General features: G+C 71.4%; 61 protein-coding genes and 1 pseudogene (2 of these 62 only partly in view). 36 read left to right on the forward strand and 26 right to left on the reverse strand.

Features of this window, described 5'->3' with window-relative positions:
• The 4 genes in view from arsB to ACIA5G_RS34940 are tightly spaced (at most 20 nt apart) and all read left to right on the forward strand, a layout consistent with a single transcriptional unit that may run on beyond the window.
• Positions 1 to 523 carry the end of an ACR3 family arsenite efflux transporter gene (gene arsB / locus ACIA5G_RS34925; RefSeq protein ID WP_395931067.1) on the forward strand. It extends 524 nt beyond the left edge of the window, so only the last 523 of its 1,047 coding nucleotides appear in the window; its start codon lies off the left edge, out of view; its stop codon occupies positions 521 to 523.
• Positions 520 to 927 carry an arsenate reductase ArsC gene (locus ACIA5G_RS34930; RefSeq protein ID WP_395931069.1) on the forward strand — a complete coding sequence of 136 codons (408 nt, stop codon included), beginning with the start codon at positions 520 to 522 and terminating at the stop codon, positions 925 to 927. Before arsB ends, ACIA5G_RS34930 begins: the two co-directional genes overlap by 4 nt.
• Positions 928 to 947: 20 nt before the next feature.
• Positions 948 to 1,313, forward strand: a complete 366-nt coding sequence (locus ACIA5G_RS34935) for an ArsR/SmtB family transcription factor (RefSeq protein WP_395931071.1) — start codon at positions 948 to 950, stop codon at positions 1,311 to 1,313.
• Positions 1,297 to 2,502: a GNAT family N-acetyltransferase gene (locus ACIA5G_RS34940; RefSeq protein ID WP_395931073.1), complete on the forward strand. Its 1,206-nt coding sequence runs from the start codon at positions 1,297 to 1,299 to the stop codon at positions 2,500 to 2,502. Before ACIA5G_RS34935 ends, ACIA5G_RS34940 begins: the two co-directional genes overlap by 17 nt.
• Before the next feature lie 198 nt (positions 2,503 to 2,700).
• On the opposite strand, the pseudogene ACIA5G_RS34945 reads toward ACIA5G_RS34940, so the two are convergent.
• Positions 2,701 to 3,932: pseudogene (locus ACIA5G_RS34945) on the reverse strand (transposase); the annotation flags it as partial.
• Between the two features lie 158 nt (positions 3,933 to 4,090).
• Between ACIA5G_RS34945 and ACIA5G_RS34950 the strand changes: the two are divergent.
• Both ACIA5G_RS34950 and ACIA5G_RS34955 read left to right on the forward strand, forming a co-directional pair.
• Entirely contained in the window at positions 4,091 to 4,447 is a 357-nt protein-coding gene (locus ACIA5G_RS34950; RefSeq protein WP_395931075.1) for a VOC family protein, read from the forward strand.
• 176 nt (positions 4,448 to 4,623) lie between these two features.
• Positions 4,624 to 4,833, forward strand: a complete 210-nt coding sequence (locus ACIA5G_RS34955) for a tyrosine-type recombinase/integrase (protein ID WP_395931352.1) — start codon at positions 4,624 to 4,626, stop codon at positions 4,831 to 4,833.
• Positions 4,834 to 4,871: 38 nt separating this feature from the next.
• Here ACIA5G_RS34955 and ACIA5G_RS34960 read toward each other — a convergent pair whose 3' ends face one another.
• A complete protein-coding gene (locus ACIA5G_RS34960; RefSeq protein ID WP_395931077.1) occupies positions 4,872 to 6,233 on the reverse strand; it encodes an NAD-dependent succinate-semialdehyde dehydrogenase in 1,362 nt (453 codons plus the stop codon).
• A 111-nt stretch (positions 6,234 to 6,344) separates the two neighbouring features.
• On the opposite strand from ACIA5G_RS34960, the gene ACIA5G_RS34965 reads away from it, so the two are divergent.
• Entirely contained in the window at positions 6,345 to 6,785 is a 441-nt protein-coding gene (locus tag ACIA5G_RS34965) for a hypothetical protein (RefSeq protein ID WP_395931079.1), read from the forward strand.
• Positions 6,786 to 6,801: 16 nt separating this feature from the next.
• Entirely contained in the window at positions 6,802 to 7,251 is a 450-nt protein-coding gene (locus ACIA5G_RS34970) for a hypothetical protein (protein WP_395931081.1), read from the forward strand.
• Here the strand turns inward: ACIA5G_RS34970 and ACIA5G_RS34975 are convergent.
• Together ACIA5G_RS34975 and ACIA5G_RS34980 are read right to left on the reverse strand one after the other, a co-directional pair.
• Positions 7,206 to 7,643, reverse strand: a complete 438-nt coding sequence (locus ACIA5G_RS34975; protein WP_395931083.1) for a L,D-transpeptidase — start codon at positions 7,641 to 7,643, stop codon at positions 7,206 to 7,208. The two genes, ACIA5G_RS34970 and ACIA5G_RS34975, sit on opposite strands and share 46 nt — an antisense overlap.
• Before the next feature lie 70 nt (positions 7,644 to 7,713).
• Entirely contained in the window at positions 7,714 to 8,637 is a 924-nt protein-coding gene (locus ACIA5G_RS34980) for a hypothetical protein (protein ID WP_395931085.1), read from the reverse strand.
• 148 nt (positions 8,638 to 8,785) lie between these two features.
• Here ACIA5G_RS34980 and ACIA5G_RS34985 point away from each other — a divergent pair, with 148 nt between their 5' ends.
• Together ACIA5G_RS34985 and ACIA5G_RS34990 are read left to right on the forward strand one after the other, a co-directional pair.
• Positions 8,786 to 9,022 carry a three-helix bundle dimerization domain-containing protein gene (locus tag ACIA5G_RS34985; protein WP_395931087.1) on the forward strand — a complete coding sequence of 79 codons (237 nt, stop codon included), beginning with the start codon at positions 8,786 to 8,788 and terminating at the stop codon, positions 9,020 to 9,022.
• A gap of 35 nt (positions 9,023 to 9,057) precedes the next feature.
• Entirely contained in the window at positions 9,058 to 9,363 is a 306-nt protein-coding gene (locus ACIA5G_RS34990; protein ID WP_395931089.1) for a hypothetical protein, read from the forward strand.
• A 7-nt stretch (positions 9,364 to 9,370) separates the two neighbouring features.
• Here ACIA5G_RS34990 and ACIA5G_RS34995 read toward each other — a convergent pair whose 3' ends face one another.
• Positions 9,371 to 9,793, reverse strand: a complete 423-nt coding sequence (locus tag ACIA5G_RS34995; protein ID WP_395931091.1) for a hypothetical protein — start codon at positions 9,791 to 9,793, stop codon at positions 9,371 to 9,373.
• A gap of 274 nt (positions 9,794 to 10,067) precedes the next feature.
• On the opposite strand from ACIA5G_RS34995, the gene ACIA5G_RS35000 reads away from it, so the two are divergent.
• Together ACIA5G_RS35000 and ACIA5G_RS35005 are read left to right on the forward strand one after the other, a co-directional pair.
• Entirely contained in the window at positions 10,068 to 10,943 is an 876-nt protein-coding gene (locus ACIA5G_RS35000) for a helix-turn-helix domain-containing protein (protein WP_395931093.1), read from the forward strand.
• Positions 10,944 to 10,990: 47 nt separating this feature from the next.
• A complete protein-coding gene (locus tag ACIA5G_RS35005) occupies positions 10,991 to 11,701 on the forward strand; it encodes a 2OG-Fe dioxygenase family protein (RefSeq protein WP_395931096.1) in 711 nt (236 codons plus the stop codon).
• Here the strand turns inward: ACIA5G_RS35005 and ACIA5G_RS35010 are convergent.
• Positions 11,694 to 12,146 (reverse strand): nuclear transport factor 2 family protein, encoded by a 453-nt coding sequence (locus ACIA5G_RS35010; protein WP_395931098.1) that lies wholly within the window; start codon positions 12,144 to 12,146, stop codon positions 11,694 to 11,696. The two genes, ACIA5G_RS35005 and ACIA5G_RS35010, sit on opposite strands and share 8 nt — an antisense overlap.
• Positions 12,147 to 12,233: 87 nt before the next feature.
• Here ACIA5G_RS35010 and ACIA5G_RS35015 point away from each other — a divergent pair, with 87 nt between their 5' ends.
• Positions 12,234 to 13,100, forward strand: coding sequence for a LysR family transcriptional regulator (locus ACIA5G_RS35015; protein ID WP_395931100.1), 867 nt, complete (start codon positions 12,234 to 12,236; stop codon positions 13,098 to 13,100).
• Between the two features lie 6 nt (positions 13,101 to 13,106).
• Here ACIA5G_RS35015 and ACIA5G_RS35020 read toward each other — a convergent pair whose 3' ends face one another.
• Together ACIA5G_RS35020 and ACIA5G_RS35025 are read right to left on the reverse strand one after the other, a co-directional pair.
• Positions 13,107 to 13,490: an STAS domain-containing protein gene (locus ACIA5G_RS35020; RefSeq protein ID WP_395931102.1), complete on the reverse strand. Its 384-nt coding sequence runs from the start codon at positions 13,488 to 13,490 to the stop codon at positions 13,107 to 13,109.
• 111 nt (positions 13,491 to 13,601) lie between these two features.
• Positions 13,602 to 14,288 (reverse strand): TetR/AcrR family transcriptional regulator, encoded by a 687-nt coding sequence (locus ACIA5G_RS35025; protein WP_395931104.1) that lies wholly within the window; start codon positions 14,286 to 14,288, stop codon positions 13,602 to 13,604.
• A 117-nt stretch (positions 14,289 to 14,405) separates the two neighbouring features.
• Here ACIA5G_RS35025 and ACIA5G_RS35030 point away from each other — a divergent pair, with 117 nt between their 5' ends.
• The 6 genes from ACIA5G_RS35030 to ACIA5G_RS35055 all read left to right on the forward strand — a co-directional run bounded on the left by ACIA5G_RS35030 (position 14,406) and on the right by ACIA5G_RS35055 (position 20,256).
• Positions 14,406 to 14,612: a 4-oxalocrotonate tautomerase family protein gene (locus tag ACIA5G_RS35030; RefSeq protein ID WP_395931106.1), complete on the forward strand. Its 207-nt coding sequence runs from the start codon at positions 14,406 to 14,408 to the stop codon at positions 14,610 to 14,612.
• 91 nt (positions 14,613 to 14,703) lie between these two features.
• Positions 14,704 to 15,219, forward strand: coding sequence for a peptide-methionine (S)-S-oxide reductase MsrA (msrA, locus tag ACIA5G_RS35035; RefSeq protein ID WP_395931108.1), 516 nt, complete (start codon positions 14,704 to 14,706; stop codon positions 15,217 to 15,219).
• 319 nt (positions 15,220 to 15,538) lie between these two features.
• The gene (locus tag ACIA5G_RS35040) at positions 15,539 to 17,812 is read left to right on the forward strand and encodes a M4 family metallopeptidase (RefSeq protein WP_395931110.1); all 2,274 of its coding nucleotides are present in this window, start codon (positions 15,539 to 15,541) and stop codon (positions 17,810 to 17,812) included.
• 93 nt (positions 17,813 to 17,905) lie between these two features.
• Positions 17,906 to 18,415: an OsmC family protein gene (locus tag ACIA5G_RS35045; protein ID WP_395931112.1), complete on the forward strand. Its 510-nt coding sequence runs from the start codon at positions 17,906 to 17,908 to the stop codon at positions 18,413 to 18,415.
• Positions 18,416 to 18,493: 78 nt separating this feature from the next.
• Positions 18,494 to 19,456: an ATP-binding cassette domain-containing protein gene (locus ACIA5G_RS35050; RefSeq protein WP_395931114.1), complete on the forward strand. Its 963-nt coding sequence runs from the start codon at positions 18,494 to 18,496 to the stop codon at positions 19,454 to 19,456.
• Positions 19,453 to 20,256, forward strand: a complete 804-nt coding sequence (locus ACIA5G_RS35055) for an ABC transporter permease (RefSeq protein ID WP_395931116.1) — start codon at positions 19,453 to 19,455, stop codon at positions 20,254 to 20,256. Before ACIA5G_RS35050 ends, ACIA5G_RS35055 begins: the two co-directional genes overlap by 4 nt.
• Before the next feature lie 36 nt (positions 20,257 to 20,292).
• Here ACIA5G_RS35055 and ACIA5G_RS35060 read toward each other — a convergent pair whose 3' ends face one another.
• From ACIA5G_RS35060 to ACIA5G_RS35070, 3 genes are all read right to left on the reverse strand, one after another.
• Positions 20,293 to 21,702 (reverse strand): hypothetical protein, encoded by a 1,410-nt coding sequence (locus ACIA5G_RS35060; RefSeq protein ID WP_395931118.1) that lies wholly within the window; start codon positions 21,700 to 21,702, stop codon positions 20,293 to 20,295.
• Between the two features lie 67 nt (positions 21,703 to 21,769).
• Positions 21,770 to 22,186 (reverse strand): nitroreductase/quinone reductase family protein, encoded by a 417-nt coding sequence (locus ACIA5G_RS35065; RefSeq protein WP_395931120.1) that lies wholly within the window; start codon positions 22,184 to 22,186, stop codon positions 21,770 to 21,772.
• Positions 22,187 to 22,188: 2 nt separating this feature from the next.
• Complete coding sequence (locus ACIA5G_RS35070) at positions 22,189 to 22,737, reverse strand: DUF6069 family protein (protein WP_395931122.1); 549 nt, start codon at positions 22,735 to 22,737, stop codon at positions 22,189 to 22,191.
• Between the two features lie 107 nt (positions 22,738 to 22,844).
• Between ACIA5G_RS35070 and ACIA5G_RS35075 the strand changes: the two genes are divergently transcribed.
• The 6 genes from ACIA5G_RS35075 (at position 22,845) to ACIA5G_RS35100 (ending at position 29,123) form a co-directional block, all read left to right on the forward strand.
• Positions 22,845 to 23,804 carry an SDR family NAD(P)-dependent oxidoreductase gene (locus ACIA5G_RS35075; RefSeq protein ID WP_395931124.1) on the forward strand — a complete coding sequence of 320 codons (960 nt, stop codon included), beginning with the start codon at positions 22,845 to 22,847 and terminating at the stop codon, positions 23,802 to 23,804.
• Between the two features lie 36 nt (positions 23,805 to 23,840).
• A complete protein-coding gene (locus ACIA5G_RS35080) occupies positions 23,841 to 25,340 on the forward strand; it encodes a serine/threonine-protein kinase (RefSeq protein ID WP_395931126.1) in 1,500 nt (499 codons plus the stop codon).
• 238 nt (positions 25,341 to 25,578) lie between these two features.
• Complete coding sequence (locus ACIA5G_RS35085) at positions 25,579 to 25,881, forward strand: hypothetical protein (RefSeq protein ID WP_395931128.1); 303 nt, start codon at positions 25,579 to 25,581, stop codon at positions 25,879 to 25,881.
• A gap of 51 nt (positions 25,882 to 25,932) precedes the next feature.
• Positions 25,933 to 27,411, forward strand: a complete 1,479-nt coding sequence (locus tag ACIA5G_RS35090) for an aldehyde dehydrogenase (RefSeq protein WP_395931130.1) — start codon at positions 25,933 to 25,935, stop codon at positions 27,409 to 27,411.
• Between the two features lie 145 nt (positions 27,412 to 27,556).
• The gene (locus ACIA5G_RS35095; protein ID WP_395931132.1) at positions 27,557 to 28,765 is read left to right on the forward strand and encodes a glycosyltransferase; all 1,209 of its coding nucleotides are present in this window, start codon (positions 27,557 to 27,559) and stop codon (positions 28,763 to 28,765) included.
• A gap of 64 nt (positions 28,766 to 28,829) precedes the next feature.
• On the forward strand, positions 28,830 to 29,123 hold the full coding sequence (locus ACIA5G_RS35100) for a putative quinol monooxygenase (RefSeq protein ID WP_395931134.1): 294 nt from the start codon (positions 28,830 to 28,832) through the stop codon (positions 29,121 to 29,123).
• Between the two features lie 2 nt (positions 29,124 to 29,125).
• On the opposite strand, the gene ACIA5G_RS35105 is transcribed toward ACIA5G_RS35100, so the two are convergent.
• The gene (locus ACIA5G_RS35105) at positions 29,126 to 29,452 is read right to left on the reverse strand and encodes a hypothetical protein (protein ID WP_395931136.1); all 327 of its coding nucleotides are present in this window, start codon (positions 29,450 to 29,452) and stop codon (positions 29,126 to 29,128) included.
• A gap of 73 nt (positions 29,453 to 29,525) precedes the next feature.
• Here ACIA5G_RS35105 and ACIA5G_RS35110 point away from each other — a divergent pair, with 73 nt between their 5' ends.
• Together ACIA5G_RS35110 and ACIA5G_RS35115 are read left to right on the forward strand one after the other, a co-directional pair.
• Positions 29,526 to 29,906 carry a MerR family transcriptional regulator gene (locus ACIA5G_RS35110; protein WP_395931138.1) on the forward strand — a complete coding sequence of 127 codons (381 nt, stop codon included), beginning with the start codon at positions 29,526 to 29,528 and terminating at the stop codon, positions 29,904 to 29,906.
• A 1-nt stretch (position 29,907) separates the two neighbouring features.
• Complete coding sequence (locus ACIA5G_RS35115) at positions 29,908 to 30,435, forward strand: YciI family protein (RefSeq protein WP_395931140.1); 528 nt, start codon at positions 29,908 to 29,910, stop codon at positions 30,433 to 30,435.
• On the opposite strand, the gene ACIA5G_RS35120 is transcribed toward ACIA5G_RS35115, so the two are convergent.
• Both ACIA5G_RS35120 and ACIA5G_RS35125 read right to left on the reverse strand, forming a co-directional pair.
• Positions 30,432 to 30,917 carry a GNAT family N-acetyltransferase gene (locus ACIA5G_RS35120; protein ID WP_395931142.1) on the reverse strand — a complete coding sequence of 162 codons (486 nt, stop codon included), beginning with the start codon at positions 30,915 to 30,917 and terminating at the stop codon, positions 30,432 to 30,434. The two genes, ACIA5G_RS35115 and ACIA5G_RS35120, sit on opposite strands and share 4 nt — an antisense overlap.
• Positions 30,914 to 31,663, reverse strand: coding sequence for an SIR2 family NAD-dependent protein deacylase (locus ACIA5G_RS35125; RefSeq protein ID WP_395931144.1), 750 nt, complete (start codon positions 31,661 to 31,663; stop codon positions 30,914 to 30,916). The genes ACIA5G_RS35120 and ACIA5G_RS35125 overlap by 4 nt, the downstream gene beginning before the upstream one ends.
• A 113-nt stretch (positions 31,664 to 31,776) precedes the next feature.
• Between ACIA5G_RS35125 and ACIA5G_RS35130 the strand changes: the two genes are divergently transcribed.
• Positions 31,777 to 32,649: a hypothetical protein gene (locus ACIA5G_RS35130; protein ID WP_395931146.1), complete on the forward strand. Its 873-nt coding sequence runs from the start codon at positions 31,777 to 31,779 to the stop codon at positions 32,647 to 32,649.
• A gap of 17 nt (positions 32,650 to 32,666) precedes the next feature.
• On the opposite strand, the gene ACIA5G_RS35135 is transcribed toward ACIA5G_RS35130, so the two are convergent.
• The 5 genes from ACIA5G_RS35135 to ACIA5G_RS35155 are packed head-to-tail and all read right to left on the reverse strand — an operon-like array spanning position 32,667 to position 35,863.
• Positions 32,667 to 32,861: a ferredoxin gene (locus ACIA5G_RS35135; RefSeq protein ID WP_395931148.1), complete on the reverse strand. Its 195-nt coding sequence runs from the start codon at positions 32,859 to 32,861 to the stop codon at positions 32,667 to 32,669.
• Positions 32,858 to 33,988, reverse strand: coding sequence for an NADH-ubiquinone oxidoreductase-F iron-sulfur binding region domain-containing protein (locus ACIA5G_RS35140; RefSeq protein WP_395931150.1), 1,131 nt, complete (start codon positions 33,986 to 33,988; stop codon positions 32,858 to 32,860). Before ACIA5G_RS35140 ends, ACIA5G_RS35135 begins: the two co-directional genes overlap by 4 nt.
• The gene (locus ACIA5G_RS35145) at positions 33,985 to 34,554 is read right to left on the reverse strand and encodes a ferric reductase-like transmembrane domain-containing protein (protein WP_395931152.1); all 570 of its coding nucleotides are present in this window, start codon (positions 34,552 to 34,554) and stop codon (positions 33,985 to 33,987) included. The genes ACIA5G_RS35140 and ACIA5G_RS35145 overlap by 4 nt, the downstream gene beginning before the upstream one ends.
• A complete protein-coding gene (locus ACIA5G_RS35150) occupies positions 34,551 to 35,606 on the reverse strand; it encodes an FAD:protein FMN transferase (RefSeq protein WP_395931154.1) in 1,056 nt (351 codons plus the stop codon). The genes ACIA5G_RS35145 and ACIA5G_RS35150 overlap by 4 nt, the downstream gene beginning before the upstream one ends.
• Positions 35,603 to 35,863, reverse strand: a complete 261-nt coding sequence (locus tag ACIA5G_RS35155; protein WP_395931156.1) for a hypothetical protein — start codon at positions 35,861 to 35,863, stop codon at positions 35,603 to 35,605. Before ACIA5G_RS35155 ends, ACIA5G_RS35150 begins: the two co-directional genes overlap by 4 nt.
• 234 nt (positions 35,864 to 36,097) lie before the next feature.
• Here ACIA5G_RS35155 and ACIA5G_RS35160 point away from each other — a divergent pair, with 234 nt between their 5' ends.
• The 5 genes from ACIA5G_RS35160 (at position 36,098) to ACIA5G_RS35180 (ending at position 40,978) form a co-directional block, all read left to right on the forward strand.
• Positions 36,098 to 36,967, forward strand: a complete 870-nt coding sequence (locus ACIA5G_RS35160; protein WP_395931158.1) for an alkaline phosphatase family protein — start codon at positions 36,098 to 36,100, stop codon at positions 36,965 to 36,967.
• A gap of 5 nt (positions 36,968 to 36,972) precedes the next feature.
• Complete coding sequence (locus ACIA5G_RS35165) at positions 36,973 to 38,217, forward strand: MFS transporter (protein WP_395931160.1); 1,245 nt, start codon at positions 36,973 to 36,975, stop codon at positions 38,215 to 38,217.
• Positions 38,214 to 39,194 carry a hypothetical protein gene (locus tag ACIA5G_RS35170; RefSeq protein ID WP_395931162.1) on the forward strand — a complete coding sequence of 327 codons (981 nt, stop codon included), beginning with the start codon at positions 38,214 to 38,216 and terminating at the stop codon, positions 39,192 to 39,194. Before ACIA5G_RS35165 ends, ACIA5G_RS35170 begins: the two co-directional genes overlap by 4 nt.
• Positions 39,195 to 39,359: 165 nt before the next feature.
• Positions 39,360 to 39,668 (forward strand): hypothetical protein, encoded by a 309-nt coding sequence (locus ACIA5G_RS35175; RefSeq protein ID WP_395931164.1) that lies wholly within the window; start codon positions 39,360 to 39,362, stop codon positions 39,666 to 39,668.
• Positions 39,665 to 40,978 (forward strand): DUF4474 domain-containing protein, encoded by a 1,314-nt coding sequence (locus ACIA5G_RS35180; protein ID WP_395931166.1) that lies wholly within the window; start codon positions 39,665 to 39,667, stop codon positions 40,976 to 40,978. The genes ACIA5G_RS35175 and ACIA5G_RS35180 overlap by 4 nt, the downstream gene beginning before the upstream one ends.
• A 3-nt stretch (positions 40,979 to 40,981) precedes the next feature.
• Here ACIA5G_RS35180 and ACIA5G_RS35185 read toward each other — a convergent pair whose 3' ends face one another.
• Both ACIA5G_RS35185 and ACIA5G_RS35190 read right to left on the reverse strand, forming a co-directional pair.
• Positions 40,982 to 41,254 (reverse strand): hypothetical protein, encoded by a 273-nt coding sequence (locus ACIA5G_RS35185; RefSeq protein ID WP_395931168.1) that lies wholly within the window; start codon positions 41,252 to 41,254, stop codon positions 40,982 to 40,984.
• 30 nt (positions 41,255 to 41,284) lie between these two features.
• The gene (locus ACIA5G_RS35190) at positions 41,285 to 41,755 is read right to left on the reverse strand and encodes a hypothetical protein (protein ID WP_395931170.1); all 471 of its coding nucleotides are present in this window, start codon (positions 41,753 to 41,755) and stop codon (positions 41,285 to 41,287) included.
• A 244-nt stretch (positions 41,756 to 41,999) separates the two neighbouring features.
• On the opposite strand from ACIA5G_RS35190, the gene ACIA5G_RS35195 reads away from it, so the two are divergent.
• The gene (locus ACIA5G_RS35195; protein ID WP_395931172.1) at positions 42,000 to 42,956 is read left to right on the forward strand and encodes a glycoside hydrolase family 6 protein; all 957 of its coding nucleotides are present in this window, start codon (positions 42,000 to 42,002) and stop codon (positions 42,954 to 42,956) included.
• Positions 42,957 to 42,967: 11 nt separating this feature from the next.
• Here the strand turns inward: ACIA5G_RS35195 and ACIA5G_RS35200 are convergent, their stop codons facing one another.
• Positions 42,968 to 44,296 carry a 3-hydroxybutyrate oligomer hydrolase family protein gene (locus ACIA5G_RS35200; RefSeq protein WP_395931354.1) on the reverse strand — a complete coding sequence of 443 codons (1,329 nt, stop codon included), beginning with the start codon at positions 44,294 to 44,296 and terminating at the stop codon, positions 42,968 to 42,970.
• Between the two features lie 187 nt (positions 44,297 to 44,483).
• Between ACIA5G_RS35200 and ACIA5G_RS35205 the strand changes: the two genes are divergently transcribed.
• Positions 44,484 to 45,695 (forward strand): alpha/beta hydrolase family esterase, encoded by a 1,212-nt coding sequence (locus ACIA5G_RS35205; protein ID WP_395931174.1) that lies wholly within the window; start codon positions 44,484 to 44,486, stop codon positions 45,693 to 45,695.
• Between the two features lies 1 nt (position 45,696).
• Here ACIA5G_RS35205 and ACIA5G_RS35210 read toward each other — a convergent pair whose 3' ends face one another.
• The 3 genes from ACIA5G_RS35210 to ACIA5G_RS35220 all read right to left on the reverse strand — a co-directional run bounded on the left by ACIA5G_RS35210 (position 45,697) and on the right by ACIA5G_RS35220 (position 49,304).
• Positions 45,697 to 47,913 (reverse strand): TOMM precursor leader peptide-binding protein, encoded by a 2,217-nt coding sequence (locus tag ACIA5G_RS35210; RefSeq protein ID WP_395931176.1) that lies wholly within the window; start codon positions 47,911 to 47,913, stop codon positions 45,697 to 45,699.
• Complete coding sequence (locus ACIA5G_RS35215) at positions 47,910 to 48,170, reverse strand: hypothetical protein (RefSeq protein WP_395931178.1); 261 nt, start codon at positions 48,168 to 48,170, stop codon at positions 47,910 to 47,912. The genes ACIA5G_RS35210 and ACIA5G_RS35215 overlap by 4 nt, the downstream gene beginning before the upstream one ends.
• Positions 48,171 to 48,242: 72 nt before the next feature.
• The gene (locus tag ACIA5G_RS35220; protein ID WP_395931180.1) at positions 48,243 to 49,304 is read right to left on the reverse strand and encodes a LacI family DNA-binding transcriptional regulator; all 1,062 of its coding nucleotides are present in this window, start codon (positions 49,302 to 49,304) and stop codon (positions 48,243 to 48,245) included.
• Positions 49,305 to 49,334: 30 nt separating this feature from the next.
• Between ACIA5G_RS35220 and ACIA5G_RS35225 the strand changes: the two genes are divergently transcribed.
• Complete coding sequence (locus ACIA5G_RS35225; protein ID WP_395931182.1) at positions 49,335 to 50,498, forward strand: MFS transporter; 1,164 nt, start codon at positions 49,335 to 49,337, stop codon at positions 50,496 to 50,498.
• A 143-nt stretch (positions 50,499 to 50,641) separates the two neighbouring features.
• On the opposite strand, the gene ACIA5G_RS35230 is transcribed toward ACIA5G_RS35225, so the two are convergent.
• On the reverse strand, positions 50,642 to 52,366 hold the 3' portion of the coding sequence (locus ACIA5G_RS35230; RefSeq protein ID WP_395931184.1) for a helix-turn-helix domain-containing protein. Its footprint extends 147 nt past the window's final position; 1,725 of the gene's 1,872 nt are visible here — the last part of the coding sequence; its start codon lies off the right edge, out of view; it ends in the stop codon at positions 50,642 to 50,644.

Genomic DNA, 52,366 nt, shown 5'->3' on the forward strand with positions numbered 1-52,366 from the left:
CGATCTCGCCGTGTCCGGGTGGCAGATCGCCAAGAGCGTGCTGATCTTCCTCGGCATCCCCCTGGTCGCCGGTTACCTGACACGCCGGCTCGGCGAACGCGCCAAGGGCCGCGCCTGGTACGAGTCCGTGTTCCTGCCGAAGATCGGCCCAGCCGCGCTGTACGGGCTGCTCTTCACCATCGTGGTCCTGTTCGCGCTGCAGGGTGACCGGATCACCGCCCGGCCGCTGGACGTCGTCCGCATCGCGGTGCCGCTGCTGGCCTACTTCGGCCTGATGTGGGCCGGGGCCTACACGTTCGGCAAGGCCGTGGGCTTGTCCTACGAGCGGACGACCACCCTCGCGTTCACCGCCGCGGGCAACAACTTCGAGCTCGCCATCGCCGTCGCCATCGCGACGTTCGGGGCCGCGAGCGGGCAGGCGCTGGCCGGGGTCGTCGGACCGTTGATCGAAGTCCCCGTGCTCGTCGCACTCGTCTACGTGGCGCTCTCCCTGCGCCGCCGCCTGGTGGAGGTCACGCCGTGAGCACCCCGGAAGTCCTGTTCGTCTGCGTCCACAACGCCGGCCGCTCCCAGATGGCCGCCGCACTGCTGCACCACCACGCCGCCGGCCGGGTCACCGTCCGGTCGGCGGGCTCCGCGCCCGCGGACGAGGTCAACCCCGCGGTGGTCGCGGTCATGGCCGAACTCGGCATCAACGTCGCCCACGAGTTCCCGAAGCGCCTGACCACCGACGCGGTCGAAGCCGCCGACGTCGTGATCACCATGGGGTGCGGCGACGCGTGCCCGATCTTCCCCGGCAAGCGCTACCTCGACTGGCAGCTCGACGACCCCGCCGGCCTCCCGCTCGAGGCGGTCCGCCCGATCCGCGACGAGATCGACCGCCGCGTCCGCGCCCTGCTCGCCGAACTGGCGCCCCTTTTCTCCTGACCTTTCATCGTCTATCGTCGATGGACGATGAAAGGGGCGTGATGCTGGACCGCGACACCGCCGAGACCTACGCCGGGTGGTTCCGGGCCCTCGCGGACCCGACCCGGGTCCAGATCCTCAACCTGATCGCGTCCGCCGGCGGCCCGATGACGGTCGGCGAGGTCGTCGAGCGGGTGAACGTGGGCCAGTCCACCGTCTCCGCGCACCTGAAGGTCCTCACCGAAGCCCGCTTCGTGCTCGTCGAACCCCGGGGCACCGCCCGGCTCTACCGGGTCAACCAGCGTTGTGTGTCCTGTTTCCCCAGCGCGGCCGACGTTGTCATGGGCCGCGCCGCCACCCCCTTCGCCGACATCTCCTGCGAGGCCACCGGTGAATCCCGATCGTGACGCCGTCCGCGACCGCTACGCCGCCGCGGCCCGCCGAGCCCTGGCCGGCGACAGCCCCGGCCCGCTCTCCGACGGACTGGGTGCCGTCCACTACGCCGGCGAGACGGTATCCGCGGAGCTGACCGCGACGAGCATCGGCTGCGGCAACCCGCTTGCCGTCGCGGACCTGCGTCCCGGCGAAACCGTGCTCGACCTCGGCTCCGGCGGCGGCCTCGACGTCCTGCTGTCCGCGCGGCGCGTCGGCCCGGCCGGGCGGGCCATCGGCCTCGACATGACCGACGAGATGCTCACCCTCGCTCGGGGGCACGCCGAGCGGGAAGGCGTCACCAACGCGGAGTTCGTCAAGGGCACGATCGAGCGGATCCCGCTCCCGGACGCGTCGGTGGACGTCGTCATCTCGAACTGCGTCATCGCGCTCTCCCCGGACAAGCCGGCGGTGTTCGCCGAGATCGCCCGCGTCCTGCGTCCCGGCGGCCGCCTCGGCGTCACGGACATCCTCGCCGACAACACGCTCACCGACGCCGAGCGCGCCTCCCGCACCGGCGCCGTCGAATGTGTCGGCGGCGCCCTCACCGCCGGCCGGTACCGCGCACTGCTGCGCGCCGCCGGCCTCGTCGCCATCGAAGTCCGGCCGACGCACGAAGTCGGCGAGAAACTGCACTCGGCGATCATCCGCGCCGCCGCGCCCACCCCGGTGACCATCGTCCCGATGACCCCGGAGCACGCGGACGCGGTGCTGGCGATCTACCAGGCCGGCCTCGACACCGGCCACGCGAGCTTCGAGACCACCGCACCCGCCTGGGCCGGCTGGGACGCCGCCCACCTCCCGGCGCACCGCCTGGTCGCCGTCACCCCGGCGGGCCGGGTGGTGGGCTGGACAGCGGTCAGCGCGGTGTCCTCACGCTGCGCGTACGCCGGCTGCGTCGAGCACAGCGTCTACGTCCACCCCGACACCCGCGGCAGCGGCATCGGCCCGGCCCTCCTGCGCGCGTTGATCACTTCCACCGAGCGGGCCGGGATCTGGACCATCCAAAGTGGAATCTTCCCGGAGAACACAGCCAGCAGGCGCGTGCACGGAGAGGCGGGGTTCCGGGAGGTCGGCACCCGGCACCGGGTAGGCCGACACCATGGGCGCTGGCGCGACGTGGTCCTGATCGAGCGGCGCAGCCCGGTCGTGGGCGTCGACTGAGCACGACCGTTCAGAGGCGGATCGGTTTCTTGTTCATGAACTATCCAGGCGGTCAGCGGGCCTGGGGACGTTCCTGGGTACACCGCCTCTGACCTGCTCTTTTGTGTCTGTTGGATCCGGTCGCGTCCGGGCCTGTCTGGACGTCTGACGGCCTGTAGACGGCCTGGCTTTCTGCCGCCGCTGTGTCTGTCTGGCCTGGTGGCAGCCCTCCCCCGTCTTCCTCGTCCCCGCATCGCGGAGGTCGTCGGGTAGCGGGTCGACGGCGGTGAGGGTGTGCTCGCCGGCCTGGATGTTGATGGTGCGGTAGCGGCGGGTGGTGCGCACGAACTTCTTGATCGACCAGCCGGTGGTCTGCTCGATCCACCTGCTGACGGCCAGGGCGGCGAACACGACCCGTCAGGTGCGCGTCGATCGACTCGCGCTTGTGGTGGTAGATCGGCCGCGCACGTAGGTCGTGTTAGACATTCGGAACGACTTCTCGATGTGGAACAGTCGGTGGTAGGCGTCGATCACGAACTCGGCGGTGACGTCCGGGAGGTTGGTGACGTAGCCTTTGAGGCCGGCAAGGGCGCGTGCCTTGGCTTCCAGGGTCCGGTGGACACTCTTGGTGGCGCCGGTGAGCTGGATGAACCGGTTGCGTTTGACCGCGGTCTTGCCGGCGACGGCCTGCTCGGCCTTGGCGACCTGTTCGTCGATGCCGTGCAGGGTGCGCCGAGCCCGGTCCGCCCGGTACTGGTAGTAGATGATCTGGTCGCGGCGCTGGTCCTTGGGGCCGGCAGGCCAGGGCACGTCGGGTATCCGCGCGCCGAGGATGAACGACAACCCCGCGGCCTCGATGGCCTGCTGGTCGGCCGCAGAGATCATGCCAGCGTCGGCCACGACCGTGACATCAGCCGGCTGGTGGGCATCCATGAACGCACGGATGGTCGGCAGCATCGTAGTGGTCTCGCCCCGGCTGCCCCCGAACGCGTTGACCATCAACGGAAACCCGCTTGCGTCGGTGAGCAGCCCGATCGTGATCTGCGGCTCCAGGCGGCGTTCTTCGGAGAACCCGGGCTCACGGAGCCCGTCCCCGGCATCGGTCTCGAAGTACAAGGTGGACACACATCGTAGAGAACCAGTGACGCCGGCGGGTCGAAACCTGCCTCCTCGACCACCCGCAGACTCTCCAGCTTGCTGGTCGGCTCGACGATCCGTGCCAGCACCAGTAATCGGAACACCTCGTCACCACCAGCGGCCTCCTCGAACCCCAACAGCTGGTAGGCGTGGCCGAGCGCGTCCCACAGGTACCCCATCCGCGACGACGTGATCGCAAGCGGCCCACCACCAGCACCACTGCCGGCCTGCAACGCCGCGAAGTCCGGGCCAAAGTCGAGCTCGGGCTGCCCCACAGCCAGACGCTGCCTCGCCACCGCCTTGAGCGCCTCCAACGCCGTCTTCACCGTGCGCACATACGCCACGAGAGACAGCCTAGAACCGGCCGCTTAGTGCGCAGATTTTCGCCGTTCACACGACGAAACCGCAGCTCAACAGCCAGCACCCTACCCAAGATCAGCGATCTTGAGCCAAAGTCAGGTACGGTGACGGAATGGTCATGCGGGTGGCGATTCCCGTGCTGCCGTGCCGAGATGTGCAGGCAGCGCGGTCGTACTTCACGGACGTGCTCGGATTCGACACCATATTCACCTGGGAGACCCCACCTAGCTACGCGGCCGTGATCCGCGACACCGCCGAGTTCCACCTGTACGCCGAAAGCAGCGTCGGCCCAGCCAGGGTGACGGTTGTCGTCGACGACGTCGATTCCTGCCACGACGAGCTGCGCGCCCGCGGCGCCGACATCGTCGAGCCACTGGCTGACCGGCCCTACGGGATGCGCGACTTCAACGTACGGACACCCGATGGGCACTTGTTGATCTTTAGCCAGCCGCTCACCGAGTACGGGTGACCATCAGCGGACCCAGCCGGAAGAATGACCGGACCTCGTCGACGAACAACGCCGGCTGCTCGAACGCCGCGAAGTGGCCGCCCTTGCCGGGCTCGTTCCAGTACCGGATGTTCGGGAACCGGCGCTCCGCGCGTGCGGGGCTCGACTACGTCGAACGCCGGGACGGGATGCACGCCATGCGGCACTTCTTCGCCTCGACCATGCTCGCCAACGGCGTGTCGATCAAGGAAGTCGCGGAGTACCTCGGCCACCAGGACCCCGGCTACACGCTCCGCATCTACACCCACCTCGTCCCGTCGAGCCACAAGCGGGCTCGCGCGGCGACCAATCGAGTGTTCAAGCCCCGCCGCCCGCCGCAGACGGCCCAGGACTCCGAGACGGCCTGACGACGGCCCGGCGGGGCCAAAAGCAACAAAACAGCAGGTCAGAGGCGGATCGGCTTCTTGTTCATGAATTCCTCGATCCCCAACGCCCCCAGCTCCCGCCCGATCCCCGACCGCTTGATCCCCCCGAACGGAAGATCCGCCTCCGAGCCACCCGACTTGTTGAGGTAAACCATCCCCGCCTCGATCCGGCGGGCCACCGAAACCGCCCGGGCGCGGTCCGTGCCGAACACACTTGCGCCCAGCCCGAACGGAGTGTCGTTCGCCAAGGCGATCGCCTCCTCCTCGGTCTCCGCGCGGAACACCAGGACCACCGGGCCGAAGATCTCCTCGTGGTACGCCGCCATCGCCGGAGTCACGTCGGTGAGCACCGTCGCCTCCAGGAATGCTCCCGGGCCGGGGACACGATGGCCACCCGCGCGCAGGGTTGCCCCCTCGCTGATCGCCTTCTCCACCTGGGCCGCGACTTCGTCCGCCGCGGCGATCGAGGCCAGGGGTGGCAACGTCGTCGCCGGGTCGGCCGGGTTGCCCGGGACGTAGTACTCCGTGACGCGCTTGGCCAGGCGGTCGACGAACTCGTCGTAGAGCTCGGCCAGCACGATCATGCGCTTGGGCGCGTTGCACGACTGGCCGCAGTTGCGCATCCGGGCGGTCGTGGTGACCTTGACCGTTTCGTCGAGGTCGTCGGTGTCCAGCACGATCAGCGGGTCGGACCCGCCGAGCTCCAGGACGCACTTCTTGAGGTTCCGCCCGGCTTCGGCGGCGACCGAGATCCCGGCCTGCTCACTGCCGGTGAGCGAGACGCCGACAAGACGCGGGTCGGCGAGCATCCACGGGACCTGGCGGCTCGACGCGAACACGTTCACGTACGCGTCCTCCGGCACGCCGGCGTCGCGCAGCACCTGCTCGATCGCCTCGGCCGAACGCGGGCAGATCGACGCGTGCTTGAGCAGGATCGTGTTGCCCAGCACCAGGTTCGGCGCGACGAACCGGGCGACCTGGTACGCCGGGAAGTTCCACGGCATGACGCCGAGCAGTGCCCCGATCGGCTCCTTGGTCAGCACGGCCTCGCCGCCCCGGAGCGAGAGCGGCTCGTCGGCCAGCAGGTCCGGTCCGCGCTCGCCGTAGTACCGGAAGATGTCGACGACCACGCCGACCTCGCCGCGGCCTTCGTTGATCCGCTTCCCCATCTCCAGGGTCATGATCCGGGCGAGCTCGTCGGCGCGTTCGGCGAACAGCTCGGCGGCGCGCACCACGATCGCGGCGCGCTCGGCGACCGGCCGCGCGCGCCAGGCCCCGAAACCGCGGTGCACCCGCTCGATCGCCGCGCGGACCTCCTCGTCGGTGGCGTTCGGGATCTCCTCCACGAGTTCACCGGTGGCGGGGTTGGTGACTGAGTACATGACGGCCTCCTCTGCCCACGGTAGCCTACTGCATACTGTATACACCATGGGATCAGTGATCGACACCCGCGCGGCGGTACCCCTCGGCGGGTGATCGACTATCGTTCCCCCATGACGCTGGAAATCGCCGGCGGATCCTCTTTCTCCGCCCTGACAAGGGAACCCGGTCGCTGGACCCGCCGTTGCACAGGTGGCGAGGTCACCTTCGGCTGCCCGTTGCGCACGTCCGAGCGCACGCCCCGGGTCTGGAGCGGCCGCGGTCTCGGCCTGCCGGAAGACGAGCTGACGGCGTTCGCCGGACAGCTCAAACGCGTCATGAAACACGAGGCCTACTGGCTTGCGCGGGCCGAATGCGCGGACCGCCGAGCGGGCGACGCCGCACGGTGGTCACCCGGCCGGTACGACGACGAAGACGACTTCGTCTACTTCGCCGGGCCGTGCACCCACGGCGATCCGTGGCCGGGCTACCGGCCGGCGCGGCGGTTCACCATCGGGCTGCCCCAGATCCGCGGACTGCGGATCCGCGTCGCCGCGTACCTGGTCACCCTGTGACGCCATGAGGCGCTGCGTGAAAGCCGGCGCTGTGAAAGCCGGCGCCATCGCCGCCGTGGTGAGCGGCGTTCCCTCCACCGCGCACGCCCTGTTCACCGGCGGAGACGTCCTCGCCGCGACCCGCGCGGCGGGCACCCTGCTCCCCGGCCGGCGCGACCGGCCCGGCATCACTGCCGGGCTGGTCGCACACGTCCTCGTCTCCGCGGCGTGGACCGTCGTCCTCGCCACGGCCGACCGTCGGTACCGCCTCGGTGTTACCCGAGGCGCGGCGGCCGGACTCGCGATCGCGGCACTCGACCTCGGGATCGTGGCACGCTCCTACCCCGCCGTGCGGGCCTTGCCGCGCGTGCCGCAGATCCTCGACCACCTGGTCTTCGGCGCCGTCACCGGCGCGCTCCTGCACCGTCCACAACGGACGGATCAGGGCACGACCTGGACGACGTCACCCGGGTGCAGCGAGTTGTAGAACGTCACCGCGGCCGCGTGCGAAAGGTGCACGCACCCGTGGGACTTCACCTTCAGGCTGCCCTGGTGGAACGCGACCCCGGTGGTGGTGAAGAACACCGAGTAGGGCATCGGCCCGTTGTACTGCTTGCTGTAGTGGTCGATGTCCTTGTACTGCACGTGGAACGTGCCCAGCGGGGTCGGGTACTTCGGCAGCCCGACCGTGATCGGGACCCCGCCGTAGGTGACGTTGCCGGCGCCGTCCGTCAGCCACGCCGTATTCGAACTGCGCTGGACGCAGGCCTTCGCTTCGGCACTGCACGGCGTAGATGCCGCTTCGGCCGTTCCAGCGAACGCCACGGTCCCCGCCATCGCGGCGACCCCGCCCAGTAGCGCGATCATCCTCCGGTTCATCGTGCGCCTCCCGTTGTCGTTCGGCTACACGGTGTAGGGTGCCCAGTTTTCCGATCTTCGAACCAGGAGATCAGTTCTGCGGCTGCGACAGCCGGAGGAACTCGTTCTGCTCACGGTCGTAGCGCTGGGTCAGCCCGTTGCCGTAGCGATCCCACCAGTTCTGCGTGTGCCCGCCCTGGCGCGTGGTCGTGTCGCCGTAGACCTGGCGGTCGTACTCGATGCGGGCGTCGCGGAACTCCTGCTGGAACTGCTGCGGGGTCAGGCCCTGCGCGTGCTGGACCGCCGCGTCGTTGATGGTGCGCGAGCTCTGGACGATGTCGTCGCCCGCCATGTGGTTGAGGATCGCGCGGACCCCGCCGGCGCCGCGCATGTGGGCGCCGGACATGATCGCGGCCTGGGTGCCGGGGTCGGTGAAGTTGAGCGCGCCGGCCGTCCGGGCGTTCGCGGTCATCAGGTCGGAGACGACCGCGCGCTCCTCCGCGCTGCCGATGCCGTACTGCTGCCGCGCGGCCATGATCCGGTCGTAGCCGTTGTGCATGTTCTGGCGGAAGCCGTAGGCCTCGGGCACCCCGCCCTGCTCCCCGGTCGCGCCCTCGGAGTTCATGATCGAGTCGACGACGCGGGGGTCGAGCTGCTGCGGCGCCGCCGCGGCCGCCGCTCCCCCGCCGCCGCCCTGAGCGGCGGCGTTCTGGCCGCCGCCGTAGGCCTGCGCGACGTCGGTGTCGGCGGCGTTGTACCCGTTCGCGGCCGTCTGGACGTTCTGGTTGACGTTCGTGATCAGGCTGAGGAACTTCTGGAGGGCGCTGCCCAGCGAGGAGTGCAGCGCCGAGTTCGCGGCGGCGACCCCGCTGCCGATGCCGGCGAACGACAACGCGTCCAGCACCAGGCCTTCCAGGTCGCGGGTCGTCGACAGGAAGGACGACCCGACGTCTTCGACCGCCTTGACGACCGTCCCCATCTCCGTCGTCTCGGCGTGGTAGGCCCCGGCACCCATGTCTGCTCCCTCCGGACTCCGCTTGGCGGATTCGAGAATTCCCCACCGTGCCGCGCCGCCCCACGGCCGAATTACCCACTGGCACTTCATCACCTGTAGTTCATTTCACGTTCACCTGAAGGACGCCTGGCGCGGTATTAGACCAAGCATGACTACCCAGACGCTCGACACGATCGCGTCCGCCCAGCTCGAGCTCCAGCTGCACGTGGTCGAGGACCGCCTGAGCCAGGACTACACGAGCCTCGACCGGCCTTCGGTCCACGCGCTCGTCGAACGGGAACGGACCCGGTTCGCCACCGCGCGGATCCACGCGTTCGTCCCGATCCTCGTCGAACGGGCCGTCCGCGACGCCCTGGCCGAGCCGGCGGGCCGCCACCGGCGCTAAGGTCGGGAGAGCGGCCCGGCGGCGAGGAGACGACGATGACCAAACCCGAAGACGACCCGAACGTCGTGGACGGCGAGGTCGTCGACGAGACCCCGACCGCCGCACTGGCGATCCCGTCGCCGCCGCTGCCCGACCCGGACTACAACGAGGGCGGCGTGCCCAGCTTCGACTTCGTCCGCGACAAGATCGAGAACCGCTACACGACCTCGGTCGGCTCGACCGAGGTGGCGGGGCTCGGCACGGACAACACCGTCGACGCCCTCGACAAGCAGATCGCCGACCGCGACCAGGCGGCCAAGGACCGGCTGGCCGAGATCCGCCGGTCGATGCGCGGCGAGTGACCTCGGCTCAGGTCTGCCGCGCCGGGTCCGCGCCGCACTCCGGCGCGCCGTTGCCGCGGAGGAAGTGCGCGGCCGCGTAACCGGTCCGCCCGTTCGCGGTGCCGTGCAGCCACCGGTCGTCCCCGGAGGCGGGCGCGCCGCGGGTCCAGCACTCCGCCAGGAAGGTGCCGCCCTCCCCGACCCAGCCGGTCCGGCGGCACGTCGCGGCCGCGCAGGACCGGACGTTCAGGCCGCGCTCGCTCGTCCCGGTGACGATGTACGGCGTGGGCGGTGCGACCGAGGTGCGGTCGGCGGCAGGCGGGGTTTCGGCGGGCGGCCCGGCCGGGCCCGGGACGAGCCCGTTGCCGAGCACCAGGGCGAGCACGCCGGCCGTGACTGCGGTGGTGGCCACCACCCGGGCGAGCGCTCCTGGTCTCAGTACGACAAGCATGGTGGTTCCCTTCCGCTCGGTGCCGTCCGCGGCCGGGCCCATCCCTGTCTTCGTACCTGGTGCGTTGTCCTTCCGTCGGGCTCCGGCCTTATCCTTGCAAGTGTTGCGCTGACACGCCCGTCTTGCAATTCCCACAGAGAGATCCCACCAAGGGATACCCGATCAGCCTAGCCGCGGGGTGTGCTCCCCACGCCGCGTCCCGGATGGAGTATCGTCGCCGCCGCGATGGGAAACCCACGCAGCGGGTCCCATCAGAACGACAGAACGAGGTCCCATGGCCCCCACGCAAGGCCCGATCGTGCCGCGCCGACGGATCGCGGACACGCTCAAGAGCCTGCGTGACGAGTCCGGCCGCACCCTCGAGGAGGTGGCCGAGACGCTGCTCATCTCGACCTCGAAGCTCTCCCGGCTGGAGAACGCCCAGGGCAGCCCGCAGGCCAGGGACGTCCGCGACCTGATCCGCTTCTACGGGATCGAGGACACCCAGCTGGCCGACCGGCTGATGCGGTGGGTGAAGGCGTCCGGGCGGAAGGCCTGGTGGACCGACTACTCGCAGGCCACCGCGACCCCCGGGCTCGACGCCCACCTCGCGTACGAGTCCGAAGCGACGGTGGCCCGCCTCTACACGATCCCGCTGCTGCCGGTCCTCCTGCAGACCCCGGACTACGCCCGTGCCCAGTACTCGACACACGAGCCGTGGTGGTCCGCCGAAGAGGTCGACCGGCTCGTCGAGCTCCGGGAGCGCCGCAAGCACGTGCTCGCCGAACGCGACGGCATGGCGCCGCTCAAGCTGGTGGCGGTGACCCACGAGTCCGCGGTCCGGCAGTTCGTCGGGTCCCGCGAGATCATGCGCGCCCAGCTGGACCACCTCGTCGAACGGTCGACGGCGCCGAACATCGAGCTACGGGTGTTCCCGCTCGCCCATCCCCCGCTGTTCTCGATGAGCTGCATGTACGCCTACTTCGAATTCGAAGACGAACTCGACCGCGACATCGTCAACATCGAAACCCACGCGGGGTTCCGGCACATCGAAACCGCCGAGACGGTCGGGTACTACCGCGGTTACCACGACAAACTGGTGGCCGCCTCCCCCGAACCCGGCGAAAGCCGCGCGCTCATCCGGAAGATCCAGGCCGAACTGTTCGGCTGAACCACCCGCCGCAGTCCCCTTTTCCCCTTTCACGTTGGGATGAACGCATGGCTCTCGACTTTTCCGCTTCCGCGGGTGAGGACTTCGAGCTGGCCCGGAAGCGGCTCGGCAACGACGGCTACCTGGTGGTCTCGGACGACGAGCTCGGCCTGCCCGGCACGCGGCTCCGCGACCACCTGCTGCGGACGTACTTCACCCCGGACGTGCTCCGCTGCTACCCCGGCGACGTCCCCGCCGACCGCGAGCGCGCCCGCGACGTCGTCGAATACGCCTGGCACGACGGGGTTCCCGTGCTCGCCGAGCACCCGGAGATCGCCATCGAAGGCCGCGGCGGCCGGCCCGAGCGCCGCGAGTACGCGCGGACGCCGGTGGTGCACGACCCGCTGTTCGCGTCGTGGATCCGCGCCGCGCTGGGCCTGATCCCGGTCCACCGCCGGCGGCCGCGGGGCACCTTCGGGGTCAACATCTTCCGCACGTTCACCAACGTCGTGACCCAGCCGCACGCCGACGGTGAGGAGTTCGTCTTCGTCTACGTCGTGGATCGGCAGGGCAGCGGCGCGGAGACGACGTTGTTCCGGCCCGAAGCCCCCGGCACCCCGCTGCATTCCCAGCGGCTCGAGCCCGGGCAGCTCATCGTGTTCGAGGACGCCCGGTTCCTGCACACCGCGAGCCCGCTGGCCGACCCACCCGGCGGCCGCGCCCGCCGCGACGCGCTGGTGTGCACTGTGGACTATCGCGAGACCTACGGCGTCAGCTGAAGATGGCCCCGGGATCGCCGGTGTACCAAGCGTTCTTGATGACGACCCGGCGCATCACCCAGCGGTCGCCGTCGCGGACCAGGTCGACGCCGTAGCGGTTCTTCAGCAGCGCGTGCGTGGTGTGGTCCGCGCTCAGCAGGTGCTGGGCTTCGACCAGCGCGGTGAGGTGGGCGGTGTCGCCGTCGACGGTGACCCGCTCGTTCGTCACCTGGTGGGTGGTGTCGACGCGGCCGGCGAACAGCGCCAGGATCGTGTCGACGATCGAGTCCCGGCCGGTCATCAGCGGCGGCTCGGCGCCCCAGCGCGCGGCCGCCGGCCGGAAGTCCAGTTCGGCGTCGGCGGCGAAGGACGACGCGAACAGCTCGCGGTCCTTGAGGTCCTGGCCGAGGCCGAAGCGGTACAGGGCGTCGACGATCTCGACGCGGTCGTGCAGGTCGGTGGTCATGTCTCCCAGCGTCGCCAGGCCTGGAAGGTCGATCAACGCGCTTCTGTGCCACGATCGTGAAGCAGGGATTGACGATGGAGGGGCGGCATGCCGGAGTCGCGGGAGCTGGAGTCGTTCCTGGTGCTGGCCGAGGAGCTGCACTTCGGCCGCACGGCGGAGCGCCTGCACGTCTCGACCGCGCAGGTCAGCCAGACGATCCGCAAGCTGGAACGGCGGATCGGCGTGCCGCTGTTCACCCGGACCAGCCGCCGCGTCGAGCTGACCCCGGTGGGGCGGCAGCTGCTCGCCGACCTCGGGCCGGCCTGGTCGGCGGTCGAGGCGGCGCTGGCCAAGGCGGTCGAAACCGGCCGCGGGGTGACGGGCACGCTGCGGGTCGCGTTCGGCGACGCGGCGGGCGGCCAGCTGCTCGCCGGTGTGGCGGAGCTGTTCCGGCGGCGGGAACCCGGCTGCCGCGTCGAGTTCCGCGAAGTGCGGCCGGCGGAGGTCCTGCCGTGGCTGCGCGAAGGCGAGGTGGACGTGGTGCTGGCCGGCCTCCCGCTCGACGGGCCGGATCTCGTCAACGGCCCGGTGCTGGTGCGGGAGCTGCGTTTTCTGGCGGTCGCGGCCGGGCACCCCTTCGCACGCCGGGAGTCCGTGCCGGTCGCCGATCTGGCGCGGGTGACGGTGCTGCGGTGCGCGCTGCCGGACCCGTGGCTCGACGAGCACGCCCCCGGCGCGGAAGTGCGGCCGCCGGCCGGGCTTCAGGAGCTGCTCACGCTGGCCGGCGCGGGTGAGGGTGTGCTGCCGGTCGGCGCGCACATCCGGCGGTACTACCCGCGGCCGGACGTCGCGTACGTCCCGCTCGAAGACGCGCCCCGGCTCGAGTGGGGGCTGGTCTGGCGGGCCGGGGCCGCCACGGCCCGGGTGCGGGCCTTCACCGAAGCCGCGGCCGAGCTCGTGCGCGAGCCGGCCTGACCGCCGTCACGCCGGCAGCCACCGCACCTCTTCCGGCTGGCACGCGGCGATCGCCTCCAGGCGGTTCGGGAAGATCGGCACCAGGCCGGCGAGCCCGGCCAGCCGGACCACCCGGTCGACCACACTCCCGGGCGTGGCGATCAGGCATCCGGCGATCCCCCGTTCCGGGCACCGTTCGACCGCACGGAGCAGCCCGTGGGCGCCGCTCGCCGACAGGAACTCCAGCATCGCGAGATCGAGCACCAGCAGGTGCGGCGCGGTCAGTTCGCAGATGGCCGCTTCGAGCACCGCCGTCCACCGCAGCACGGTGGTGATGTCCAGCTCACCGCGGACTTCGACGACCAGCACACCACCCGCCCGTTCCGCTCGGATTCCGTCCTGGTCGCGCATCGCGCGCCTCCTCGGGGCCGGGTCGGGGCCACCACCGACCATCGTCCCATTGCCGGGGACCGAGAAGAAACCTCCGTCACGCAGTGGGACCAGCCGGTGCGGCCGTCCGGCTCAGCGTCCACTGTGGACGCTCAGGCGCGCCAGCCACTCCTGCAGCAGGGTCGCTTCGGCCGCCGTCAGGTCCGCCGGCGGCGTCTCGCGCAGCCGGGCGGCGAGCGTCGTCGCGGTGGCCGCCACGTCGTCCGCCGGCCGCGAAGGCTCCTCGGCGAGGACGCCGGCCAGCACGCTTTCCCGGACGCGGGCCGAGAACCCGGGATCCGGGTAGAGCTCCGGCCGGGTGATCAGCGACAGCGCGACCCCGGCGTTGGCCGCCATGACCATCTGCGCGGCGAGCGACGGCGGCAGCTTCAGCAGCCCGGCCGCGGCGCAGCGCTCCAGGACGGCGAGCAGCAGGCTGTGCGCCTCGGCCGCCGCACCGGGCGGCGTCGAGAGGCCCGAGTACATCAGGCGGTAGTAGTTGGGGTTGTCGACCGCGAACGCGACGTGGTTGTCCCAGCCGTCACGCAGGTCGCGCACCGGGTCGGCGGAGGGCTTCGCGGCCCGCTTGCCGGCGAGGTACTTCTCGAACCCGCGGTCGACGACGGCGGCGAGCAGCCCCCCCTTGTCGCCGAACTGCCGGTAGAGCGCCGGCGCCCCGACCCCGGCGGCCTCGCAGACGGCCCGCGTCGAGAAGTCGGCCTCGGCCGAGCGGGACAGCAGGTCGGCCGCGGCTTCCAGGATCCGCGTTCTCAAGTCCACGTTAACGACGCTACCAGGCGTTATCGTCGATATCAAGAAAAAGGTAGCGCCGATCCGCACCCTCTGTTAGCGTCGATTACGTCAGAGTGAAACCAGTGATACCGAAGGATGCCCACCATGCCGTTCGCCAACTTCAAGGTCCCCGCCGGCACCCTCACCCCGGAGCAGAAGGCCCAGCTCGTCACCCGCACCACCGACCTCTACGCCGAGATCTACGGCGACCGCGCCCGCGCGACCACGATGGTGCTGGTCGAGGAGGTCGCCGACGGCGGCTGGGGCATCGGCGGCGACGTGCTCACGCTCGCGAAGCTCCAGGCCGGGTGACGTCAGCCTTCCGTAATCCCCGCGTGGAATCATCTCCTGACGACCGAAGTTGTACAGGTGGTAGCACCGCACGAGGAGAAGGAGTGACGCCGTGACCACGTCAACCGAGAGGGCCGTCCTGGCCGGCGGCTGCTTCTGGGGGATGCAGGAGCTGTTCCGCCGCCTGCCCGGGGTGATCTCGACCCGGGTCGGCTACAGCGGCGGTGACGTCCCCAACGCCACCTACCGCAACCACGGCACCCACGCCGAGGCCATCGAGGTGGTCTACGACCCCGCGCGGACCACGTTCCGCGACCTGCTGGAGTTCTTCTTCCAGGTGCACGACCCGACCACGAAGAACCGCCAGGGCAACGACATCGGCCTGAGCTACCGCTCGGCGATCTACTTCGAGAACGACGAGCAGAAGCAGATCGCCGTGGACACGATCGCCGACGTCGACGCGTCCGGGCTGTGGCCGGGCAAGGTGGTCACCGAGCTCGCCCCGGTGGGCGACTTCTGGGAGGCCGAGCCGGAGCACCAGGACTACCTCCAGCGCATCCCGAACGGGTACACCTGCCACTTCGTGCGCCCGGGCTGGAAGCTGCCGAAGCGCGAGACGACCGCCTGATACACCCGCACCACGTAAGGCCCCTTCGCCGATCCCCGGCGAAGGGGCCTTCGTCGTTTCAGCGGCAGCAAAGATCACCCGAACGGCGGTGGGCCGCCGACAGTCCTGAGTGGACGTTCAACCGACAGAATCCCAAAGACGGTGAATGTCCTTTTTGGGAAGTATCGCCATATGTCAATAAGACCGTACGTTAGTCGCTTGTTCACGAGCCTCCGGCACCGGATTCTGATTTCCGTTCCACAGCACCACCTCTCGTTCCCCTGATCCGGCCCGGCCTCGAACCCGGGCCTGGTTCACCCTGCCCGGAGGAGATCCCTCGATGGAACTGAGACGTCCTGTCGTCTTGGCAGCAACCGGCGTCCTCGTCGGCGCGCTTTGCATCACCGGCACCGCACAGGCACAACCCACCCCCGCCGCCGCGCCGAGCGCGCAGGCCCAAGCCGTGTCCGCAGCCGCCGGCCTGGTGGCGACCAGGCCCGCCGCGCTGCACGCCAGCGCGGACGACGTTTTCCAGGCCCAGAAAGCGATTTCCTCGACGAACGGGCTGCAGTACATCCCCTACGAGCGCAGCTACAAGGGCCTGCCCGTGGTGGGCGGCGACTTCGTGGTGGCGACCGACTCGGCGGGCCAGGTGCTCGGCACCTCCGTCGCGCAGGACCAGACCATCAACCTCGCCACGACCACCGCGAAGGTGACCGGGGCCGCGGCCGAGGCGACCGCGCGGCAGCAGCTGTCCGCCGTGGACAGCGTGAGCCCCGCCCAGCAGGTCGTCTACGCGCTCGGCTCGCCGGCGCTGGCCTGGAAGAGCACCGTCGTCGGCCGCGACGCCGAAGGCCCGAGCCGGCTCGACGTCATCGTCGACGCCGCCACCGGCAAGGTGCTCAAGACCCAAGAGCACGTCATGAACGGTGACGGCACCAGCGCCTACAACCGCCCGAACCCGGTGCACCTCGACACCACGCTGTCCGGCAGCACGTACTCGCTGAAGGACCCGAACCACCCCACCGAGTCCTGCCAGGACGCGGCCAACAACACCACGTTCAGCGGCCCCGACGACGCGTGGGGCAACGGCAACGCCACCAGCCGCGAGACCGGCTGCGTCGACGCGCTCTTCGCCCTCCAGACTGAGAACAAGATGCTCTCGCAGTGGCTGGGCCGCAACAGCTTCGACGGCAACGGCGGCGGCTGGCCGGTCCGGGTCGGCCTGAACGACCAGAACGCCTACTACGACGGCAGCCAGGTCCAGATCGGCAAGAACACCAACGGCCAGTGGATCAGCTCGATCGACGTCGTGGCACACGAGCACGGCCACGGCATCGACGACCACACCCCGGGCGGCATTTCCGGCGCCGGCACGCAGGAGTTCGTCGCGGACGTCTTCGGCGCCTCGACCGAGTGGTTCGCCAACGAGCCGTCGGGCGGCGACGTCCCGGACTTCCTCGTCGGCGAGACGGTCAACCTCGTCGGCTCCGGCCCGATCCGCAACATGTACAACCCGTCGGCGCTGGGCGACAAGAACTGCTACGACAGCTCGGTCCCCAACGGTGAGGTGCACGCGGCCGCCGGCCCCGGCAACCACTGGTTCTACCTGCTGGCCGAAGGCACCAACCCGACCAACGGGCAGCCGACCAGCACGACGTGCAACAGCTCCAGCGTCACCGGCATCGGTGTCCAGAACGCGGTGAAGATCTTCTACAACGCGATGCTGCTCAAGACCTCCAGCAGCTCGTACCTGAAGTACCGCACCTGGACGCTGACCGCGGCGAAGAACCTGTTCCCGGGCAGCTGCACCGAGTTCAACACCGTCAAGGCGGCGTGGGACGCGATCTCGGTCCCGGCGCAGTCGGCCGACCCGACCTGCTCGGCGACCGGCACCGTCACCGTCTCGAACCCGGGCAACCAGTCGACCGTCACCGGCACCGCGGTGAACCTGCCGCTGTCGGCCTCGGGCGGCACCTCGCCGTACTCCTGGACCGCCACCGGCCTGCCGGCCGGCCTGTCGATCAACGCCTCCACCGGCACGATCTCGGGCACCGCGACCACCGCGGGCACCTCGAACGTCACGGTGACGGCGAAGGACGCGGCCAACAAGACCGGCACGGCGTCGTTCTCCTGGACCGTCGGCACCACCACCGGCTGCTCCGGCCAGAAGATCGTCAACGGCGGCTTCGAATCCGGCAGTGGCAGCTGGACCGGCACCACCGGCGCCATCGGTCAGTGGAGCTCGCAGGGTGAGGCCGCGCACGGCGGCACGTACAGCGCCTGGCTGGACGGCTACGGCTCCACGCACACGGAGTCGGTCGCGCAGTCGGTCAGCATCCCGGCGGGCTGCCACGCCAGCCTGACGTTCTACGTGCACATCGACAGCGCGGAAACGACCACCACCACCGCCTACGACAAGCTGACCGTCACCAACGGCAGCGCGACGCTGGGCAGCTACTCCAACCTGAACAAGGCCTCCGGGTACGCGCTCAAGACGATCGACGTCTCGTCGGCCGCCGGCAGCACCCTGGCGCTGAAGTTCACCGGCACCGAGGACAGCTCGCTGCAGACCTCGTTCGTCATCGACGACGTGGCCGTCACCCTGAGCTGAAACCGCTGAATCCGCACTGAAAGGGCGGGGAATCCGGGGATTCCGGATTCCCCGCCTTTTCGCTTTCCGCCGTGCGCGGGGCAGAATCGGCCCATGGACACCGAAGAGCTGCGCGCGACCCAGGCCCCGCTGAAGGACAAGTACCGCGAGACGCCGGAAAGCGCGCTCGTCACGTTGCACGCCGACGCCGAGCTCGACGGCCTCGGCATCTCCTGCAAGGTCGAGACCGGCCGCGCGGTCGTCGAGGCGGGTCTGCACCCGGCGACCGGCGGCGACGGCACCCTCGCCTGTTCAGGCGACATGCTGCTCGAAGCCCTGGTCGCGTGCGCCGGCGTGACGCTGCGGGCGGTCGCGACGTCGCTGGGCCTCGAAGTCCGCGGCGGCCGGGTGCGCGCCGAAGGCGATCTCGACTTCCGCGGCACCCTCGCCGTGGCGAAGGACGCGCCGGTCGGCTTCCGCGCGATCCGGCTTTCCTTCGCCCTCGACACCGACGCTTCCGAAGACCAGCTGGCCACGCTGAAGAAGCTGACCGAGCGCTATTGCGTCGTGTTCCAGTCGCTGCGGACACCGCCGGAGTTCGCCGTCACGCTTTCGGCGAACTGACCCGCCTCAGGGAGAAACCCGGAGGACAAAGCGGACGCTGTGGCCTAGCTTGGCGGGGTCACCGAGAGGGGAACCGCCATGCCCGAACCGGACCTCGCCGTCCAGGTGCGCGGACTCGTCAAGACCTACGGGTCGACCCGCGCGCTCGACGGCGTCGACCTCGCCATCCCGGCCGGGCAGGTGCTCGGCCTGCTCGGGCCGAACGGCGCCGGGAAGACCACCACCGTCCGCATCCTGACGACGTTGCTGCGGCCCGATTCGGGCGAGGCGCACGTCGCCGGGTACGACGTGCTGGCCGAGCCGGACCAGGTGCGCCGGCGGATCGGGCTGTCCGGCCAGTACGCGGCCGTCGACGAAAACCTGACCGGCTTCGAGAACCTCTACATGGTCGGGCGGTTCTACGGCCGACGGAAGGCGTCGGCGCGGGCCCGGGCGCGCGAGCTGCTCGCGCGGTTCCGGCTCGAGGACGCCGCCGACCGGCCGGCGAAGGGGTATTCCGGGGGCATGCGCCGCCGGCTCGACCTGGCCGGCGCGCTGGTCGGCGAGCCGGTCGTGGTGGTGCTGGACGAGCCCACCACCGGCCTCGACCCGGGCGGGCGCCTCGACACCTGGGAGGTGATCAAAGAGCTGGTCGCCGACGGCACCACCGTGCTGCTGACCACCCAGTACCTCGAAGAGGCCGACCAGCTCGCCGACTCCATCGTGGTGATCGACCACGGCCGGGTCATCGCGCGCGGCACCGCCGACGAGCTCAAGGCCCAGATCGGCGGCGAACGCCTCGAACTGGTCGTCGCCTCGGCCGCGGACCTGCCGACGACCCTGGAGGTGCTGCGCGCGGTCGGCACCGGCGAGCCCACCGGCGACGACCACACGCGGCGGGCCGAAATCCTCGTCGACACCGGACCCAAGGCGCTCATCGAAGCGCTGCGGCAGCTCGACGGCCACGGCATCACGGTGCAGGACGTCGGCCTGCACCGGCCGACGCTGGACGACGTCTTCCTGTCCCTGACCGGGCACGGCGCCGAGGGGGCCGCGAAGTGAACGCGTTCGCGAAGGGCATTTCCGACGGCGGCATCGTCACCTGGCGCAACCTGATGAACGTCCGCCGCAACCCGGACTGGCTGATGGCCGCGACGCTGCAGCCGATCATGTTCGTGCTGCTGTTCGCCTACGTCTTCGGCAACGCGATCGGCGGCGAAGCGGGCGGCGCGGCCTACCGCGAGTTCCTCATCGCCGGGATCTTCGCCCAGACGGTGGCGTTCAACTCGGCGTTCACCGTCATCGGCTTCGCCAACGACCTGCAGAAGGGCATCATCGACCGGTTCCGCTCGCTCCCGATGTCCCGGATCGCGGTGGTGCTCGGGCGCACGACGTCGGACCTCGTGGTCAGCGTGGTCGCGCTGGTCGTGATGTCCCTGTGCGGGCTGCTCGTCGGCTGGCGGATCCGCGGCAGCTTCTGGGACGCGCTGCTCGGTTACCTGGTGATGCTGATGTTCGCCTGGGCCCTGTCGTGGGTCGGCGCGCTGATCGGCCTCGCGGCGCGCAGCGTCGAGGTGGCGCAGAGCCTCGGGCTGGTCTGGATGTTCCCGCTGAGCTTCATCTCCTCGGCGTTCGTCCCGACCGACACCCTGCCCGCGTTCCTCAAGGCGATCGCGAACTGGAACCCGTTCACAGCGGTGATCAACGCGACCCGCGACCTGTTCGGCAACCGCTTCGGCCCCGCACCGACCGGCTGGCCGGCGGAGCACGCGGCGCTGTACGCGATCCTGTGCTGCGTGGGGATCATCGCGGTGTTCGCCCCGCTCGCGACGGCCCGGTATCGCCGGGTGGCGAGCAAGTAGGAGCTAGTTCGGCGGACCGGGTCTGGTCGAGGAAGTCTAGGTGGGCTTCCTGACCAGGCCCGTGTAACCGGCGAGCGCGAGTGTCGCGAGTCCCCAGATCGCGGCTTGGAGAAGCCAGATCAAGACGGTGAACACCGATGCCCAGTTCGTGTCGGGATTGAGGTCACAGCGAGCACGAACACCCGTCGGGGCCAGCGGAAGCCCGCGGTCGAGACCGAGACCGACGAGTTCCACAGTGGTGCACAGGTGCCCGTAGGGCGAGGTGAAAGAGCTCACGCGCTCTCCGACGTGGTGCCCGCCATCGGTGACCCGGCCGGCCCACACCCCGAGCCCGCCGGACGCCATCAACACGAAGAGGAGGGCCACCGCGGTTCGCCGGGTCAGGTAGCCGTATCCCGCCAGCACGCCCCAGAGCCAGTGGAAACGCCGCGTCAGCCAGTTCCCCAAGGCTTCCGGAGCACGCCGCCGGATGTCTTTCTGCTGGGCGATCAGGATTCTTCTGGCATTGCCGTCGTGCCCCGCACCGCGTTCGGCGTTCGCCAGCGCCTGGTACGGACCAGGGCGATACGACTCCGTGTGGTAACGAACCAGGTGAAGCCACTCTCGCCACGAGACAGCGCGCCCCGGACTCGACTCCAACGCCCCGAAGGCGAATCCGTTCAGATCGACCAGGGTCGGGTCTTCACACGCCACGTCGGCCTCCGGTCCTGAGCACAAGGCGGCGCGCACGAGAAAGATCTTTCCCGTCACCTGGGCGTGCTCGAGATCCAGCGCCAGACCGGAGCGGGTGATGAATTCGGCCTCCAGGAAGCTGGCGTCTCCGGCGACCCTGGCGCCGATGAGCGAGATCACACCACCGAAGTCGTCACCGGAAGCCTTGACTCCTTCGCACATCAGGCTTCCGTCGATCCTGAGCTGAGCCGCCGTAAGAGCCTTACCACTCCGATTGGCGATCCTCGCACGGCTCATCACCAGCGAGCCGCCGATGTGAGCTCCGAACAGCTGGACCGCGCCTCTGCTTCCGGCTCCCCTCAGCTTCGCGCCGGACATCAGCACGTTGCCACCCACGTCGAGCCCCACCGCCCGGACAGCGGCTCCGCTCTTGTTCGTGATCCGGGCTTCACCGAGGTCGAACTGTCCTCGGATGCGGGCGCCGCTGAGTCCCACGAGGCTGTCGGAGGCAGAGCCGGAGATGACCGCGCCGGTCATCCACAACCCCGCGTCGATTTCGCTCAGGCTCGCCTGGAATCCAGGCAGTCGCGACCGCGACAGATCAAGCCACGGCAGCCGCGCGTTCCACGCGGAGATCCGCTCCTCGAAGACACAGCCGACCAGCTTCAACCCGACACCGGCAACGAGGTTGTCGAGGGTGAGCCCGCCGATGATCCGGGCGCCCGAGATCCTGATGCCCTGCGGGTCCAGGGGACCGTGCCGCCCGAGCAGCATCTCGCGGAGCAGCTGCGCCCGGATCGGCTGGTCCGAGTCGCCGACCTCGCCCGGCTCGCGGCCCCGCTCAGTCCTCTTCGGACAGCTCCACGACCGGGATCACGCGCCTGGCCTGCTTCGCCTTCGCCCGGTGGTCCACCAGGAACGGGTAGTGCTTCTCCAGCTCCCCCCAGGTCCGCACGTAGTCCGCGCCCAGCAGCGGCAGCGCCTCCGCGTCGAACTCGCGGTCGTCGACCTCCACCTTGACCCGCGAGTCGGCCTCGAGGTTCAGGTACCAGTCGGGGTGCTGGGCCGCGCCGACGTTCGACGCCACCACCAGCAGCCGCTCGCCGTCGCGGTGGACCATCATCGGCACCGTTCGCGGCTCGCCCGTGCGCCGGCCCGTCGTGGTGAGCAGCACGAGCCGCTCCCGGTGCATGCCGTCGACCTCGCCGCCCGCGCGGAACTGGCGGATCACGCGGCGGTTCGTCTCCTGCACGTCCATGGTCAGCGGTCGTAGTAGCGGGTCGGCGGCTCCTGCTGTTGCTGCTGCGGCCACTGCCGGGTCTGCGGGGGCGCCGCGTTCTGCTGGCTGCGGCGCCGGTGCAGCGTCCGGGCGCTCGCCGCCATGCTGTTCACCACCGTGGCGATGGCCAGCCCGATGACGAGGTTGATGGCGGCGGTCGCGATCTTCGCGCTCGGCGCGACCGTGAGGGTCAGCGGCAGCACCACCGCGATCAGTGTGACCAGCACCATGATCCAGCCGAAGAACTGGGACGGTGCCGGCGTGGCGACGCTCAGCAGGTGCATCAGCCCGGTGGCGAGCAGTGCCACCGCGGCGGCGACCAGTGCGTACGTCGTGGTGCTCGCGTTGCCCCAGACGCCCTCGCCTTTTGGGGCGAGCACTTCGACCTCGAAGATCCCGCGCGCGATCAGCAGCCCGACCACCGCGAGCAGGGCCGCGACCACCGCTGTGGCCACCCCGCCCGCCCACAGCCGGCGCGCATCGATCCCCGGGCGGACGTCCTGGGGCTGGTTCCCGTAGTAGTCGGACATCAGAGCCTTCCTGGGTCGGCTGCGCCTCTCGTGGTCGATTGTCCCCCGTTTCGGCCCCGGCCGCGCGACTTGCGCTGGAGTGCGCTCCAGCTCGTAGCGTCGGGGGCATGACCACTGCACAGCACAAGCTCGGTTCGGGCTTCGGCGCCACCACCACCGCCGCCGAAGCCGTCGCCGATGTCGACCTCACCGGCAAGCTCGCCGTCGTCACCGGCGGTTACTCCGGGATCGGCCTCGAGACCACTCGCGCGCTCATCGGCGCCGGCGCCCACGTGGTCGTCCCGGCCCGCCGCCGCGCGACCGCCGAGGACGCCCTGGCCGGCCTCGAGAACGTCGAGGTCGACGAGCTGGACCTGGGTGACCTCGAAAGCGTCCGCGGGTTCGCCGAGCGGTTCCTGGCGACCGGACGGCGGATCGACCTGCTCATCGCGAACGCCGGCGTCATGGCCTGCCCCGAGACCCGCGTCGGCCCGGGCTGGGAGGCCCAGTTCGCCACCAACCACCTCGGCCACTTCGCGCTGGTCAACCGCCTGTGGCCGGCGGTCGCGGACGGCGCCCGCGTCGTCTCGCTGTCCTCGCGCGGCCACCACAACTCGCCGATCCGCTGGGACGACGTCCAGTTCACCCACGGCTACGACAAGTGGGAGGCCTACGGGCAGGCGAAGACCGCCAACGTGCTTTTCGCCGTCCACCTGGACGAACTCGCCTCGGCGCGGGGCATCCGTGCGTTCGCGCTGCACCCGGGCGGCATCATGACGCCGCTGCAGCGGCACCTTTCGCGGGCCGAGATGGTCGAGCGCGGGTGGATGGACGAGGCCGGGACCATGCTCATGGAGTTCAAGACCCCGGAGCAGGGCGCGGCGACCACGGTCTGGGCCGCGACGTCACCGCAGCTGGCCGGGCTCGGCGGGCTGTACCTCGAGGACTGTGACGTCGCCGAGCTGCTGGACGGCGAAGGCATGACCGCTTCGGGTGTCCGCCCGTACGCCGTCGACCGGGCGCAGGCCGCTCGCTTGTGGACGCTGTCGGCGGAGCTGACCGGGGTGGACGCGTTCGTGATCTCCTGACGTTTGCCGGTCACGGGATCGGGGTACACCGCGGCCGTGGCCGACGACGCGGATGACGTGACGTGTGCTCGCTTCGCACTCGGCGAGTTCAGCTCCGCGCCGCGCCCCGCTCTCGATGAGATCCGGCCGCCTGCGCTGCTGGCCGACCGGTACGAGGTCGGCCAGCTGATCGGCAGCGGCGGCACGGCCCGCGTCTACCGCGCCCGCGACCTGCGGCTCGACCGCCAGGTCGCCGTCAAGATCTACGACCGCGACGTGGTGGCGGTGGACCAGCGCCGCCGGCTGCGCGAGATGAACATCCAGGCCGGCATCACCCACCCGGGCGTGGTGGCGCTGCTGGACAGCGGCACCGAAAACGGCCGGACGTTCCTGGTGATGCAGCTCGTCGAGGGCGAAAACCTGGCGGAGCGGCTGCTCGGCGGGCCGATGCCGGCGGCCGAGGTGACGACGCTGGCCGCCGGCCTGACCGAAGCGCTCACCCACGTGCACGCCCGGCGGGTCGTCCACCGGGATCTCAAGCCCGCCAACGTGTTCCTGTCCGCGAACGGCCCGCTGATCGGCGACTTCGGCATCGCGCACGCCCTCGACACGACACACATCACGGGCGCGGGCGTGGTCCCGGGCACCGCGGCGTACCTGGCCCCGGAGCAGGTCAGCGGCCAGCCGGCAGGGCCCCCGGCGGACGTCTACGCACTGGGGCTGATCCTGCTGGAGTGCGTGACGGGCCAGCGCGAATACGCCGGCACGATGATCGAAGCGGCGATGGCCCGGCTGACCAGGCCACCCCGGATCCCGGAGGGCTTGCCGCCGTCCCTGGCGCACACGCTTCGCCGGATGACGCGACGCGAGCCGGGTGATCGGCCGACGGCCGCGGAGGTGCGGGAGATGCTGCACGCACCGGTGCCGGTGGTCCCGTGGGGAGCCGGGACCGGACACTCGTGGTGGCGGCGCGGGATCGCGGCGGGGCTGGTGGCGAGTGCGGGGAGACGCCGAGGAACGGCAGCGGACGCCCCGCTCGCGCCGACCCTGCCCCACGCGATCACGGCCGAGGGAGCGGCGGCTCCGGCCGCAGCGGCGGTGGCCCCGGCAGCAGCCACCCCGTCCTCAGCGGCCACCCCAAGCACCACCGTCACGCGTACCCGCGCGGCCCAGTACGCCGAGCCCCCGGCACCCCACCGCCGACGCCCCCGCCGGCTCGTCGCGGCAGCCGGGGTCGCCGCCGTCGCCCTCGCCGCCTTCGCGACCATGCTGCTGACCGAGCCGGAAACCGGCACCAGCACGCCCGCCCAGCCACCCGCGCCCAGCTCCCCCGCCGCGACGACCGCGCCACCTGCGTCCGCGTCCGCGCCGCTCGCCGGGTCCGGGAACCCCGACCCGCGGGTGACCGAATCCGCGTCCCTCGAGCCCGCCGCCGTCACCCACACGGGCCCCGCCGGCCCGGCGAAGGAGCCGAAGGCGGGTAAGCCCGGGAAGATCGACAACAGCGGCAACAACGGCAAGGGCAAAGGCAAGGGCCCCGGCCGCAACGACTCCTGAGGGGACCTCCGGCACGACGAACCGGGCCCATCGGCCCTACTGCCCGGAACCCCGGTGAAATAGACCTTGGTGCATCCCGAATTCGATTCAACGGATTCGGACTCGAAGCAATAACGACCGGTAACCGGAAGCGGCCAAGCCCCGACACACCCCACGTGTCCGGCCGCACCGAACGGGTGCCGGCATCACCACCGGGAATCCCCGTCCCGGCCGGTTCGACCATTTTCCGGAGGTTGGGATGAGTGTCCACGCTGCCCTCGTGCGGCCGGTGCTGCGAACGTCGCGTGGCCGGCACGCCAAGCCCCGTCCCGCGTGGCCGCGGGTCGCCGGCCGGGCAGTCTTCCTGGTCCTGGCCGTGCTGGCCGTCGTCGCGGTGGTCGGCGCCGGGTGGCCGCCGGTGCTGCTCGTGGTGCCCGCCGCCGCTCTGGTGCTGTTCGTCGCGAGTGTCGCGAAACTGCGGACCGCCTCGCGGAAGATCGACACGATCTTCGCCGAAGAATTGATCAAGCCGGAAAGCGTTTCCGCCGCCGAAGCCGCGTGATCCCCTTTTGCGTGTCACCCTGATGGGTACCGCGCGTCGAAAGGATCGATCATGGGTGACCAGCTCCCCCGGTTTTTGCTGTTGATCGACGGCAAGGCCACCGGCGCCCGCTCGGGACGCACCTTCGAATCGCCGAACCCGTACACCGGCAAGCCGTGGGCGATCGTCCCGGACGGCGGCCCGGAGGACGTCGACGACGCCGTCGCCGCGGCCCGCGCGGCGCTCGACGGCGAGTGGGGCGCGACCACGGGGTTCGCCCGCGCCGCCCTGCTGCGGCGGCTCGGCGACCTCATCGGCGAGCACGCCGAACGGCTCGCCCGGCTGGAGGTCAACGACTCCGGCAAGCTCTACCGCGAGATGATCGGCCAGCTCACCGGGCTCGGCGGCTGGTATCACTACTTCGCCGGCCTGGCCGACAAGATCGAGGGCCGCCAGATCCCGGCGCCGAACCCGGACTACCTCGTTTACACCCGCCGCGAGCCGGTCGGGGTGGTCGCGGCCATCACGCCGTGGAACTCGCCGTTGCTGCTGCTCACCTGGAAGCTCGCGCCCGCGCTGGCCGCCGGGTGCACGGTGGTCGTCAAGCCGTCCGAACACTCACCCGTTTCGACGCTCGGGCTGGCCGAGCTGATCACCGAAGCCGGGTTCCCGCCCGGCGTGGTCAACGTCGTCACCGGGCTCTCCCGCGAGGCGGGCGCGGCGCTGGCCGGCCACCCCGGCGTGGACAAGGTCGCGTTCACCGGCTCGACCGCCACCGGCCGCGCGGTCGCCCTGGCCGCCGCCGAAAACCTCAACAAGGTGACGCTGGAGCTGGACGGCAAGTCGCCGCAGGTGGTCTTCCCCGACGCCGATCTCGCCGCGGCCGCCAACGGTGTCATCGCCGGCGTGTTCGCCGCCACCGGCCAGACGTGCATGGCCGGGTCCCGGCTGATCGTGCACGCCGACGTCCACGACGAGCTGGTGCGCCTTGTCGCCGAGCGCGCCGCGGCGATCCGCCTCGGCGATCCGAACGAGCCCGGCACCGAGATGGGCCCGGTCGCCAACGCGCCGCAGTACGAGAAGGTGTTGCACTACCTCGAAACGGCGAAGGCCGAGGGCGCGACGGTCGTCTGCGGCGGCGGGGCCGACCCCGCGCTGGGCGGGCTGTTCGTCCGGCCGACCGTGCTGACCGGCGTGACACCCGCGTCGACCGTCGTCCGCGAAGAGGTCTTCGGCCCGGTGCTGGCCGCGCTGACGTTCACCGACGAGGCCGAAGCGATCCGCCTGGCCAACAACACCCCGTACGGCCTCGCCGGCGCCGTGTGGACGAAGGACGTGCACCGCGCGCACCGCGTCGCGGCCAAGCTCAAGGCCGGGACGGTCTGGGTCAACGCGTACCGCGTCGTGGCGCCGTCGGTGCCGTTCGGCGGGGTCAAGAATTCGGGCTTCGGCCGCGAGAACGGCGTGCACGCGATCGACGAGTACCTGGTCGACAAGGCGGTGTGGGTCGAACTGACCGGCGGGACGCGGGACCCGTTCACGCTGGGCTGATTCCCGGCTGATTCCGAGCGACGTCGACCGCGGCAGGCTTTCCCTCTCCCCACTCAAACGTATATCGGACCCCGGGGCTTGTGGCAAGACCCGGGTGCGGGTCCACAATCCGGGCTCACCTTTTTCCAGCGGAGGGGATTCCGTCATGCGTGTGCTGCTGTCCACGATCGGCTCGCGGGGCGAGGTGCAGCCGGTCGTGGCGCTGGCCTCGGAGCTGAGAGCGCTCGGGCAGGACGTCCGCCTGTGCGTGCCGCCGGACTTCCGGGACTGGCTCGACGAACTCGGGTTCGACGTGGTGCCGATCGGCCCCGAGCTGCGCGGAACCGCGTCGGCGAGCGGAAACCGGCCCACGCCGGAACAGCTGCGCAAAGCTGCCGAGGACACCGTCGTGACGCAGTTCGAGACGATCACCGCGGCCGCCGAGGGCTGCGACGTCCTGGTGGCCGCGGGCGCGCTGCAGTTCGCCACCCGCTCGATCGCGCAGCGGACGGGCGCCGCCTACGTCTACGCGAGTTTCTGCCCGATCACCCTGCCTTCGGACCTGCACGCGCCGCCGCCGATGCCGTGGCGGGCACCCGGAACGGCCGGGAATCGCGCCCTTTGGGACGAGGACGCGAAGCGTTGGATGGCGCTTTTCGGCGGAAAGGTGAACGCCTCCCGGGCGGCGGCCGGCCAGGACCCGGTCGACGATCTGCCGCGGCACGTCTTCACCGACCGGCCGTGGCTCGCCGCCGACGCGGCGCTGGCGCCGTGGCCCGAGCCGGCCGACCCGCGGGTCGTCCAGACGGGCGCCTGGATCTGGCCGGACGAGCGGCCGCTGCCGGCCGACCTGGCGGAGTTCCTCGACGCGGGTGAGCCGCCGGTCTACTTCGGGTTCGGCAGCATGCGCGCCCCGGGGGAGCTCGCCGAGGTGATGCTCGCGTCGGCGCGGGCGCACGGCCGCCGGGCGATCATCGCCCGCGGGTGGGCGGGCCTGGCCGCGGTGGCCGGGCAGCCGGACTGCTTCGGCATCGGCGAGATCAACCAGCAGGCGCTGTTCAAGCGGGTCGGCGCGGTGGTCCACCACGGCGGCGCGGGCACCACGACGGCGGCCGCCCGCGCCGGTGCGCCGCAGGTCGTCGTGCCGCAGATGTACGACCAGCACTACTTCGCGGGCCGGGTCCGCGAGCTGGGCCTCGGCGCGGCGACCGAGCCGGGTGTGCCCACGGCCGAGGCGCTGACGTCGGCGCTCGGCGTCGCGCTGACCTCGTCCGTGGCCGGGGCAGCACGGCAGTTCGCCGGCAAGGTGCGCGCGGACGGCGCGAGTGTCGCGGCGCGCCAGCTGCTGGCGACGGTGCCGCTGGCGTCCGCCTGAGGTGTCGGTTTCCCGGGGTGCGGTTCGTCGGTGGGGTGAACCGCACCTCGGGAAGGGACTTCGCATGACCGTGATCATCGCCGGGCCGGTGTACGTCGACCCCGCCGACCGCGACCGCCTCGTCGAGGGCCTCCGCGTTGTCGTCGAACGGGCGCGGCAGCACCCCGGCTGCCTGGACCTGTCCGTCTCCCCCGATTCGCTCGACGCGGGCCGGGTCAACCTGTTCGAGTGCTGGGAGTCGCAGGAGATCCTGGACGCCTGGCGCAAGAAGGCCCCGCGCCCGACCACACGGGTGCCGTTCAAGAGCGGCGACGTCCGCAAGCACGTCGTCTCCCGGACCGGCGATCCCTTCGAGTGAGCTCAGCTCAGCGCGTAGAAGTCCTCGAGGACGGCTTTGGCCGCGGCGGTGTCGGGCACCGCCGCCTCCCAGCGGACTTCGTCACCCTCGACGGTGATCTCGAAGCCGAAGAAGGGACAGCAGTCCTTTTCGCGGGCGGCGAGATCGCGGACCCACGCTTCGACGCCGGGCTCGGCGCGGAACCGGAACCGGATGCCGGCGGCCGTCCGTTCCCGTGCGGTGAGGGCGCGGCCGAACAGCCGGCGGTACTCGGCGAGCCGCTCGCCGGGGGTGTCGCGGGCACGGGACATGTCGCAGGCGACGGGCGTCGACGCGGGTGGGATCTGCATGGCGGGCTCCTTGTGGTCTCGATGCGCCGAGCCTAAAGTCTGGACCTGGCTCCAGAGTCAAGGGAGAGTGCGCATGAAGATCGGCGAGGTGGCCCGGTCGGCCGGGGTCACCGTGGACACGGTCCGCTTCTACGAGCGCCGGGGCGTGTTGCCGGCGGCGGCGCGACGACCGTCCGGCTACCGCGAGTTCCCGCGAACGGCGGCGGACCGGATCCGCTCGGCGAAGGCGTTGCAGGACCTGGGTTTCACACTGGACGAGGTGGTGGACGCCCTGCAGGCCCACGACACGGGTGACGCGACGTGCGAATCAGAGCGCTGGCGCCTGGAAGCGGTCGTGGCGCGCCTGGACGAGCGGATCGCGCGGCTGCAACGGGTCCGGGCCGACGCAGCGGCGTGCCTGGACGACTGCCGGGCGGGCAGCTGCCGCCTGGTCGGTGCCGGACAGCTCGGCTGACATGGAGTTCTTCTGCTACCACCGGGACCGCCCGGGCTCCCGGCCGCTGCGCGAGCGGACGCTGGCAGCGCATTGGTCCTATATGGACGGCTACGCCGACCGGATGATCGCCCGCGGCCCGACTCTCGACGGGGACACTCCCACCGGCAGTGTGCACATCGTCGACCTGCCGGGCCCGGCCGCCGCTCGTGAGTTCGCCTTCGACGAGCCCGCCTATCAGGCCGGCGCCTACCGCGACGTGCTGCTCCGCCGATGGCGCAACACCTTGGGCCGCACCATGGGGGATTCCCCAGGCGAGCCGTCCGGCTTCCTAGTGCTCGGCCTCGGCGAAGAACCCGCCGACCTCGAGGCCCCGGACGGGCACGACCTCATCGTGTACGGACCGCTCCTGTCCGACGACGGCGCCACCTGGCTGGGCACCGCCGCCCTGCTCCGGGCACCGGACCCGGAAACCGCGCGCAAAGTGCTCACCCAGGAGCGGTACGCCGTCGTCGAGGTGCACGCCTGGCAGTTCGGCGGACGCCGTTAACGCAGGTCCAGCCACATGATGCGGAGCCCGACGTCGCCCAGGTCCGGGTGGCGGAACGCGCCGGGCGCCGTGCCGAGTGTGACGAACCCGAGGCTCTCGTAGAGCCGGATCGCGGCCGTGTTCACGTCGACGACGGCGTTGAACTGGATCGCCGCGAACCCGGACCGCCGCGCCCAGGTGATCAGGTCGGTGGTGAGCGCGCGGCCCACTCCCGTGCCCCGCGCCGCCTTCGCGACCATCAGGCTGCCGGAAGCGACGTGGCTGCCGGGCCCGGGCCGGTTGGCGTACATGTTCGCGGTTCCGGTCACCCGGTCACCGTCGACGGCGACGACCACCCGGGCCGGCGGGGCCAGGAGCCAGCTCCGCCGGGCGTCGGGTTCGCTCATCGCCGGGTCGTACGGGAACCTCCGCTGCTCGGTGACGACGTCGCTGATGATCGGCCAGATCCCCGGCCAGTCCTCGTCGCGGGCCTCGCGGATCACGGGTTCCCCACCGCCGCGCAGAGTTCGGGGACGACGGTCTCGATGTCGTCCCGTAGCACAAAATCGGCGTCCTCGTCGTACGGCGTCGGGTCGCGGTTGACGATCACCAGGGTCGCGCGGGACTGCACGGCCACCGAGCACAGCGACGCGGCCGGCTCGACCTGCAGCGAGCTGCCGATGGCCAGGAAGAGCCCGCTCGCCGCGGCGATGTTCCGCGCGTGCCCGAGCACGTCGCCGTCCAGCCGCTGTCCGAAGAGGACGACGTCGAGCTGGAGGATCCCACCGCAGTCCGGGCACCGGAGATCGTCGCCGTCGAAGCGCGCCAGCACCTCCGACGTCGGCAGCCGCAGCGGGCACGCGGTGCAGCGCGTGGTGTGCATGGTGCCGTGGAGTTCGAGGACCTTGCGGGCGGCGAGGCCGGCCCGCTGGTGCAGGCCGTCGACGTTCTGGGTGAGCACACGAACGGCGGCGCCCGCGCCGTCCAGCTCCGCGAGCGCGCGATGGGCCGCGTTCGGTTCGGCGCGCCAGGCGGCGTGCCCGGCGTAGCTGCGCCAGAACTCCGCGCGCACGGCGGCGTCGGCCATGAAGTTCTCGAGTGTGAAGGCGTTCACGGCGCTCGGCGTGCGCGTCCAGACGCCGTCGGGGCCGCGGTAGTCGGGAATCCCGGAAGCGGTCGAGATGCCCGCACCGGTCAGCACGGCGATCCGCCGCGCGCCACGGATCCGGTTGATGAGCTTCGCGTCCATGGTGCCGGAGGGTAACGAGACATCCGCGTCCGGACGACCGGATTAACGCCGGATGTCACATCTCGGCCCCGCCCGACGACTCACAGATAATCGTGACTGAGAGAGGTAGTCCTATGAACTCCGGCTTGATGGGCATAGTGGTGACCGCGCTAATCGCGCTGGTCGGAACGGTGGCCAGTGTTCTCACAGCTCGACAGGCGAACCATCGGCTGCGGCAGGAGCACGACGACGAAATGGCGAGGTTGAAACTGGACGCAGCGATGCGAGCCGGAGAACTGTTCTCGGCGAGTGAGAACGGCTCGGCCGATCCTGCCGCGATCGCATCGGGACTGCTCGCCCTCACCCGGCTCGGCCACCCGGATCTCGCGGTCGCTCTCTTGGTCAACTTGTGGTCACAGACCGGGAAGGAAGCCCACGAAGACGACGAACGAGTGGCCCACGAGACAGCAGTGCTGGTCATCGACGCCGCGCTGCGTTTCACGGCCAAACCCAACGCGCAACTGGTCGCGGCCGAACTGCTGTGCCGCAACGCGCATCGGCTGAATTCCTGCCAGTCTCTTCACTGGCCCAGTGTCATCGACGGCGGCTGGGATCAGCATTTTGGCGACAAGACGAAGCTTCTGCTGATCGACGCGCTCATCCTGATGACACTCACGCACCCGAGTACCGAGGACGCACTACGCTCCATCGCGGTCCGCCTCTATGGCATCTGGCACGGCGACGAATGTCTGCGGGTACGAGGTTGCGTCGGCCGGCTCGTCGGCGCAGTGGTCCCCGCGTTGAAGCAGCTCGGGTACACCGACTTCATCCAAGGCAACCAGCGGGTGATGCTGGCGCAGCTGGAAGCTGCCGCCGCGAGCGGCACGAACAACCCCGACGGCTACCTCGACCGAATGGTCGACGATCGGTGCAAGAAGCTGCAGTCGTGGGCCATCGTCTGCAAGCAGGCCGAAGTAGCCGACACTCGCCTTGCCACAGCCATCTGACGCATGGAGCTGACCCGCTAATCCTTCCGCAGCCGCAACGCCAACGCCGGACAGGCGGCCACCGCGCGGCGGGCGTCCGCCAGCAGTTCCGGCGGCAGCTCACCCGGTGCCAGTACCGGATATCCCCACTCGTCCAGCCGCACCGACTCCGGCAGCAGGTCGGCGCACAACCCGTGCGCGCGGCAGCCGATCGGATCCACCGAAAGCTTCACGCCACTCCCTCCAGGACCCGGCACCGGCCGCCGGCCAGGTGAGCCGCGACGTCCGCGTCGAACGTCCGCAGCGCCGATGCGGCGAGGCGGGCGGCGCCGTCCGGGTGGGCGCACGCGCCGCGGCCCGTCAGCAGCGGGATGCGGTGGGCCAGCCGGGTTGCCGACGGGCCGCCGCGGACCAGTTCGGCGAAGTCCGCCGCGATGGCCGGCAGGCCGAACATGCACGGCCCGCACTGGCGGGCCGATTCGGCCGCGAGGAAGGCGAGCACGCCGGCCGTGTAGGCCGGCCCGCACGCCCGGGCCGGAAGTACATACACCGCAGCGATTCCGGACAGTCCGCCGCGCAGATCCGACGTCCAGGTCCCGCCGTAACCACCGACGAGCACCGCCTGCACCGGCTCGGCCTCCCCGCCCGCCGCGGCCAGTGTCGCGGCGATCGAAGCGCCCGGGGCGACTTCGACGACGCCGGGCCGCCGGACCGCGCCGGTGACCGTGACCAGGTCCGTCCGCGCCGCGCGGTAGTGCTGCGGGCCGAGGAGGACCACCAACGCGAGCTGCGCCAGGGTGTCGACGTTGTCCACCAGCGTCGGCCGGCCGCGCACCCCGCGTTCGGCGGGCCGCGGCCACTTGCCGAGCGGGCGCGCGTCGCCGGCGGTGAGGTAGTGGACGAGCGCGGTCTCTTCGCTGGCGACGTACCGCTGCGGGACTTCGGCGACCCGCACCGGCACCCGGTCGTCGCGCTCGGCCAGCGCCGCGGCGACGCTCGGCAGCACGGGACTGCCGGCGTGGACGCACAGCACGGCTTCGGTGGCGCCGATCGCGTGTGCGGCGAGCTGCAGGCCGTCCAAGACGAGGTGCGGGGACAGCGCGAGCAGCACCGCGTCCTTCTGGCTCAACGGGTCGCCTTCACACCCGTTCGCGACGACGATCGAGCGCCGCGCCCGGGCCGCGCGCAGCTTCACCGCGGTCGGGAACCCGCCGCCGCCGCGGCCACGCAGGCCGGCCGCCTCGACGGCTTCGATCAGCCGGTCGCGGCCGCCGTCGCCGTGGTAGGCGACCCAGGGGACAACGCCGTTGCGGCGCCGGTGACCGGCCAGGTCGAGCCGGTGCGGGGGCAGGGTGCTCATCGGGTGCCTCCCAGCGGCGAGAGCTTGCGGGTTTCGGTGTCGGCGTGCTTCCCGGCGGCGCGGTAGGCGACGGCGCCGAGCGCGGCCAGCACGCAGAGCACGTCGAGGGCGACGATCCAGCCGTACGCGGCGTCGTCCTCGGCCATACCGAAGCCGTGCACCAGCGCGACCGGCCAGCACAGGTAGGCCAGCCAGTGCACCGCGCGCCACGCCTTCGCCGGGATGCGCGTGCGCAGCAGGCTGGTGACGACGATCGCGAGCAGCAGGTCGATCGCGACCGCGCCGAAGCCGACCCACAGCGGCTGGTAGGCCGAGCCGAACGGGACGACGACGTCGAGCCAGCTCAGCGGGACGTAGCCGTCGAGGATCGCCGACACGATGTGCGCCGCGAGGAACGCGAGGCTGGTCAGCGCGAGGTTCCGGTGCAGCGCGGCGACGGTGAACCGCGGCCACCCCCGCGTCGCGAACCGGCCGGCGCCGAGCGCGCCGAGGACGACGACGCCGGTGAACAGCACCAGCGACACCAGGCCGGTCGCGCGGCTGAAGTACCAGACGGCGGAGCTCATGACGCCTGCTCTTCGGGCCAGCCGGGCGTCCGGACGACGTCGCCGCCGACCCCGGCGAGCCGCGCGGGCAGCCCTCGTTGCCGGAGCCAGTCCGGCGCTTCCGCCCCGAGGACGATCGCCGCGGTGCTCGCGGCATTGGCGTCCACAGTGGACTTTGCCGCGACGGTGACCGTGCGCCAGCGCGGTTCCGCGACGTCACCGGTGCGCGGGTCGACGATGTGGTGCACGGTCCGGCCGCCGTGGCGCCAGCGCCGCCGGGTGGTGCCGGAGGTGGCGAGACCACCGGTGTGCAGCGCGACGGTGGTGTCCGGCCGGGCGACGGCTTCGGCGTGGTCGTCGGCGAGCGCGACCTGCCAGCCGCCGTCGGGCGCGGGCCCCGCGGTGCGCAGGTCGCCACCGAGGTTGACGAGGGTGCCGCAGCCGAGCACGGCGTGGATGCGGTGGGCGGCACGGTCCGCGGCGAGGGCCTTTGCGGTCGCGCCGAGGTCGAGGTGGACACCGCGCGGGAGGACGACCAGGCGCTGGGCGGGGTCGAAGAGGACGCGGTGCCAGCCGGGTGCGGGAAAGAGCGGAGTGACGGTGCCATCGGCGGTCGGTTCACTGACGAGCTGAGACGAACCGGATGCGCGTACGGTTACCGCAGCGAAGGTGCGCGCCGGCCCGGCCGCGGCCACCTTGCCGAAGTCCGGAGCGCCGATCCGCGCCCGCCCCGCCGACGCCGGCTCACCGGCCACCAAGGCGAAGTCCCGGTCGTACCCCAACGCCCGCACCGCCGCCCCCACCGTCGGATCCACCAGCCCACCGGTGAGCCGAGCCGCACGCAACGCCGCCGACAATGCCTCGGCGAGCAGCGGCCCGACCCGGACCTCCCACCCCGCGGCCTCGTGCAGCCGGGAGATCTCCGAGTCCGCACGGAAGCGGCTGCACGCCTGGTCGATCGCGTCGAGCTCCTCGTGCAGCAGCTCGACCGCCGAGCCCAGCCGCGCCGGGTCGGTGACGAGCACCTCCGCCGTGGTGCCGAGTGCGCGGAACGCCGTTGACGCCGGCGTCATGACGCACCCGAGCCGGTGTGGGCGCTGCCGGAGCCGGAGTCGACTCCGCTGTCCGAGGACTGCAGCTGGTCCTGCGAGCTCGTCGAGTCGGTGGTGGTAGTCCGGGTGGTGTCGTCGGCGGCGTTCGCCGACGCCAGGCCGAAGCCGAGCGCGCCGGCCGCGGCTGCGCCGAGCACCGCGGCGGTGGCCGTGACCAGCGCGGCCTTGCGGCGGCCGTGCTCGCGGCGGGCGGTCCGGGCTGTCGTTTCGGGGTCCATGGGATCGAGTCTCGGCGCCGCTCCTGTGAGCCTCCTGGGTACAACCTGTCAAACCCCTGACTGACCATTGTGGACACTACGAAAGGAGGTTGACGCCGGACAGGGATTCACCCACTCTTTCCCTTGTCCGCCGGAGGTTCCCTGGTGTTCACGAGCCGGACCACGCCACGGCACGCACCGGTCCCCTGCCGTGGGCATCATGAGGCGCCCCACCACGTCAGCGATGGAGGACCCATGATCCGCAAGCGGATCTTCGCCGTGTTCGCCGCCGCCCTGGTCACCGCCGGCGCGGTCACCGTGGCCGTCACCGGAACGGAGGAGCAGGCCGCCGTGCAGCCGGCCGCGGCCACCGTGCCGGCGTTCGACCACATCGTCCTCGTGATGTTCGAGAACAAGAAGTACTCGTCGATCAACGGCAGCTCCAGCGCCCCCTACTTCAACACCCTGGCCTCGCAGAGCGCGAAGTTCACGAACTCCTTCGCGATCACGCACCCGAGCCAGCCCAACTACGTCGCCCTCTTCTCGGGCGCGACGCAGGGCGTCACCGACGACGCCTGCCCGGCGAACCTCGGCGCGAAGGCCAACCTCGGCCGGCAGCTGATCGACGCGGGCAAGACGTTCAAGGGCTACTCCGAAGCCATGCCCTCGGACGGCTACACCGGCTGCTCCAGCGGCACCTACCGGCGCAAGCACAACAGCTGGGTGGACTTCTCGAACGTCCCGGCCGCGAGCAACGTCCGGTACTCGAGCTTCCCGGCCGACTTCACGCAGCTGCCGAGCGTCGCCTTCGTGACGCCGGACATGTGCAACGACATGCACGACTGCTCGGTCGGCACCGGCGACACCTGGCTGAAGAACCACCTCGACGCCTACGCCCAGTGGGCCAAGACGCACAACAGCCTGCTGATCACCACCTTCGACGAGGACAGCGGCACGTCGGTGAACCAGATCTTCACCAGCTTCACCGGCGCGCACGTCAAGGTCGGCAGCTACAGCGAGTCGATCAACCACTACACCGTGCTGCGCACGATCGAGGCGTCCCACGGCCTGCCGGGCATCGGCGGCGCGGCGAGCAAGTCGCCGATCCTCGACGTCTGGCAGTAGCCCGCGTGTACCTGTCCACCATCGGCCGCCGAGAGCACGCCGCGAAGGGCAAGCTCTCGGCGGTCGGCGCGAACGTCTTCGCCCTCGGCGCCGTCAGCCTGGTCACCGACGTCTCCTCGGAGATGGTCACCGCGATCCTGCCGGTCTACCTGGTGCTCGGGCTGCACCTGAGCCCGGCCGCGTACGGCCTGTTCGACGGTCTCTACACCGGCGCGACGGCGCTGCTCCGGGTCGCCGGCGGGTACGTCGCCGACCGGGTCCGGCGGCGCAAGGTCGTGGCCGGCACCGGCTACGCGCTGTCCGCGGTGATGAAGCTCGGGCTGCTCGTGGCGGGCGCGTCGGCGGGCGCGATCGGCGCGGTGATCACGCTCGACCGCGCCGGCAAGGGCCTGCGGACCGCACCCCGGGACGCGCTGATCACGCTGTCGACCCCCGAACCGCTGCTCGGGCGGGCGTTCGGGGTGCACCGCGCGATGGACAGCGCCGGCGCGTTCGCCGGTCCGCTGGTCGCGCTCGCCGTCCTCGCCGCGGTCGGCGCCACCGATCCCGAGGCGTTCGACGCGGTGTTCGTCACCAGCTTCTGCGTCGCCGCGATCGGCGTGCTGCTGCTGGTGCTGTTCGTCCGCGACCGCCGGACGCCGAAGGCGGCCGCCGACCCGGTCTCGCCTCGCGCCGCGGCGGCCCTGCTGCGCGGCCACGGCGTGCGGCGGCTGCTGGTCGCGGCCTGCGTGCTCGGGCTGGCCACGGTCGGCGACGGGTTCGTCTACCTGCTGCTGCAGCACAAGGAGGACATCGCCACCGGCTGGTTCCCGCTGCTCGCGGTCGGCACCAACCTCAGCTACCTGCTGCTCGCCGCGCCGCTGGGCGCGCTGGCCGACCGCGTCGGGCGGCTGCCGGTGGTGCTCGGCGGGTACGGCGCGCTGGCGCTCGTCTACCTGCTGCTGGCCGGCCCGGTGGCCGGCTGGCCGCTGTTCGTGCTCTCGCTGGCGTTGTACGGCGTGTTCTACGCCGCGACCGACGGCGTCCTGATGGCGCTGGCCGGCCCGCTGCTGCCGGAAGCGTTGCGCACCACGGGGATTTCGCTGGTGCAGACGGCGCAGGCGCTGGCCTACTTCGCCTCATCCGTCCTCTTCGGACTGGCGTGGCAGTTCTGGGGTGCGGAGCCCGCGATCGGCGTCGCGGCCGGCGCGGCGGTGGTCGCGATCGGCGTGACGTTCGTGGTGCTCTCCCCCCGGAAGGCGGCCGCATGAAGACGCGGATCCTGATCGCGATCGCCGGGGTGCTCGTGCTGGCCGGAGCCGCCGTCGCCTACGTCGGGTTCGCCAGCGCGCGGAGCCACGACGTCACCGCGACCGGCGCGGTGAGCCTCTCCCCCGGCCCACGGCTGCTGTTCCGCAGCACCGCCGACGCCGACCGCGGGCACGTCGCCACGGTCGCGGCGGCGGACCCCGGCGGCGCGCGGACGGTGTCCCCGCTGTCGTGCACGCGGGTGTACGCCGCCGGCGGCACCGGGCTCTGCCTGCGCCCGGACGGCGACCTGACCACCTACCAGCTGGTGGTGCTCGACGCGGGCCTCGGCTCGAAGCGCGAAATCCCCCTGGTCGGGCTGCCGAACCGGGCGCGGGTGTCGGCGAGCGGCCGGATGCTCGCGTGGACGGTCTTCGTCACCGGCGATTCCTACAACGGCGGCATGTTCTCCACCCGCGCCGGCATCCTCGACACGGCGACCGGCGACCTCGCGGGCACGCTGGAGGACTACGCGGTGACGCGCGACGGGCAGCCCTACCAGGCGGCCGACGTCAACTTCTGGGGCGTCACGTTCACCCGCGACGACCGCCACTTCTACGCGACGATGTCGACGGCGGGCCACCGCTACCTCGTCGCGGGTGACTTCGCTGCGCACACGGTCCGCACGCTGCGCGAGAACGTCGAGTGCCCGTCGTTGTCCCCGGACGGGACGCGGGTGGCGTTCAAGTCCGCAGTGGACGGTGACCCGGCGAAGGGCTGGCGGCTGTCCGTGCTGGACCTGGCAACGTCGAAGGTGACGCCGCTGGCGGAGACCCGCAGCGTCGACGACCAGCCGGCCTGGCTCGACGACCACACGATCGGCTACGGCGTGCCCCGGGCGCCCGGCCACGCGGACGTCTGGTCGGTCCCGGCCGACGGCTCGGGCGCGGCGCGGCTGCTGATCCCGGAGGCGGAGTCCCCCGCGGCCCTGGGTGCCTGATCCGGGAGACAAGTGCTTTGACGCTCAGCTCCTGAGCGCTGTCCGGTATAGGCCACTGACCGGGGGAACCGAGGGCGGAACACCGGCGTCCCACCTGCGGCATGCTGTTACATTGCCGACAGGACGTGTCACTCGCCCCAGGGTGACCGGCGGGGAGGAAATCCGGTGGGTTTCGAAGTCGACGTCGCGGACATCAACAACGCGGCGGCCAAGCTCGGGGCGGGGAAGCCGCCGACCCTTTCCGCGGAGGGATCGCCGAACGTCGGGAGCACGGCCCGGGCCGGCGGCTTCGCCGGTGACTACGACGTCTGGCTGGCGACCCGGAAGGACGACCTGGAGGCCGGGAAGCAACAGATCGAATACCTGGTCGAAAGCATCCAGACCGCCGCGAAGAGCTACCACGGCACCGATTCCGCAGCCCGTGACGCCTTCCTGAAGGGCCTGGACGGCAGCCTCGGACGGATCGACCGGTGAGCGTCTTCGACAAGATCTACGCGCTCGCCGACCAGGTGGAGAAGGGCAGCACCACCGAGCTGGACGACCGCGCCCGGGCGTGCCGGGACACCAAGGAAATGCTCAAGGACACCAAGGCCCTGCTGGAGAGCGTGCGTGTCCAGCTGAGCGAGGGCTGGCACGGTGGCGCCGGCGAAGCAGCACTCGCGTCGCTGGAAGCGTTCAAGAAGAACCGCGACGACCAGGCCCAGGACCTCGAGGAGTCGGCCAAGTCGTTCGAGACGATCCGCGACGCGCTGGCGAAGGCCCAGCAGGACGCCCGGAACAAGCGCGCGGACGCCCAGGGCCTCCAGAAGAAGCTCGACCACGGCTGGCACGGCTTCGGGATCCGCCAGGTCGACCTCGCCGTCGCCTGGGCGCAGGACAAGGCCGTCAAGGCCCAGGCCCTCGTCCTGCTGGCCGACCTGGAGCGGGTGACCACCACCTATGACGCGATCCTGCTCATCGAGGGCCAGAAGCTCCGGTTCAAGACGGGCCAGATCTGGGAGCTGGCGGGCTCCGAAAAGCGGAACCTCCTCGAAATCGGGGTGATCCTGGCCCGCGAGATACCCGGCCTCCTCGCGCTGCTGAAGAAGTACCCGGAGCTGCGGGAGGCCCTGAAGAACGGGGACTGGGACAAGCTCATGCAGAACCCCGAGGTCGCGCAGAAGATCTACGACTACCTCGGCTTCCGGTACAACGAGGAAGGCGGCTTCTACACCACCGGCGAGCATTCGGTGCAGAGCTACCTGGGCTGGAAGGACTTCTACGACAAGCTCGGCGAGCACGCCGGGATGAAGCTCGACGAAACCGGTGAAGACGGCGACAACATGGAGTTCACCGACCCCGAGACCGGGAAGACGTACCGGCTGGAGCTGTGGAAGGGCAAGTACGGGGAACACGCGTTCGGCGGGGAAGTCGGCCTCTACACCAGCGACTCGCCGAACAACGACGGGCACTTCAACGCCGCCCAGGGTGACGACCAGATCAAGGTGACCCAGACGATCTACAACAAGGACACCGGCCAGGTCTACTTCACCAACGACGGCCAAGGCGCCGACGGCACCGACAAGAAGCACTTCTGGAACCTGGCGATCCGCAACGACCCGGACGTGAAGGCCGAGGATCTCCCGCTGGCCCAGCGAGCCACGATCGAAGTGCGGGACGTCGCGATGCGCGACCGGATGTACAACGAGATGGTCCGGTACGCCGCCGCGCACCCCAACGACAACCTCACCGTCACGATGGGTTCCGACCACCCGCCCACGCTGAGCTACAACTGGCGGAAGTGACCCCTACAGCGAGCCCACCGGCTTGAACTCGTACGGCCCGTCGTCGTCTTCGTCCTGGCGACGGCGGGCCGGAGCCGCCTTGGCGGTCAGGCCGGCGAACACCCCGTCCACATCGACCAGGGCGGCGACCTCGTCGGCGACGTGCTGGCCGTGCCGGCCTTCGATGTCCTCCAGGCCCGTGCGCAACGCCGTGGTGGCGGCGCTCCTGGCCCGGTCCTGCAACGCGCTTGCCAGCTCCTCCGGCGTTTCGCCGGCACCCCGCCTCGAGTCGGTCATGCCCCCAGCCTAGGCGGAACGGGCCGGGTTTCAGTCCATTTTGCGGAGACCGTCGAGGATCCGGTGCATCAGCTCGTTGTCCGGCGCCGCGAACGCCAGCCGGGGCACCAGCACGCGGCCCGAAGGTGAGCGAGGCGGCGGGAACGTGCGGGGCAGCCGCCACGGCAGCCGGTCCGGTGAGGAGTCGCGATCCGGCTGCTCCGGGATCGGCAGCGTCGGCAGCGCGATCGTCCCCGCCTCGGCCAGCTGCCGCGAGGCCTGCTCGAAGCGGAGGCGGGCCTGGATGCCGGCCACCGTCCAGTCCGGCTCCGGGTCGGGTGCGGCCGGGGCGCCGCGCGGCCGCCGGCGTTCGAGCGTGACCGCCCAGGCCGCGGCGGCGAGCGCCGGGAGCAAGAGGCCGGCGACGATGGCGAGGCCGGGCAGGTCGACGGCCATCACGTGGCCCCGGCGACGGGTAGCAGCATGGCGTTCACTTCCGGACTTGCGGTTCTTCCGAAGCATGGCCGACACCTGGGTATTCGACGTGAACGAATGTTTCGCGGACCCCGGAGCTCCATCATGAACGACGGGCAACGCTCCCGCAAGCGGCCGAACGAAGGTGGCCCGTCCGGCGGCTGAACTGCTGGTCAGAGCCCGTTTTGGGGTAGCCTGAACGAGCCCCTCACCTGGTAGTACGGACACCGGCGGCGTCCGGTTCACTTTCTTTTTGTACGGCTCGTGTACACCGCCGCGGCAAACTCCCCGAATGCGCATTTCGACCTGGCTCGTGGCCGCCACGCTGGCGCTCACCGGACTCGCCCCCGCGTCCCCCGCCGTCGCCGCGGACGGCAACCCGCTCGAGAAGACGAACGGCTTCTACGTCGACCCGGACTCGAACCCGGCGACCTGGGTCCGTGACCACCCGGGTGACAGCCTGGCCGGCCCGATCAGGACGGCCATTGCGACCAAGCCCGGCGCCCGCTGGTTCGGCAACTGGAGCGGCGACGTCCGCGCGGCGGTCGACACGTTCACCTACGCCGCCGACGTCGCCGACAAGCTGCCGGTCCTGGTCGCCTACAACATCCCCGGCCGCGACTGCGGCGGCGACTCGAGCGGCGGCGCGGGCAGCCCCGAGGCCTACCGCCAGTGGATCTCCGCGTTCGCCGACGGCATCGGCGGCAAACCCGCGATCGTGATCATCGAGCCGGACGCGCTCGCCCAGCTCGACTGCCTCCCCGACGCCGCCCGCACGACCCGCACCGAGCTCCTGAAGTACGCCGCGACCCAGTTCGCCGAGAAGGCGCCCAACACGTGGGCGTACCTGGATGGCGGCAACGCCACGTGGATCCCCGCGTCGACGATGGCCACCCGGCTGAAGTCGGCGGGTGTGCAGTCGATCCACGGGTTCGTGCTCAACGCGTCCAACTTCTACACGACGGCCGAGTCGACGACGTACGGCAAGGCGGTGGACACGGCGCTGGGTTACGCGGCGCCGTTCGTGGTGGACAGCAGCCGCAACGGCAACGGCCACGGTGACGACAAGGAGTGGTGCAACCCGCCGCAGCGCAAGCTGGGCGCGCCGTCCCAGCTCGGCGGCGGCCCGGAGATGCAGCTGTGGATCAAGGTCCCCGGCGACTCCGACGGCACCTGCGGGTACGGCCAGGACGTCCCGGCGGGCACGTTCAGCCCGGCCCTGGCCCAGCACCTCATCAAGGGCGACTGACCGCTTGAGACTCAGCCGAGCGAGCAGGACTTCGCCAGTTCCGCCGGGGTCGCGCCGGCGGGACGGGCGATCGTCGCCGAGGCCGGCGGGCGCACGCCGCGCAGCCAGCCGCCGAGGGCGTCGAACGCCGTCCGGAAGCACGGGCCCAGCGGGCGCAGCCGGTCCGGGTACTGGTCGACCAGCCCGTCGACGTGGTTCCCGCCGACCACCCGGTAGTACCGGTGCAGGTCGCCACGGCCGGCCGAAGTGATCATCCGGTCATAGACGTCGGAGTCGCGGGTGATCGGCAGGAGTGTGTCGAGTGTGCCGTGCAACGTCAGCAGCGGCTTGCCGATCCGGCCGGTCAGCGAGATCCGCTCCACCGCCCGGGCCACCGACGAAGGCCGCGACGCGTAGTCATAGTCCGCGTCACACGACGGCGTTCCCGAAGCGCAGAAAGGAGTTCCGCCCTCGAGCGAACCGTCGAACGAAGGATCCACCTCCTCGCGGTAGATCCGCTGGGTCAGGTCCCAGTAGACGCGGTAGTGGTAGTCCCACAGGAACTCCGACCCCGGCGCGAACCCGGCGTCCAAAATGGACTGGTGCGCCTCGGCCGAACCTGCGGCGTAGGCCGGATACGCCCGCATGGCCGGCGGCAGGAACGTGAACAAGTTCGGCCCATCGGCACGCCACAGCGTTCCCTCCCAGTCGACGCCGCCGTCGTAGAGCCACGGCCGGTTCTCCAGCTGCCACCGCACGAGGTAACCGCCGTTCGACAGCCCGGCCGCCAGCGTCCGCGCCGGCGGGCGTCCGTAGTGCCGCGTCAGCGCGCCGCGCGCGGCCAGTGTCAGCTGCGTGACGCGGGTGTTCCACTCCGCCAGCGCGTCCCCCGGCCGGACGCCGTCGGTGAAGAACGCCGCGCCGGTGTTGCCCTTGTCGGTCGCGGCGAACGCGTACCCCTCGGCCAGCGCCTGGTCGCCGATCGCGCGGTCGTTGGCGTACTGCCGCCGGGTCCCCGGCGAGCCGGAGACGACGAGCCCGCCGTTCCAGCGGTCCGGCATCCGCAGCACGAACTGGGCGTCGTGGTTCCAGCCGTGGTTGGTGTTCGACGTCGACGTGTCCGGGAAGTAGCCGTCGACCTGCACCCCGGGGACCCGGCCGGGCACCGGCAGCCCTGCCGACGTCAGGCCTGCCCAGTCGGCCTCGACGGTGTGTCCCGACACGAGCGTGCCGGTGGTCGTCAGGTCGTCGAGGCACACGGCGACGGACTTCGACGCGCCGGGCACCGCCACCCGGCAGTGCCCGGCCGAAGCCGACGCCGATGCGGGCACCGCTGTCGCGAGCGCTCCCGCCAGAACCACAGCCAGCCAACTCCGCACGGTCCACCTCCGGTCTTGGTGGGAAGGAACTCAAGCGGGTGCGCGCCGCCGGAGCCATCCCGCCGGCCACCATGAATTCCCGCCCCGATGTGGTGGACGGCCACATGGTCTGAACCGCGACACCGACTTAACGTCGTCGGAAACCCTCTCAACGACGAGAAGGACTCCCATGCGCAAATTCGCCTTCGCCGGACTCGCCGCGATCACCGCCGCCGTGCTCACCACCGCCGGGATGGCCTCGGCCGCCGATCCGCCCGCGGCGTCCCTGGTCCAGGTCTCCTCGTTCGGGGCCAACCCGGGTGCGCTGGCGATGTACACCTACACCCCGGCCGGGCTCGAGACCGGCCGCCCGGTGGTCGTCGCCCTGCACGGCTGCACGCAGAGCGCGGCCGACTACTACGCCCACTCCGGCTGGCCGGCGCTGGCCGACCGGTGGCGGTTCGAGGTGGTGTTCCCCCAGCAGTCGACCGCGAACAACTCGCTGAAGTGCTTCAACTGGTTCTCCACCGCCGACGACACCCGCGGCAACGGCGAGGCCGCGTCCGTCAAGTCCATGGTGGACAAGGCGATTGCCGATCACGGCTCCGACCGCTCGCGGGTGTTCGTCACCGGGCTCTCCGCCGGCGGCGGGATGACCGCCGACCTGCTGGCCGCGTACCCGGACGTCTTCGCGGGCGGTGGCATCAACGCCGGGCTGCCCGCGCAGTGCGCCACGAGCGTCACGCAGGCGACGAACTGCCAGCAGAACAACCAGAACCTGACCCCGGCGCAGTGGGCGGCGAAGGTCAAGGCGCAGTACCCCGGCTACACCGGCGCGTGGCCGCGCGTCGCGATCTGGCAGGGCACCGGCGACTACACCGTCTACCCGGTCAACGGCACCGAGCTGCGCGACCAGTGGACCGCGGTGCACGGCCTCTCGCAGACGCCGTCGAGCACGCAGAACCTGCCCGGCGGCACGACGTTGACGACCTACGGCGACCAGGTGCAGCTGTACTCGATCGCCGGCATGGGGCACGGCACCGCGGTCGACCCCGGCACCGGCGCGACGCAGTGCGGCAGCACCGGCGCGTACTTCCTCGCCGGGATCTGCTCCAGCTACTACACCGGCGTGTTCTTCGGGCTGGACAAGGGATCGGGGACGACGACCACACCGCCGACCACCACCACCACCACCACCACGACGACGTCCACCCCGCCGTCGGGCGCCTGCGTCAACGCCAGCAACTACGCCCACACCCAGGCGGGCCGCGCGCACCAGAGCAGCGGCCAGACCTACGCCAACGGCTCCAACCAGGCGATGGGGCTGTGGAACACCTTCACCACGCACGCGCTGCGTGAGACGTCCACGGGCTACTGGGTGCTCGCCGACGGGCAGTGCTGACTCACAGGAAGATCGGCATCGGGTTGAGGTCTTCGTAGGCGGTCGGCTCGGCCAGGCGGCCGAGCCGCACCGGCACGTCGTAGAGCCGGCCGGGCGCGAACCGCGCCCAGAACCCGCGCATCCCCGGCACGATCACCTTGACCACCGGCAGGCCGATGTCCGGGCGCGTCTGGTCGAGCAGGAACACCTCGAGCCCCGCGTGTTCGAGCTTCTCCTGCACCGCTCGGACGTCCGCCAGCAGGTCGGGCGAGTACACGTAGTCGTGGGCGGGCGCCGGGAGCGCCGGGTCGGGCAGCAGGTGCGGCTGGTCCGCCACCGTCGCCTCCGCCAGCCAGCGCACCGCGTCCGGGTCGTCGCCGTGCCCGCCGCCGAGGACGGCGGGCATCATTTGGTTCAGCTCGGTCAGCGCGCGCCGTAGGGCGACGGCCGGGTCGAGGTGCGCGCCGAACCCCAGCATGATCTCTTCGCTCGGCCCGCCGGTGCGCCGCGACAACGCGACCACCACGGGCACCCCGATGTCGGACGTCACGTCCAGCGCCCACACTTCGCGCCCCAGCCCGGCGTACACCTCGTGCAGTTCGGCGAGCCACGGGTCGCCGGCCGCGTCCAGGTCGATGCCCGGCTGCCGGGTGCGGTTGTACCACCACAGCGCGACGGCGTCACGTTCGACGATCTCCAGCATCCCTTGCAGCGCCGCGCCTTCCAGGGTGCTGCCCGCGGCGTTGCCGTTGGAGTCGGCGAACACCGACGCCGGCCCCGGCGCGCCGAAGTACAGCAGCGCGGTGGGGAACAGCCGGTGCTCGCCGCGGGTGAGCGACCACACCGGCGTCCAGTCCAGCACGGCGTTGTCGTCGAACTTCTCGCAGACGAACTGGAGCGGCCCGTGGTGGTTGTTGGTGCGTGCCCGGTCCGCGAACTGGCGCTCGTGGAACAGCTGACAGGTGTCGGGGTGCACCGCCTTGTCCCCCAGCGACCGGAATTCGGCACGCACGCGCTCCTCGTCACCGTCGAAATAACCGCTGTGGCGTTCGAGGGCCTCACAAAGCGCGCTCACCTCGGCCTGCACCGGCGTGACACCCTTGCCGCCGTTCTCGCTCCGCAACGCCGAGCGCAGCCGCTCGGCGCCGCGCCGCCCCAGCACGACGTTCGGGCCGGAACGGAAAGCGTTGAAGAAGACCGGCCCACGCGGGTCGCGGCGCAGTTCCTTGACCACGCCGCTGACCGGGCTGACCAGGTGCCGGTAGGTCTCGAGCACCTGCTCGGGCGGCACCGCGCGGTGCCCGCCCCCGGCGGTGTCGGCCTTGGCCCGGGCCTGGAGCGTCACGGGCCGGCGGGTTCGCTCGCGCACCAGGCCGGGGTCTCCGCAGGACCCGCATTGCGGGCGGGCGCGCACTTCGTGCCGTTCACCGGTCAGGTCGCGGCTGTCGAACGTCCACAGTGCACGCTGGCCCGGGTGCCGCCGGCCGGCCAGCCACTTGACCGCCTCCAGGGCGACCAGGTTCAGCGCGACGGCGGTCAGCGGCGTGAGCGCCACCTCCGGGCGCGGGAGCGGGCCGGGCAGCCCGAGCGTGTCGCGCACGTGGGCCTCGGCGGGCCGGTTGCCCCACAGGCGCGTGGCGAGGCAGTGCCAGCACGGGCCGTCACCCGGGGTGAAGAACGGGCCGATCCACAGCCGCGCGCCGACCGGCTTGGCCGGCAGCCACGGCCGGCCGGTGGCGCGGTGCTCGGCGTCCACTTCGGACAGATGCGGGTCGAGGTAGTCCTTGCACAGCACGACGGACAGGTCGGCCGCTTCGGCGGCGCCGACCACGGTGAGGCCGGCCGCGCGCAAGGTGTCGGCCGCCCCGGCGTCGGCGCCGATCAGCGCGACCCGGCAGCCCGTGACGTCGGCGTCACCGTCGGCGCCCACGGCGTCCCAGTAAGCCAGCGCCGCCCGGTCCGCGTCGGGCGCGGCGACCGGCCGCAGGCCGATCACCTCGGCCTCGGCGAGCCGGTTCAGCACTCCGGAAGCCTGCTCGGCGGGCACGTCCTCGGGCAGCTCACGGCGCAGCGCGGCCAGGTCCCGGGTCCCGTCGAGCAGCGGGGCCAGCGCTTCGACGTGCGGGCCGGTCAGCGCGGCCGTGCCGTCTTCGGACAGCACGTACACCGCGTCGCCGGGCACCACGACGGCACGCAGGTGGCGTTTGAAGCCGACCCGCGGCTGCGCCGGATCGGTCACTCGGCGATCGTGGTCACCGCACCCGGCCCGACCGGCTCGAAGCTCTCGGCCCGGCAGATGGACATCACCACCGGCGGCGGTTCCAGCACACACGGGCTGACCGAGGGCAGCACCGGCCGTTCAGCCCGGCAGATGGACGCCTTCACGTCGGCCGAAGCGGGAATCGACCGGCCGTCGAGCTGGTCGATCACCAGCCCGGGCACCTCGACCGGCTCGACTCCGAACGCCGCGCCGAGCGCGTTCTTGAACTCGTTCACGAATCTGCCCTCAATGTCGACGATTCTCCAATGCTAAGCGTGGCCGAGATACTTCCCGGCCACCAGGGCCGATCAGGGGAAGCCGGTCATTTCCGACGCTTCTCGCGTGCTGTTTCGCACCGTCGCCGTCCACTCCGCGTCCCGGACCGCCCCTCGTTCGCCCAGCGCGATCAACGCGCAGTCACGGCCCTGCGCGAAGAGCGACTGGGTGATCGTGGTGAACCCGGCGCGGCCCGCGTCCGGGTCGTCGTCCCACCCGGCGACCGCGACGTCGCCGGGAACGTGCAGGCCACGGCGGTGCGCAGCGTCGAGAACGGCGAAGGCGAGCTGGTCGCTCATGGCGACGACGGCGTCCGCATTGCAGGTCTCGAAGAGCACGTCGGCCATGGCCGCGGCCTCTTCGCGGTCGTTGCGGGCGACCACCGCGACCGGCAGCCCGCGCGGATCGCGGCCCGCGTCCCGGCAATGGTCGTAAATGCCGAGAAGGCGTTCACGCGTGACCGGAAACACCACGCCGGCGGGGTCGGGACCGGTTTCGAGCCGCGGCCGGCGGTCGCGATCGAAGGGAAAAGCGAGCACGGCCGGCCGCCGCGCGCCCGGAAAAGTGTGGGCGGCCAGCTCGCGGGCGGACGCGCGGTTGTCGATCGTGACCACCCGGGCCCCGGGCACGGCGGGGCCGCCGTGGACGGCGACGGGCTTGCCCAGCCCGGTCACCACGGCGAGCACCGGGTCGGTGTCGACGGTCGTCCAGACGATGTACCCGTCGACGGAAGCCGACCGCACCCGCTCGACGTCGTCGGCCGCCCCGGTGGTCGGGATCAGGTTCAGCCCGCTCCCGCGCTCGCGGCAGACCTCGGCGACCCCGGCCAGGAAGCGCCGGGCCTGCGGATCTTCGAAGGCGTACGCGAGGTGTTCGCCCAGCACGACGCCGATCGCGCCGTTGTGCCGGCGGCGCAGCGACCGTGCGGTCGGGTCCGGCCCGCGGTAGCCCAGCTCGGCGGCGGCTTCGCGGACCCGGCGCAGGGTGTCCGGGGCGACCCGGTCCGGCTGGTTGTAGCAGTACGACACGGTCATCGCCGAGACGCCGCAGCGGCGCGCGACGTCGGCCATCGTGACGCGCGCGGGACTGGACATGGGCCCACCTTAGCTGTGTATCGTTAAACAATGCTCGTCGTGCCCCGCACCGGAGTCGCGCTCGGCGCGTTGAGCCTCGCCTGCTTCGCCTCCGTGACCTCGGAAAACCTGCCCGTGGCGCTGCTGCCCCAGCTCGCGGCCGGGCTGGACGTCGCGGAGTCGTCGGTCGGCCTGCTGATGACCGGGTACGCGGTGGTCGTCGCGGTCTCGGTGGTGCCGCTGGTCGCGTGGACGGCGCGCCACGACCGCCGGACGACGGCACTGGTCACGATCCTGCTGGTCGTCGGGTCCAACCTGCTGCTGGCCGTCGCGCCGAACTACGGCGTCGCGGTGGCCGCCCGGCTGGTCGCGGCGCTGGGCCACGGCGTGTTCTGGGCGGTCGTCGCGGCGATGGCCGCCCGGTTGCTCGGGCCCGGCCGCGGTGGCCGGGCCACGGCGGTGGTCTTCGCCGGGAACTCGCTGGCCTTCCTCTTCGGGCTCCCGCTGAGCTCGTGGCTCGGCGCGACGCTCGGCTGGCGGCTCGCGGTCCTCGTCGTGGCGGGGGTCGCGGCGCTGGCGGCCCTGGGCATCCGCGTCACGGTCGGCCCGACTCCGCCTCTCGAGCCGCCCGCGCGGGGTTCCGTCCGGCGCGTCGTCACCGACCGCGCGCTGCGGCCGGTGAACCTGACGACGCTGCTCGTGGTGACTGGCCACTTCGCGGCCTTCACCTACATCACGGCGATCATCGCGGACTACGTCCACCTTACCGGCTCGGCGACGTCGACGCTGCTCTTCGCCCACGGCCTGGCGGGGCTGGCCGGCCTGGTCCTGATCGGCCGCCACGTCGACGGGCGGCCGCAGGCCACGGCGTTGGTGACCACCGGCGGCCTCGCCGTGTGCATGCTCGTGCTGCTCGTCGCGGGCCCGGGCGTCCTGGCCGGCGGCGCGGTGGTGCTCTGGGCGGCGCCGGCCGCGGGGATCGGCGTGGTGCTGCAGGCCGCGGTGCTGCGGGTCGCGACCACCCAGCCGGACCTCGCGTCGGCGGTGTACATCGTGGCGTTCCAGATCGGGATCGCGCTGGGGGCCGCACTCGGCGGCTTCAGCCTCGACCACGGCGCGCTCCCGCTCACGGTGGTGATCGCGGCGGGATGCGGGCTGGCCGCGAGTGTGGTCGTGCGCCGGTCGAAGGCGTTCAAGCCCGGCTCGGCGCGCTGAGAGGGAAGCGCGATGCACCCAATGTGGCGTTGGGTGCGTTGGACGCACCCAATGTGGCGTTCGGTGCATCCCGGCAGCGCCCCAAGGCGGCCTTCGTTGCGTCCCACGCACCCAAAGCGGCCTTGGGTGCGTTGCCGCCGGGCTCAAGCGTCGCGCAGGCGGTGCAGCCGCAGCGCCAGCTGGATCTCCAGGGCCCGGTCCGGCACCTGCCAGTCCTCCCCCAGCAGCGACGCCACCCGCTCCAGCCGCTGCACCACCGTGTTCACGTGGACGTGCAGCACGTCCTTCGTGCGCGCGAGCTGCGAACCGTTCGCGAAGTACGCCCGCAGCGTCGCCGCCAGCTCCGTGCCGCGGCGCTCGTCGTAGTCGAGGACCGGGCCCAGCGTCTGCCGGACGAACGCGCCGAGGTCCGCGTGCGCGCCGAGCAGCTGGCCGAGGAATCCCAGCCCGGCCATCGCCGCGCCTTCGCCGGTGCGGCCGAGCGCGAGCAGCGCCCGGACGCAGCGGGCGGCTTCCGCGTGCGCCTCCGCGATCGCCGACGGCCCGCTCGCCGGACCGGCGGCGCCCACCGTGACCGGGCGGCCGGTGGCCGAGCCGAGGTCGGCCGCCACCCGGCGGGCCAGCTCGTCCGGGTCGCCCGCGCCGAGCAGGACGACCTCCTCCGCGTGCACCCCGACCAGCGTCGCGTGCCGGGCGGCCGCGCTCGCCACCCGGCGGCGCGATCCGCCGTCCGCGTGCGCGACGAGCACCGCGTGCGGCGCGGACAGGTCGATGCCCAGCCGGCGGCCGCGGGCCAGCAGCGCGCGGGGGTTGCGGTCGGGCGCGGTGAGCAGGTCGGTCAGCAGCTCGCCGCGGACCTCGTCCTCGGCGCGCACCACCGACCGCCGGAGCATCAGCAGCAACGCCGTCACGACGCCGGCGCGTTCGAACAGCCGCCGGTCGGGGTCGGTGAGCCCGGCGCGGCCGGCCAGCACCAGGCTGCCGAGCAGCTCCGGGCCTGCCTGCACCGCGCAGACCCAGCTGTCCTTTGTGGACACCGCGCGCCCGGTGGCGCGGGCCGCGGCGAGCGCGTCCGGGTCGATCGGGGCCGGTGCCGCCGAACTCGCCAGCAGCGTGCCGTCCGGGTCGTACACCGTGAGGTCGCCGTGCAGCACGCCGGCGACCGCGGCCGCGACGTCCGGCAGGTCGCCGCCGCGCAGCACGAGGTCGGTCAGCCGGTCGTGCGCGTCCTCGGCGCGTTCCATCGCCTCGTTCTGCGCGCGGATCGTCGCGTTGGCCTCGTTGAGCTCGCCGACGGCGCGGCGCGTCTGGTCGAGGAGGTTCGCGCTGTCCAAGGCGATCGCCGCGTGGTCGGCCAGCGACGACAGCAGCGCCACCTCGTCCGCGCTGAACTCCCGCGCCGCACGATCGGACGCGAACAGCACGCCCAGCACCTTCGGGCCGATCGCGAGGGGCACCCCGAGGATCGCGGTCAGGCCTTCGTCCTTGACGCCGGAGTCGATGTGCCGCGTGTGCCGGAACCGGTCGTCGTGGAAGTAGTCCGACGTCGCGTACGGCCGCGCGGTCTGCGCGACCAGCCCGCCGAGGCCCTCGCCCATGCCCAGCACGATCTGCTGGAACTCCGCCGACACCGACCCGTCGCTGACCCGGACGTAGGTCTTGTTCTCGGCCTCGTTGTTGAGCGAAAGGTAGGAGACGTCGACCCCGAGCAGCGCCCGCGCCCGCCGGACGATCGAGCGCAGCACGGTGTCCGGATCGGACAGTGCGGCGAGCTCGCTCGCGGTGTCGAACAGCGCGACGAGCTGGGCCTCGCGCCGCCGGTGCTCGGCGAGCGTCTCGCGGATCCGCAGCGCCAGCTCACCCGCGCT

It is taken from the genome of Amycolatopsis sp. NPDC051758 (assembly GCF_044453095.1).
In the GTDB taxonomy this organism is placed as follows: Bacteria; Actinomycetota; Actinomycetes; order Mycobacteriales; family Pseudonocardiaceae; genus Amycolatopsis.

Excerpts from the sequence above, each read along its gene's own strand:
- ACIA5G_RS35150 (WP_395931154.1), bottom strand. The coding sequence starts at position 35,606 with ATGACGCCGGCGTCAACGGCGTTCCGCGCACTCGGCACCACGGCGGAG.
- ACIA5G_RS35045 (WP_395931112.1), top strand. The coding sequence starts at position 17,906 with ATGGACACCGAAGAGCTGCGCGCGACCCAGGCCCCGCTGAAGGACAAG.
- ACIA5G_RS35100 (WP_395931134.1), top strand. The coding sequence starts at position 28,830 with ATGACCGTGATCATCGCCGGGCCGGTGTACGTCGACCCCGCCGACCGC.
- ACIA5G_RS35155 (WP_395931156.1), bottom strand. The coding sequence starts at position 35,863 with ATGGACCCCGAAACGACAGCCCGGACCGCCCGCCGCGAGCACGGCCGC.
- ACIA5G_RS34980 (WP_395931085.1), bottom strand. The coding sequence starts at position 8,637 with ATGGGTGCCGGGGCCTACCACGCCGAGACGACGGAGATGGGGACGGTC.
- ACIA5G_RS35130 (WP_395931146.1), top strand. The coding sequence starts at position 31,777 with ATGAACTCCGGCTTGATGGGCATAGTGGTGACCGCGCTAATCGCGCTG.
- ACIA5G_RS34965 (WP_395931079.1), top strand. The coding sequence starts at position 6,345 with ATGACGCTGGAAATCGCCGGCGGATCCTCTTTCTCCGCCCTGACAAGG.
- ACIA5G_RS35145 (WP_395931152.1), bottom strand. The coding sequence starts at position 34,554 with ATGAGCTCCGCCGTCTGGTACTTCAGCCGCGCGACCGGCCTGGTGTCG.
- ACIA5G_RS35095 (WP_395931132.1), top strand. The coding sequence starts at position 27,557 with ATGCGTGTGCTGCTGTCCACGATCGGCTCGCGGGGCGAGGTGCAGCCG.
- ACIA5G_RS35185 (WP_395931168.1), bottom strand. The coding sequence starts at position 41,254 with ATGACCGACTCGAGGCGGGGTGCCGGCGAAACGCCGGAGGAGCTGGCA.
- ACIA5G_RS35105 (WP_395931136.1), bottom strand. The coding sequence starts at position 29,452 with ATGCAGATCCCACCCGCGTCGACGCCCGTCGCCTGCGACATGTCCCGT.
- ACIA5G_RS34995 (WP_395931091.1), bottom strand. The coding sequence starts at position 9,793 with ATGCTTGTCGTACTGAGACCAGGAGCGCTCGCCCGGGTGGTGGCCACC.
- ACIA5G_RS34990 (WP_395931089.1), top strand. The coding sequence starts at position 9,058 with ATGACCAAACCCGAAGACGACCCGAACGTCGTGGACGGCGAGGTCGTC.
- ACIA5G_RS35005 (WP_395931096.1), top strand. The coding sequence starts at position 10,991 with ATGGCTCTCGACTTTTCCGCTTCCGCGGGTGAGGACTTCGAGCTGGCC.
- ACIA5G_RS35010 (WP_395931098.1), bottom strand. The coding sequence starts at position 12,146 with ATGACCACCGACCTGCACGACCGCGTCGAGATCGTCGACGCCCTGTAC.
- ACIA5G_RS35170 (WP_395931162.1), top strand. The coding sequence starts at position 38,214 with ATGAAGACGCGGATCCTGATCGCGATCGCCGGGGTGCTCGTGCTGGCC.
- ACIA5G_RS34935 (WP_395931071.1), top strand. The coding sequence starts at position 948 with ATGGACGATGAAAGGGGCGTGATGCTGGACCGCGACACCGCCGAGACC.
- ACIA5G_RS35125 (WP_395931144.1), bottom strand. The coding sequence starts at position 31,663 with ATGGACGCGAAGCTCATCAACCGGATCCGTGGCGCGCGGCGGATCGCC.
- ACIA5G_RS34975 (WP_395931083.1), bottom strand. The coding sequence starts at position 7,643 with ATGAACCGGAGGATGATCGCGCTACTGGGCGGGGTCGCCGCGATGGCG.
- ACIA5G_RS35040 (WP_395931110.1), top strand. The coding sequence starts at position 15,539 with ATGGAACTGAGACGTCCTGTCGTCTTGGCAGCAACCGGCGTCCTCGTC.
- ACIA5G_RS35075 (WP_395931124.1), top strand. The coding sequence starts at position 22,845 with ATGACCACTGCACAGCACAAGCTCGGTTCGGGCTTCGGCGCCACCACC.
- ACIA5G_RS35195 (WP_395931172.1), top strand. The coding sequence starts at position 42,000 with ATGCGCATTTCGACCTGGCTCGTGGCCGCCACGCTGGCGCTCACCGGA.
- ACIA5G_RS35090 (WP_395931130.1), top strand. The coding sequence starts at position 25,933 with ATGGGTGACCAGCTCCCCCGGTTTTTGCTGTTGATCGACGGCAAGGCC.
- ACIA5G_RS35015 (WP_395931100.1), top strand. The coding sequence starts at position 12,234 with ATGCCGGAGTCGCGGGAGCTGGAGTCGTTCCTGGTGCTGGCCGAGGAG.
- ACIA5G_RS35060 (WP_395931118.1), bottom strand. The coding sequence starts at position 21,702 with ATGCTGCTCGGGCGGCACGGTCCCCTGGACCCGCAGGGCATCAGGATC.
- ACIA5G_RS35220 (WP_395931180.1), bottom strand. The coding sequence starts at position 49,304 with ATGTCCAGTCCCGCGCGCGTCACGATGGCCGACGTCGCGCGCCGCTGC.
- ACIA5G_RS35000 (WP_395931093.1), top strand. The coding sequence starts at position 10,068 with ATGGCCCCCACGCAAGGCCCGATCGTGCCGCGCCGACGGATCGCGGAC.
- ACIA5G_RS35065 (WP_395931120.1), bottom strand. The coding sequence starts at position 22,186 with ATGGACGTGCAGGAGACGAACCGCCGCGTGATCCGCCAGTTCCGCGCG.
- ACIA5G_RS35205 (WP_395931174.1), top strand. The coding sequence starts at position 44,484 with ATGCGCAAATTCGCCTTCGCCGGACTCGCCGCGATCACCGCCGCCGTG.
- ACIA5G_RS35115 (WP_395931140.1), top strand. The coding sequence starts at position 29,908 with ATGGAGTTCTTCTGCTACCACCGGGACCGCCCGGGCTCCCGGCCGCTG.
- ACIA5G_RS35020 (WP_395931102.1), bottom strand. The coding sequence starts at position 13,490 with ATGCGCGACCAGGACGGAATCCGAGCGGAACGGGCGGGTGGTGTGCTG.
- ACIA5G_RS34960 (WP_395931077.1), bottom strand. The coding sequence starts at position 6,233 with ATGTACTCAGTCACCAACCCCGCCACCGGTGAACTCGTGGAGGAGATC.
- ACIA5G_RS35085 (WP_395931128.1), top strand. The coding sequence starts at position 25,579 with ATGAGTGTCCACGCTGCCCTCGTGCGGCCGGTGCTGCGAACGTCGCGT.
- ACIA5G_RS35030 (WP_395931106.1), top strand. The coding sequence starts at position 14,406 with ATGCCGTTCGCCAACTTCAAGGTCCCCGCCGGCACCCTCACCCCGGAG.
- ACIA5G_RS34955 (WP_395931352.1), top strand. The coding sequence starts at position 4,624 with ATGCGGCACTTCTTCGCCTCGACCATGCTCGCCAACGGCGTGTCGATC.
- ACIA5G_RS35160 (WP_395931158.1), top strand. The coding sequence starts at position 36,098 with ATGATCCGCAAGCGGATCTTCGCCGTGTTCGCCGCCGCCCTGGTCACC.
- ACIA5G_RS34985 (WP_395931087.1), top strand. The coding sequence starts at position 8,786 with ATGACTACCCAGACGCTCGACACGATCGCGTCCGCCCAGCTCGAGCTC.
- ACIA5G_RS35225 (WP_395931182.1), top strand. The coding sequence starts at position 49,335 with ATGCTCGTCGTGCCCCGCACCGGAGTCGCGCTCGGCGCGTTGAGCCTC.
- ACIA5G_RS35110 (WP_395931138.1), top strand. The coding sequence starts at position 29,526 with ATGAAGATCGGCGAGGTGGCCCGGTCGGCCGGGGTCACCGTGGACACG.
- ACIA5G_RS35050 (WP_395931114.1), top strand. The coding sequence starts at position 18,494 with ATGCCCGAACCGGACCTCGCCGTCCAGGTGCGCGGACTCGTCAAGACC.
- ACIA5G_RS35070 (WP_395931122.1), bottom strand. The coding sequence starts at position 22,737 with ATGTCCGACTACTACGGGAACCAGCCCCAGGACGTCCGCCCGGGGATC.
- ACIA5G_RS34950 (WP_395931075.1), top strand. The coding sequence starts at position 4,091 with ATGGTCATGCGGGTGGCGATTCCCGTGCTGCCGTGCCGAGATGTGCAG.
- ACIA5G_RS35190 (WP_395931170.1), bottom strand. The coding sequence starts at position 41,755 with ATGCTTCGGAAGAACCGCAAGTCCGGAAGTGAACGCCATGCTGCTACC.
- ACIA5G_RS35140 (WP_395931150.1), bottom strand. The coding sequence starts at position 33,988 with ATGAGCACCCTGCCCCCGCACCGGCTCGACCTGGCCGGTCACCGGCGC.